Below are 44,379 nucleotides of genomic sequence, written 5' to 3'. Positions count from 1 at the left end.
CCAGCTCCCGCAACCAATTCTAACTAACACAATCCGTTGTTAGTTACAAAAATCCTCTGATTTTTCACTAATTTTTTAATTTCGTCTTCTTCATTTAGTTTAATCTTAATTATTTCATAAGTTTTTTGCCTTCTTATCCATACCGATTGAAGAAAAGTCCTTAGATGCATTCTTTCTTCTAAAACGGTCTGTCCACCACCGTGTAAACACATTGGCCTTTTCTGGAAGCCGTTTACCCGATGGATAAAGCAGAGAAAACGAGATTTGAGATGGCGGCATTGTTGAAATTGTTGTAATTTTAATACAGCTTACGCCAATTAACTTGAGGTACCGGAGTGTGGATTTAATGTGTGTTTGTTGGTTTAACTGGCATAGCCAAGCATCGGTTCAATAGAAAAACGTGATAGACCGGCGATAGGAAAAAGGTATTATTTGACACCTTGTTGTTATTTTACATACTTAATAATTGCCTGAGTTAACTGCCAACTTATATTTATAATCATTCATAACTGATAGCCTATATATAGACTAATTGACTAACCTAGGCGCATCATGACTGAATGGCTGTTTTCTGTATTTGTCATTCCAGATACATCTTTATTGCTCACTGGATACTATTCTGTGCCTTTGGTGGCGCTATCTGTTTGTATCGCTATTGTCGCCTCTTATACTGGCTTTCGTGTTGCCAGCCAAACTTCAGAATCTCATCATTTCATCCGTCGTCAAATACTTCTCGCATTAGGCAGCCTTGCTTTTGGTGTGGGGATTTGGGCTATGCATTTTATCGGCATGCTCGCCTTTGAATTGTGCGCGCCGGTTTCCTACGACGGACTGGTTACTTTCTTATCTTTTATTCCCGGCGTGTTTGCAGCCTTTGTGGCTTTGCGCAGTTTGGGGAGTGCCGAAGTCAATATAAAGCAGATTTGTCTTGCGGGCGGATTAATGGGCGGTGGCATCGGTGCTATGCATTACTCAGGCATGGCCGCCATGACCATGACACCACTGTTGCGATATGACATGTTTTATTTTTCACTTTCTATTGTCGTCGCCATTTTATTAGCCATCTTGTCACTGTGGATTAAATACGGGCTTAGCAAATTTATGGTAAGCCGTAAATTACCGGGTTTGACTTTCTTAGCAAGTCTTGTAATGGGATTAGCCATTACCAGCATGCACTATTTTGGGATGTTAGCTGCCCGATTTGTGGCGCCAGAGGGCATGGAAACCAGTCTACAATCAGGCAGCATTAGTTATGTACTGGCTGGCTACGTCAGCTTTTTTACGTTAGTGATGATTGGCTTGGTACTGTTTCTTACGCTTTTGTTTCGTTATATGGATATTTCTGAAAAAGCCGAAAGTAGTCATCGTACCCAACTGGCTTTAATGGACACCGCGGTAGATGGGATCCTGACCATCGACGAAGATAGCCGAGTGTTAACGATGAATAAGGCCATTACCCGTATCTTAGGGTGGGAACTTGACACCTTGTGTGGTCAATCTATTCATAAACTGATCCCCCGGGATAAACGAAGTAAATATAACGATCAGTTTTTTAAACAACAAGAAATGCCCAACGGTGAACAAATTATCGGTGTGAGCCGAGATGTGCATGCGTTAAACAGTGACGGCGAAGAAGTGCCCGTGCGTGTGGGGGTGGGACATGCCCAGCAAGGCAATAAAAATGTATTTGTCGTCATTATCGGTGATAACCGTTCACGGATGGAAATGGAGCAAACCATTCGAGAAAACGAAGCGAAATTTCGTTCATTTTTCCATAATATTCCAGGGGTCGCGTACCGGAGTATGAATACCCCAGGTGGCGCCATTGAATTTATTAGTGAGGCCGTAGCCGATCTAACCGGCTATCCCTCACATGCTTTCACCCACAAAGGTCAGCATTTGTCGTTAGCTGATTTTGTTTACGAGCCTGACTTAGCACTTTTCCAACAAGCCAGAAAACAGGAAGCTGAGTTTCTTATTGAATATCGTATTGTTGCAAAAAACAATGAGATCAAGTGGGTGAGAGAGTACGGTTGCGTGGTCAGCAGCGAAGCATGTAAAAAGAGTTGGGTTGACGGATTCATCATGGATATTACTTCCCGTAAAGCCATAGAAGAAGAGCTAGAAAGAGCCAAGGAATCTGCAGAGCAAGCGGCGGCATCCCGGGCTAGCTTCTTGGCAAATATGAGCCATGAAATCAGAACCCCCATGAATGCGATCATTGGTTTTAGCGATATATTACTGGATGAAAAACTCACCGATGGCCAATATAAGCACCTTACCACCATTAATCGCTCGGCGCGTTCATTGCTGCATTTGCTCAATGACATACTCGATAGTGCGAAACTAGATAAAGGTAAGTTAGAAATCGAATATCGTGATTTTTCACTTACCGAAGAAATCGATACGGTGGTGTCTACCTTTTGGCTAGAAGCCAAAAAGAAAGGACTGGATTTACATGTCAATGTGTCTTCGTCGGTCTCCGATATTTACCACGGTGCCCCCGAACGTATTCGACAGGTGCTGGGCAATTTGATCAGTAACGCCGTGAAATTTACGGCTAAAGGAAAGGTTGATGTTGCCGTTTATCGCCAAGCCTCTGGCAATATATCATTTTCTGTAAGTGATAGTGGTATTGGTATGACCCAATCCCAGTTAGATAAAGTGTTTGATGCCTTTGCCCAAGCCGATGCCTCCATGAGTAGAAAATACGGTGGCACTGGACTGGGTACCACCATTAGTAAACAACTGGTGGAGCTTATGGGCGGCGAAATCAGCGCCACCAGCGAACCTAACACAGGCACTAATTTTACTTTTACCCTGCCATTGAAACCGGTCGCTAGCCGTCGTGTACACCACAACAAGTTGGTTTCCTTACCACCGATGAATATTTTGGTGGTGGATGACATCAGTCAAAATGTCGACCTAGTGAGTTTGTTGTTAAAACGAGCTGGCCATGAGGTGGAGGTGGCTGAACATGGGCAGCGGGCCCTAGAGAAGATGAAGACCCAGCCCTTTGATGTAGTGTTGATGGATTTACAGATGCCAGTCATGGACGGTTTAACGGCAGCTAAAGTTTGGCGTCAGTATGAAGCGGAAAATCAACTTGAGCGGCTGCCCATCGTGGCCCTTACCGCTAGCGTATTAGTGCAAGATAAACTGGACGCCATAGAGGCGGGCATGGAAGGCTTCGCTAACAAACCCATTGATTTTCCGGTATTACAAACAGAAATTGCTCGAGTGTTAGGCTTTATAAACATGGATGAGCAAAGTGATCATTCATCCACTGCGAAGCAGCCCAATAGTCACATAGATTATGCCCGTGGAGAGCAACTATGGGGAGGCAAAGAAGAATTTGAACGTGAAATACATAAGTTTATTGAAAGCGCGCCAACATGGCTTAGCAGTCTAAAAGATGCTCTCAAGCAGAAAGCATATGACCAATTAGAAAAACAGTTACATGGTTTAAAAGGCGTTTGTGGCAATTTAGGGCTAACCTATTTAATGGTGCTGTTTGAAGAATATGAGCGGGAAATTCCTTCTCAGTCTCTTTGTGATGTGGATATTGCAGACTTAGCGGAAGCCGTATCAAAGGTAGAACAAATTCTTGATAACAAAAACACTGTCGACACAAATGACGCTGATCTTACTGGTAATGCCTTGTGTGAAGTATTGCCGCCACTCAAGCAGTTGCTTGTGTTAACAAAAGAGAATCGTCTGGATGAAACGGTATACAAAGCGTGTGAAGAGTTGCATTTCGGTTCGCTACATTCTCGGGTAAATCGTGTATTGCAGGATATCGATGACTTTGAATTTGAGCGTGGGGCAGCGCAATTAGTACAAATTATTGAAGAGCTGGAAACGAGCGAATAGACATGAACGAAGTAGATAAAGCCCGGCTTTTGATAGTAGATGATGAACCGGTTAATTTGCGTGTGTTAAAACAATTACTTGGCCAAGACTATACACTTTACTTTGCTAAAAATGGGCCTGAAGCGATTAAGTTGGCCGAAGAGCAACATCCCGATTTAATCCTCATGGATGTAATGATGCCCGTTATGACGGGGTTTGACGCCTGTAAGCAAATGAAGGCCACAGAGTCGTTGCGTAATATTCCTATCATATTTGTTACTGCGCTAAATGATGCCACTGACGAAGCTGAAGGTTTTGCGGTGGGAGGCGTTGATTATATTACCAAGCCCATTTCTCCTCCGGTAGTAAAGGCGAGGGTGAAAACCCATTTGTCATTGGCACAAACCGATCAGTTACGACGTACCCGTTTACAAGTGGTGCAACGCTTAGGGCGGGCGGCGGAATACAAAGATAATGAAACGGGTATGCATGTTTTGCGTATGAGTCATTATGCAAAAATTCTCGCCGAAGCCGTAGGGTTTTCTGCCGTGCGCGCCGAGTTGTTGCTACATGCTGCACCCATGCATGATATCGGCAAGATAGGTATTCCTGATAGCATTATGATGAAGCCGGGAAAGCTGACTGATGAGGAGTTTGCCATCATGAAAAAGCACCCTGAAATTGGCGCAGAAATTCTAGGCGATGCGGACTCGCAACTGATTGGTTTGGCGAAGGTGGTATCGTTAACCCACCATGAAAAATGGGATGGCTCAGGGTATCCTAAAGGACTTAGTGGTGACGACATTCCCATAGAAGGGCGTATTGTGGCTTTGGCCGATGTGTTTGATGCGTTAACCAGCAAGCGACCTTATAAAGAAGCCTGGACGGTAGAACGGAGTTTGGAATATATAGAATCACAAAGTGGTGTGCATTTCGATCCGGCGCTTGTGCCCCTTGTTAGGCAAAATATCGATGCTATTTTATCGATCAAAGCCCACTTCTGCGATAACGAATAAGTGTAGCTGGGTAAGTTGCTATCTGTGCAAAGTATCAGTATAATGCGTGCCACGTAGTTCTAGGGCGGGCTGATTTCAGTGCCAATGCTGAGATTTACGCGACTACGATGTTTTTGCAAACAATGAAGCACACTTTGTGTTTGAACGACCCCGTTAGTTTGCATCTGCCTTTGGCAGAAGGGTTCAGATTTTTACAAAAAGCCCCGCTAGTCCGGGGCTTTTTGTTGTATTTAATCAGTTCTGACCTTATATCAAGGTTAGATTCAGTAGTTGGGCGTTTCGCCCTTTTTTCATTTTTGGAGGTAAGGATTGGCAAAGCTTGAAGAAAAACTGACCGACATGCTTGAGCCTGGTGTAGAAGCCTTAGGTTACGAGTTGGTGGGTGTGGAGTTTGTCCGTGCAGGCAAACATTCCATTCTTCGTGTTTTCATCGATCATGAAAACGGCGTTTCCGTCGATGATTGTGCTGAGGTCAGTTATCAGGCGAGTGCCATTTTGGACGTTGAAGATCCTATTAATACGGAATATAACCTGGAAATATCATCACCGGGTTTAGACCGTCCGCTGTTTAAAGCGAGTCACTACGATGACGCAATAGGTGAAATCATTCAGGCCAAACTTACGGTCCCGATGGACAACCGACGTAATTTCAAAGGCAAGTTGCTGGCATGTGAAAACGGCATGATCAGTATTGAGGTTGATGGCCAGCAGTTCCAGTTAGCTGTGGCGAATATCGAAAAAGCAAACATTGTTCCCACATTTGACTAATGGAACAGCACCCGCTTTCGAGTAATGAAAGCATCAGTGAGGCGAAAATGAATAAAGAAATTTTGTTAGTGGCGGAAGCCGTTTCAAATGAAAAACAAGTGCCTAGAGAAAAGATCTTTGAAGCACTGGAATTTGCTATCGCAAGCGCAACCAAGAAGAAAAACGAAGGTGAAATAGAAGTACGCGTTAGCATCGATAGAACGACCGGTGATTTTGATACTTTTCGTCGTTGGGCAGTGATCCCTGATGATCAGGAACAAGAAAACCCGTACGCAGAAATTACCTTGTCGGCCGCGCAGGTTGACGAACCCGACCTGCAATTGGGCGATTATATCGAAGAGCAAATTGAATCTATAAAGTTTGACCGTATTACTACCCAGACCGCCAAGCAAGTTATTGTGCAAAAAGTGCGTGAAGCAGAACGGGCACAAATGGTCGCTGAATACGAAGATAGAGTTGGTGATCTGGTTACCGGTACAGTTAAAAAGGTGAATCGAGACAACATTATCATCGATTTAGGAAATAATGCGGAAGGCGTTATTTATCGTGATGATATGTTACCTCGTGAAACGTTCCGTCCAGGCGACAGAGTGCGTGGCTTATTATACGTTATTCGCCCTGAAGCCCGCGGTGCACAGCTATTTATTAGCCGTACTCACCCAGATATGCTGGTGGAACTGTTCCGCTTAGAAGTACCGGAAATTGCAGAAGAAACACTGGAAATTAAATCTGCTGCCCGTGACCCAGGTTCAAGAGCAAAAATTGCAGTAAAAACCAACGATAAGCGTTTAGATCCTGTGGGCGCGTGTGTTGGCATGCGTGGATCTCGTGTACAAGCGGTTTCTGGCGAACTCGGTGGTGAGCGTGTGGATATCGTTTTATGGGATGAAAATCCAGCCCAGTTCGTTATTAACGCTATGGCGCCCGCTGAAGTGGCCTCTATTGTGGTAGACGAAGATAGTCACACCATGGATGTTGCTGTGGAGCAGGATAATCTTGCTCAAGCCATCGGCAGAAGCGGTCAGAACGTACGCCTAGCTAGTCAATTGACTGGATGGGAATTGAACGTAATGACCATTGATGACCTAAACAAAAAACACGAAGAAGAAACTGCAAAAGTACTTCAGGTTTTTGTTTCAGGATTGGATATTGATGAAGACTTCGCAGCCGTATTAGCGGATGAAGGGTTCAGTACGTTAGAAGAAATTGCGTATGTGCCTGTGAATGAATTACTGGCCATTGATGGCCTAGACGAAGATACCATCGAAGAATTACGAACCCGTGCACGGGCAGCATTAACAACTCGTGCATTGGCGAATGAAGAGTCTTTAGAAGGTTCAGAACCTACAGAGGCATTACTTAGCCTCGAAGGTATGAACAAACACATTGCCTATGTCCTTGCTAGCCGTGGAATTACTGACCTTGAAGAGCTGGCTGAGCAGGGAACAGATGATATTAGTGATATCGAAGGATTGACCGAGGAAGACGCCGGGAAACTGATTATGGCGGCACGGAATATTGTCTGGTTTGGTGAAGAAGAAGGTCAATAAGGGGAAAAAGACAAAAATGGCAGAAGTATCGATTGAAAAGCTCGCCAGTGATATTGGAACGACCGTTGACCGACTGGTAACTCAGTTTAAAGATGCCGGTATTACAAAGGCAGTAAATGATTCTGTAACTGAGGATGAAAAGCGCCAGTTGCTTGACCACCTTAGTAAACAACACGGCACGTCCAGTGAACCTACTCGTATGACACTGAAGCGTAAGACAACCAGTACGTTAAGCGTGGGTAAGTCTAAGTCAGTTAAAGTAGAAGTGCGTAAGAAGCGCACTTATGTAAAACGCACCGACGTTGACGAGCAGCAAGCAGAAGAGGAAGCACGTTTGGAAGAAGAACGCGCCAAACTTGAAGCTGAGCAAAAAGCCGCGGAAGAAGCAGCCAAAGAAGCCGAACGCAAGGCGGCTGAAGAAAAAGCGCGAGTAGAAGCAGAAGCGAAGAAAAAAGCTGAGCAAGCGCGGGCACAGAAAGAAGCTGCTGAAAAAGCACGTAAGGAAGAGTCTGTGAAGCAAGCTGAAGAGCCAGAATTATCGGCAGAAGAAAAAGCTGAGCAAGAAAAAGCCCGTCAGGAAGAAGAGCGTTTGCGCAAGCAACAGGAAGAAGAAACCCAAAGAAAACTCGAAGAAGAAGCGAAACGTGCAGCAGAAGAAGCGCGTAAGTTAGCTGAAGAGAATGAACGTCGCTGGAAAGAAGAAGAAGAACGTCGTAAGCGGGAAGAAGCTGCTGACGTTCATATGCATTCAAACCGCTATGCTCAGGAAGCCGAAGACGAAGAAGACATGCAAGTAGAGCGTTCTTCTAGACGTCGTAAGAAATCTAAGAGAAATGCGGGAGAACATTTGAAGCAAGGTTTTAATAAGCCGGCACAACCTGTCGAGCGAGTGGTGAAATTAGGCGCCACAATTACGGTAGGCGAATTAGCAAACCGTCTGGCTATTAAGTCAACTGAAGTCATTAAAACCATGATGAAAATGGGTGAAATGGCGACAATTAACCAAGTACTTGATCAAGATACTGCGGTACTCATCATTGAAGAAATGGGTCACAAGTATGAACTTGTGAACGATAACGCCCTTGAAGATGAATTGATGGCTGAAAGCCGTGGTGGCGATAAAGTTACCCGAGCACCTGTGGTAACCATTATGGGTCACGTTGACCATGGTAAAACCTCGCTGCTTGATTATATTCGTCGTGCCAAAGTTGCCGATGGCGAAGCCGGCGGGATCACCCAGCATATCGGTGCCTATAAAGTGCATACTGATAATGGCGATATCACGTTCTTAGATACACCAGGACACGCGGCCTTTACTGCTATGCGTGCACGGGGTGCCACAGCAACGGATATCGTTGTGTTAGTGGTGGCAGCCGATGATGGTGTAATGCCGCAAACAAAAGAAGCGATTCAACACGCCCGCGCAGCAGGTGTACCTTTGATTGTTGCGGTAAACAAAATGGATAAAGAAGCGGCTGATCCGGATCGGGTGAAAACAGAACTGTCTCAACTGGAAGTTATTTCTGAAGAGTGGGGCGGTGAACACCAGTTCTGTAATGTGTCAGCGAAAACCGGTATGGGCGTAGATGATTTGCTTGAAGCGATCAATCTACAAGCCGAAGTCCTAGACTTTAAAGCGGTTGCTATTGGTCCAGGACGAGGCATTGTTATTGAATCTCGCTTGGATAAAGGACGTGGTCCGATTGCTTCTGTCTTGATCCAAGAAGGTGAAGTGCGCAGCGGCGACATTTTACTTTGTGGTGAAGAGTACGGACGTGTTCGTGCTATGCGCGATGAAAACGGTCAAGAAGTGAAAGTAGCAGGTCCATCGACACCAGTAGAAGTACTTGGTTTATCCGGTGTGCCAGTGGCTGGTGAAGATGCCGTAGTGGTACAGGACGAGCGTAAAGCCCGTGAAGTTGCTGCGAAGCGTCATCAGAAGAAGCGGGAACTAAAACTGGCTCGCCAGCAAAAAGCGAAACTGGAAAACATGTTTGCCAATATGGAATCCGGTGATGTTAGCGAATTGAACATTGTGCTTAAAGCTGACGTACAAGGTTCTGTGGAAGCCATTTCTGAATCGCTGATCAAGCTATCTAACACCGAAGTGAAAGTGAACATTGTGGGTAGTGGCGTTGGTGGTATTACAGAAACCGATGCGACCTTAGCGGCAGCATCTGGCGCGATTATTCTTGGTTTTAACGTTCGTGCCGATGCAACTGCACGTCGCGTAATTGAAAACGAAGAAATTGACCTTCGTTATTACAGCGTCATCTATAATTTGATTGACGAGGTAAAAGCGGCCATGAGCGGTATGCTAGCCCCTGAATTCCGTCAGGAAATCATTGGTCTTGCTGAAGTACGTGATGTATTTAAATCGCCTAAATTGGGTGCTATCGCCGGCTGTATGGTAACTGAAGGTAATGTTAAACGTAGTAACCCGATTCGGGTACTTCGTGAAAACGTGGTTATCTATGAAGGTGAACTAGAATCCTTGCGTCGCTTTAAAGACGATGTCAATGAAGTTCGTAACGGAATGGAATGTGGTATCGGCGTTAAAAACTATAACGACGTTAAAGTGGGTGACCAAATCGAAGTATTCGAAATTATTGAGGTTGCTCGCCAGATTTAGTGCTCAAAGCATGTAATGTAAAGCGGGGGCAACAGCCCCCGTTTTTGTCCCTGTATACGAATGTACAGGAATAAGGAGTGTATGATGGCACGGGAATTTTCTCGTACAGACAGAGTGGCGCAACAGGTTCATAAAGAAGTTGCCAGCATTCTGCAAAATGAATATAAACATCGAGTTGGCGACATGCCGCTCATTACTATTTCCGATGTGGATGTATCTCGGGATCTGGCTCATGCGAAAATCTTCGTTACCATTTATGGTGCTGAAGAAGCCGAAGCCAAAGCACATACCAAGCAACTAGTGGAAAGCAAAGGTTTTATTCGCTCTTTGTTAGCCAAGCGTTTGCGTATGCGTAGTGTGCCCGATCTTCATTTCTTTAGAGATGAATCCATACTTGAAGGTATGCGTATTTCCAACCTTGTGGCGGAAACCATCGCTAAAGACGAAGAAAAAAAACAGAAAGACGAAGAGTAGGACTACATGGGAAGACGTCGCAAGGGCCGGGCTATTAACGGTATCTTATTGCTTGATAAGCCGACTGGAGGCTCATCTAACCATATTTTGCAACAAGTGCGTGGTTTATATAAAGCGGCGAAAGCCGGTCATACAGGCGCCTTAGATCCTTTAGCCAGTGGTATGCTGCCTATTTGTTTAGGTGAGGCTACCAAGTTTTCTCAGTTTTTATTGGAAGCGGATAAAACCTACGAAGTGACCATGCATTTGGGGGTCAGAACCTCTACTTCCGATGCTGATGGCGACGTGGTGGAAGAAAAACCGGTAACGGTGGATGAGCATGCTGTGGTGGAGGTGTGCAAGCAGTTCGAAGGTAAAAGTAAGCAAATACCATCCATGTTTTCGGCCTTAAAGTATCAGGGAAAACCGCTGTATCACTATGCTCGCCAAGGTATTACCGTGGAACGAGAAGCGCGGGATATCACCATTTATTCCCTCGATGTTTTACATGTTGCGCTGCCCGATGTACAAATGCGGGTTCGTTGCAGTAAAGGAACCTACATTCGTTCGTTAGTCGACGATATTGGCCAACAGTTAGGATGCGGTGCTTATGTAACCCGTTTACATCGCACTGAAGTAGCCAGTTACCCCACTGAAAAAATGGTCAGTCTTGAAGACGTTATTGCCTTAGAAGCGTCTTTAGAGGAAGACCAATTTACCCCTTTAGACGATTTATTGTTACCCATGGACACGGCAGTATTGTCGTTGACAGCGGTAGTCATCGACGACTTGGGTCTGCATCGATTTGAACATGGACAAAGTGTGGCACCCAGTCCAGATGAATCGTTTAAGCAAGGCCAAATGTACCGTGTTTATGCTGAGCAAGATGGGGCACAACTTTTCATTGGTGTTGGTGAAGGGGTCGTCGCGCCAAAAGACCAGCCGCGGGCCGGAAAAAACGATGTGTTTGTTTCACCCAAGCGCCGGGTAATGTATTAAGCGCTAGCTAAGGATTTTTCTTGCGTATCGTCTCGGCCTCGTTATAATACGCGCTCTCATAATTTCGCTGAATTAGTGATCGGCGAAATTTAATTTAACCAGGAGATTATTATGTCACTAAGTAAAGAAGAAACAGCGAAAATCGTTGCTGAATACGGCGTAAAAGAAGGTGATACTGGTTCACCTGAAGTACAAGTTGCATTGTTGACACACAACATCAACAAATTGCAAGGTCACTTCTCTGATCATAAGAAAGATCACCACTCTCGTCGTGGTCTGTTACGCATGGTTAGCCAGCGTCGTAAACTGCTTGATTACTTAAAAGGTAAAAATGCAGAGCGTTATCTTGATCTTATCAAGCGTTTGGGCCTACGTCGCTAAGACACGGCTGCAAACAAAAAAAGCGCCTTAAGGCGCTTTTTTTGTATCTGCACATGGGGCCGTTAAACTTAAGCCCCGTGGTGTTATCCCCGTTAACGGGGCTACTACTGGGTGACAGTAGCCTGAGGTGCAGGTTGGCTTACCACCTTGGTGGCAATTTCACGTATCTCGCTTTCTAACTGATTAATTCGACTAGCAAGGCTATTATTTCTGTTTTCTAATACAGATAATTTGTCGGTGAGGTTTTTCACTTGTTGGGTTTGACTATTCTTGTCACTGACAGCCTGCTCTAGTTGAACATTTAACGCTAACATCTCATCCGCTAACCCACTAATCTGGTCATTTAACGATGCCAATTGATTTTGTTGGGTTTGGATATTTTCTTTCACACCGGTAATGGACGAGGTGAGGGTTGAGTCTGTTTTGGTCAGCTTTTCACCTAACTCAGTGATTTCTTTTTGATTACGACGCCAGGCCGATGCCCACAGCTTGTCCATCTGTTCCCACAGTTCATTGCTTTTATCGGTCAGTTCACTCACTTTAACCTGCAATGCAACGGTAGATTCACCAATTTCCTCACCGGTGGCAGACAATCGCTTTTCTAACTGTAAAATACGGGCTTCCGCTTGACTGGCTTCTGTTTTTTGCTGTTGCAGTAGCGTATACAGATAGTAACAACCGCCGCAAGCAGCTAATGCAATCAAGGCGATGAACACAAGCCAAATTCCGCTAATCCCTGTTGACGGAGGCGTCGGCGACGTTTTCTTGTCTGATGGTGAAGGGGCATGCGTGGTTTTAGCATTACTAGCATGAGGGTGTTTTTTTTGCTGATAATCACGACGATCTTCTTCATCCAATCGAATGGTTGGAAAATCATCGTTTCTTGAATCGTTAGACATACTTTCTCTTTTGATAACAGAACTACAAAAATATCAGGTGATTGCCGTAGAATGGTAGCGTGAATCCATAATCAATACCATTCCTTATAAAAAATAACAAGGTGTAAACCTTCGCTATATTTTTTAGGCGTGATCCCTTGTTATCACGCTACGAGGGCTATTTATCATCGCCTAACCACTGTACCCGATACAAATCTCTACGTCGATCGAGATAATTACGAACAGACCCTTCATTTTGTAGTTTGGTCAGTTTGTCTAAATCGAGATCGACAATTAAGGTCATTTCCGTGTTCGGCGTGGTTTCTGACACAATTGCATCATGGGGAAATGAAAAGTCTGACGGTGAAAATACCGCTGTTTGCCCGTATTGAATGTCAACATTATCGACTTTGGGTAAATTTCCCACGCTGCCGGCGATAACCACATAGCACTCATTCTCAATGGCTCTGGCTTGAGCACAGCGACGTACCCGCAAATAACCATTTTTTGTGTCTGTCCAAAAAGGAACAAACAGAATTTGCATTTCTTGTTCGGACTGAATTCGCGCGAGTTCGGGAAATTCAACGTCATAGCATATCAGAATACCAATTTTTCCAAAATCCGTATCGAACACGCTTAAAGCGTTACCCCCTTTCATAATCCAGTCTTTTTTCTCATGGGGGGTAGGGTGGATTTTATATTGGCTTTCTACGGTGCCATCCCGCCGACAAAGATAGCTTACATTGTACAGCTCATCGTCTTCAACGACGGGCATGGAACCGGCGATGATCGTAATATTATAACTTACCGCGAGATGAGACATGGCGGTGAGAATTTCGTCGGAATAGGTGGCTAAATGCCAAATGGCATCAATGGATTCTTCTGATGGGCTTAGCCCCATAAGCGGTGCGTTAAAAAATTCAGGGAACAGCGCCACATCACATTTGTAATCAGACAAGGCATCAACAAAATACTCTACTTGCTGTAGCAACTCTTCGACATTTTCGAAGTACCGCATTTGCCATTGAATACAACCAATTCTGGCACTGGATTTACGCCCACCAAACAACCTCGGCTTTCCTGGTTCATAATAAATATTATGCCATTGCAGTAAGGTGGCATAGCCTCTAGAGGCTTTGTCTTCAGGTAAATAGGCTTGCAGTACTTGCTTGACTTCAAAGCCGTTGGATAATTGAAAGGTTAAGATAGGATCATAGATATCCTTTGATTTTACCGCTTCAATGTATTCGTAAGGCGTCATTGTGGCGCTGTGCCGCCCGTAATTAGGGATCCGGCCTCCGGCCATGATCGACTGTAGATTTAGATTGCGACACAACTCTTTGCGGGCTTCATAAAGTCGCCGACCTAATCGTAAGCCTCGGTAGTCTGGGCACACGATGACTTCTACGCCGTAAAGCACATCACCGTTAGGATCATGGGTGGTTAAATAAGCATCACCAGTAATTTCATCATAGGTATGTTTGTCATCGAACTGGTCGTAATCAACGATAACGGATATGGCAAATGCTACCACCTTGCCTTTGTCTTCAATACAGATTTGCCCTTCTGGGAAGGTGGTGACCTGGGCTTTGTAGTTCTTATAAGGCCAGGCGCCTCCCACATGCGCATAAACGATATCCATAAGGTCTTTTACATCATCGTAATCCTCTAACTTAAGATTACGCAATTCCAAGTGATGTTCGGTTTCTTCATTTACGGGAATGTCGTGGCTCATAAAATACTACTCTCTTACTGAATTGTACCGTGATATACACAGTGACAGACTAGCTGTGTGTGTCAATACACATTAACTTAAGTGCACGTTGGTAATCCAGTTTTGATATTGCATCGATGATATTTGCGCTATTTTCATCACCAAATCGTTGTGACAGCATGGATGCGTAAGGGTGAATTTCATCTACCTTTAAATAGGCTCTACATCGCAATTGATTGATGAGGTGGTCGATGGATTGAGTGGGGGTTATCGTTTTCTGTTTTACCTTTGGTAAGATTTGCTTCAAGGCTTCACCGACTTTATCAATGGTATCGTTTATGATCTCATTAAGTGACTGTATCGACACCGTCTTGCCTTGTGTTACGAGCGCTTCAATGGCTTCTGATTGCTCGGCAAGTCGTGTTGCCCCTACCGACCGTGAAAGGCCTTTTAAGGTGTGTAGGTGACGTCGCAAAGTTTCGTTGTCATAGTCTTCGGCTAGCTTGTCTTTGAGTTCTTGTAAGTGGCGATAGAAGTTTTCCAGTAGTCCAAGGTATATAGCGGCACTATTGCCAAGACGCTGAAGGGCGGCTTCTATGGCGAAGTCATGGGGCATATTGTCAATAATGGCCGACATCGTGAGGGGATCGTCATTTTGCGGCGATGGTGAATTATTCACTTGTATATTGTTTTGATATCGATGGGGGAGCGCTTCGGCCAGGGTTTGATACAAGGTGTCTCGAACAATGGGCTTGGAAATATGACCATCCATACCGGCCATCACCACACGCTCTTTATCTGCCGCCATTACCGCTGCGGACATGGCGAAAATAGGCACATTTTTACCTGCCGTAGAACTGCGTATTTTTGATGCTGCTGTGAACCCATCCATCACCGGCATTTGCAGATCCATAAGCACTAAATCCGTAGGTGAGCGCTTAAATTCACGTACGCCTTCCTCTCCGTTATTGGCGACGATCACACGAATACCCACGGCGCTAAGTAAGGCTTTGGCCACAAACTGGTTGGTGGTGTTGTCTTCCACCACCAACACTGAGGTGTTATGAAAGTGGATGCTGCCATCTACGGCCGCGCTTTCTCCTAATGTATCACCGGCTTTTTTCTGTAAATACTGGTAGGCGTCTTCAATATCCGGAATTAAAAAAGGTGCACAAAGCCAGGTAACGGGCACTAATAACTGGTTGTGGCTACAGTGCCCTGCAATATCATCCTCGGTATGCAAGATAATAATGCCGGTGGTAATGTTGTAGGCTGAAAACGTGGGTAGTTTTTGGATCACGTTGGGACGAATGGCTTTACTAAGCCCGGTAAGGTCGATGACCAAAACATCACACTTTATGGTTTTTAAGGTGGCAGAAAGGGAGAGGTCTGAAGGCAGGTAGAGCCGTTTGTTTTTTATCCCTAGTGCCTGGTCTAGGTCGGCTTCAATTCCTTGGTTATCGCTGACGATAACCACATCGGTATTGGTTTTTGTTCTCGACAGAAGGCTGTCGGCTTTTGTGTTTTTGGTCAACGGAACCTTTAAGGTAAATGTACTGCCTTTGTTCACCGTGCTTGAGACTAAAAGCTCGCCATTTAGCAGGCCGGCTAAACGTCGACAAATAGATAGTCCTAACCCGGTTCCACCGAAGCGACGGCTAATAGAGCTGTCTGCCTGAGAGAAGGATTTAAACAGCGCGGTGAGTTTCTGTTCTTCAATGCCAATACCGGTATCTTCAATCACGAACGAAACAATATGCGCACCAGAAACGGGATTGACCTTTGCTGATACACTACAGTCTATATAGCCTTTTTCCGTGAATTTGATGGCATTGCCCAGCAAATTGTTAAGAATCTGTCCGATACGCGGCGCATCACCGAGCACAAAGCGAGGCACGCTCGCATCAACAGAGGCGCTAATAGACAGCCCCTTTTGCACTGCGGTTGTTTGAAAAAGATGTAATACGTTAGATAGCACGCGGTAAAGGTCAAATGGCTCGTGATTAATATCAAATTTACCCGCTTCTAGTTTTGAATAATCGAGAATATCGTTAAGCAACTGCAGTAACGAGCGGGAGGATGTTTGGATTTTTTTTAAGTATTCTCGTTGATTATCGGCCATATCCATATCAAGGACCATATCGGTAAGGGCGATAATTGCATTCATGGGGGTACGAATTTCGTGACTCATATTGGCTAGAAATTCCGTTTTCAAACGATTGGCTTCTTCGGCTTTGTCTTTCAAGGCTAACAGGTTTTCCTGCATACTTTTTAAAGGCGTGATATCTAAAAACGAGCCAATAATCTTAGATACGATACCGTTTGAATCACGTTCGAAGATAACATCTTGTCCCATTACCCATAACCAATGTCCCCGAGCATGCTGTACTCTGTATTGAATACTAAATGGTTCGGCTTCCCCCTGGTCCCGTAAGATTTGTCGCAGATGAATGCGTAACCGGCGGCGATCATCGGGATGAATGATGCTCGATATACCACCTTTAAGGGCTATGAGGTCGTCGTAACTATAACCGGTTATGGCGGTATACCTGTCGTTGATAAACAGATTTCCCCGTTCTTGGGTATCAAAAATATAAACACCTGCGATGGACGCATTGATTGCCCGTCGGGTCATACTTTCTTGTTTTATAAGTTGGTCTTCGTATTTTTTTTGTAAGGTGATGTCTTCGAACATGACGACCAATTGATTGGTTGTCACTTTAAACAAATACAGCCGCAAGTTTTGATGGCTATCGGAATTGAGGCGACGCACCGTTGTACGTAAGGTGCCTTCACCGCATATGGCTTGTTCTTTCATCATGGCTAATAGGCGGGGATCGGATAAAAAGAAGCCGGTATCGCTACCCAACAGGGTATGTGCCATCTGATTGTCTGTGGTGAGGGTTAGCACATCATGCGTGACGTCATAAATATGGATCCCCATGGGCAAATTGTGAAGAATGTTATCGGTGATGGATTGACTGTTGGCTAATGCTTTTTCTGTTTCCAGTTTGTCTGCAATATCTCTGAGTGATAAAAACAAAATGTCTGTATCGAAGCGGGCTTTTTTAAGGCTTATTTCGAGGGGGATGAATGAGCCTGATTGATGCACGCCATAAATCGTTTTCGGTAAATTGATGACTTGGGGTTCATCCTCTGTGCAGGGGAGGTGCTGCTGATGACCGGTGAGAAAATCTTGATCTATGATACCGGTAATCGGCTTGTTTTCGATGTTTGACTTTTCATAGCCCAAAATATCACAGGCTTTATTATTGGCGATTTTAATTTTGCCATCTTGGTTCAAAACCAAGATCCCCACATCCGCACTGTCTGTGCTATCTCGCAATATGGTTTCTTTTAACCGTTCTTGATCAGTGTGGATCGACGGGGAAGGGCTTTTTATCTCTTCCGTGGTGTTTTTTTTACCAAATAACGAGGTTGTGGATTGCGCAGAGAGTAGATCCGCACTATACATTCTATAAAGAAGTAAGCAGAAAGTAATGGCACTTGCCAATTCTGCCCAATGTTGAATGTTCGCTAGGGTAGATGTTGTAGCGAATAATGTTAACCCGTGACTCAACCCAAGTAAAAATAGAAACACACAAAGTATGGGCAGGATTTTGGCGCTTTTTCGATCGTTTTTATAACCAATGAAGTACAAAAGCGCACATGCAATGCCGATATAGCTGAAGGTGAACACAGCATCTGACACCATGGTCTGTAATGGTTTATCCGGCGCAAATAGCGCGCATATGTTTGTAGAGAGGTAATCAGTGCAAACCGAATGGGTGAGTGTAACTGACATACTGTCCTATTAAGAGGGTGATAACTTCATAATAGAAAGCGTAGTGCATAACTGCTAATAATGAACGGTAATTGAAATAGGATTTCAAATATGTCTCTATCGAAGTATCGTGTGTTAATCATTGATGATGACATTACGACTATAAGGCTTATTGCCGAAGCGCTATCGCCAGATTACGATGTTATTATTGCTACGAGTGCTGAAGATGGCTTGAAGCAAGCATTGGTGGCCCAACCTTATCTGATTTTGCTGGATGTATTGATGCCAAGAATTAATGGGTTTACGTTATGTAAACAATTAAAATCTAATGCGCATACATTGAATATACCGGTAATATTTGTCACCGCCCTTACGGAAGTAGATGAGCAAACTAAAGGCTTTGAATTAGGGGCAGTAGATTACATCACCAAACCCATTGAAGTACCTCTGCTTCGCGCTCGTGTGCGCACTCACACCCGCTTATATCAACAAACATTGCAACTTGAGTCTTTAGCCGCAACGGATTCGCTTACCGGTTTAGCTAATCGTAGAAAGTTCGACGACGTTATGAGCATTGAGTTAGGTCGTTGTCATCGGGCGAGAAACTCGTTGGCTTTTCTCATGATCGATATTGACGACTTTAAAGCGTACAACGACCATTACGGCCACGGCAAAGGTGACGATTGTTTAGGCTTGGTATCTCGTATTTTGAAACAATCCGCACGACGAGCAACGGATCTTGTTTGTCGTTTAGGGGGAGAAGAGTTCGGAATCGTTCTTACCGAAACCGATAAAGAAGGGGCGCTAAGTATGGCTGAGGCGATTTTATCGGCGTTTCAAGAACAGAAAATTAGCCACGAGTCATCACAAAATGGTTTTCTCTCAGTTAGCATTGGTGCCACCGTGGTAGATATGAGCCTTCATTCAAATATTGATGTGACGGTGAGGGAAATTGTAGATAAAGCTGACAATGCGTTATATCTAGCCAAATCCAAAGGAAGGAACCGAGTGGAATTTGTTTCGGTGTTACCCGCAGCGCCGTAAACCCTTTGCCAAAGGCAGTACCTTAACGGTACTGCCGATAGCTCACTTTATCTTCTAGTTACCCTTTTTACTGTCGCCCTTCAGCATGGTCAACCAACTTTCATGATCTTGGATAACCTGATTGGCATAGGCAGTGGCGGTATCAATGAGTTCATCTCGACAGTCAGCAAGGGTCTTGAGCACACGGTGTTCGAAACTAACAGAGCGCCTGTCTCCGCGGGCATGGGCTAAGGCCAGCGATTCACCACATAATTGGGCAAAATCCACAAACCCACCTTCTACACTACGATTTCCAATGCCAATATCTTCTGGCGAGATGCAAACGCGGGCATGGTGACGAGAACGAACAAGCCAGTGATGGTCTTGCCACTCTACTTCATCGAGCAAAAGGTCTGGCCGGCGCTGCATTTTGCGCTGACAACGTGCAGTTAAGTGTGCGGGATTAAGGCGGTTGACCGGCGTTAGGTTAGGGAAGAAGGCCAATGGCGCCGCTTCTCGTTGCTGTTTAACTTCAACGATGTGCGAGCGTGCAAAGCTTTCCTCGTTGTGTGGTTTAGATGGCCCAACTAAAAAATAAAAGCGTTTAAGGTTGTTGGAGCCGGTGCCGGCCTGATTTCTTTCCACAATATCAATGACGTCTTCATCCATATAGGGAGAAAAGGCTTTATATACCTCTTGATAGTAGTGGGAGGCAAGAGGAGAGAACTTTTCTGAATTGCGTCGAAACCCTAAGCCCTCTTCGCCCATTTGTACAGCCTTTGCCAAGGCGCTTTTGGTTAGGAAGTCGGGCCCGCCTGCCGCTCTTTCGCAGGCTTTGCGATAATATTTATGTAAACGAGTACCGGGTACGATGTCATCGACCGCATCATCTAATGTGGCAGGATCATCATGTACCCGCTGAATTACCATTAAATAGCCATCAATAAACGCATCTAGCGCCAAGAACGCATGATCTTCATCAATGGTGGGTTTATTGGTTGTATTTTTTTCGCTGTGATATTTACCACTTTTAATGCCTTGGCAATGATCCTTGGCCAACATGACTGACACCATAAAGCGTAATATATCCCATCCCGCATGGCCGACACAGGCATCATCATAGTCATTGGGGGCAAAAATAACTTCATCACCATGAGAGCCTTCTTCGGTCATAAAGCCAAAGTTAGCGGTATGGCAATCGCCCACGACGCAGGTGAGTGGCAAAGTATGTAATGCCTCGGGCAAAGAAACATGCTTAGCCGCCAGATCGGCATAGAAAAGATGAGCACTTCCTCTAAAAAAAAGAAAAGGAGCCGATGCCATTTTGGCATGCTTACTTAACATGGCATCGGGGCCCCGGCCGTCCATTTGCTCTGTTAGCGTGTGGATGAAGGCTTCGCGGTCTGTCTGTGGTACGGGTGTTTCTGTCATCATAGTATCACTTGCTATTCATTTTTAAGTTTGGCAGAATTCTATTTCGTTTTTACGCTCAATATTTGTGAGTTCAATCAGAAAAATTGATTATATCATTCAACATTACCAATTATCTTTTTTTCCTGATTCACACTATTCTAATTACCAGTTAAGGGAAACAAGGTTACGCCACTTTGGCAAACTAAGTTTCTTTTTAAATCGTAACTAACGTGTCCAATAGCACCTGAGTTTATCGGCGCGAAAGACACAAAATAAACTAACTTAATGGAGAATAACAATGGCATTGATCAACACTGCTATCAAACCTTTTAAAGCTAATGCGTTTAAAGACGGTGAACTCGTTGAAGTAAGCAGCGAAGATATCAAAGGTAAATGGGCTGTATTTGTATTCTATCCTGCTGACTTTACTTTCGTATGTCCTACTGAACTTGGCGATATTGCTGACAAGTACGAAGAACTGCAATCACGCGGTGTAGAAGTTTTCTCTGTATCTACAGACACGCACTTTACACACGCTGCATGGCATCAGTCTTCAGACACCATTGGTAAAATTAAATTTGCCATGATTGGCGACCCAACAGGTGAAATCACTCGCAACTTCGATTGTATGCGTGAAGACATGGGTCTTGCTGACCGTGGTACGTTCATTGTTGACCCAGACGGCATCGTACAAGCAATGGAAATCACTGCAGAAGGCATCGGCCGTGAAGCAGACGACGTAGTTCGTAAAGTGAAAGCGGCACAGTATGTTGCTTCTCACCCAGGTGAAGTTTGCCCAGCAAAATGGAAAGAAGGCGAAGCAACACTTGCTCCTTCATTAGACCTTGTAGGTAAAATCTAAGGGATTTCTTACCAACAATCGTAAGCAGGTGCAGGCGTAAAGCCTGCACCCATTAAACACAAAGCAAAAGGCAGAATTACCGTGTTAACTCAAGAAATTTTACAAGCATTGAAAGGCTACACTGCGTCAATGCAGAAAGATGTCACTTTTGTTCTTCAAACTGGCGAGCACAGTAAAAAAGGCGAATTGGTTGAATTTCTGTCTGGCATTGCGAGTGTAAGCGACAAGATTACGTTGGAAGAACGGGATACAAATGGCGTACTAAGAAGTGCGACTAGCTTTCTACTGGAAGCTGACGGTGAAGATACTGGTATTCGTTTTTCCGGCATCCCAGGCGGGCATGAGTTTAACTCTCTCGTACTGGCCTTACTTCACGCGTCAGGCACAGAATTAAAAGTCGACGACAATATTCAAAATATCGTTAAGGCTGTTGATGAACCACTTAATTTCGAAGTGTTTATCAGTCTTAGCTGTCACAACTGTCCAGATGTGGTGCAAGCATTGAATCAATTTGCCTTGCTCAACCCGAATATTACATCTGAGATGATAGACGGTGGTGTCTATCCACAGTTAATTGAAGAACGAGATATCCAAGGTGTGCCAAGCGTATACCTAAATGGCGAATTGTTTGCCAATGGTAAAGTGGATGCGTCTGTTTTAATTGACAAACTTATCGAACGTGACGCTAGCCTGAAAGAGGCCAACAAAGGCCAAGCTATGCCAATGCAAGACGTAACCGTTATTGGCGGTGGTCCAGCAGGTGTCAGTGCGGCAATCTACAGCGCACGTAAAGGGTTAAAAGTGACCATAGTTGCCGATCGCTTCGGTGGTCAGGTTAAAGATACCATGGGCATCGAAAACCTTATTTCAGTACCGAAAACCACAGGTCCTGAATTAGTGGGTAACTTGTTATCCCACATGAACGATTATGACATTACGTTAAAAGAACACGTAAAAGTTGAAAATATTGAACGCGGTGACACAAAAATTGTTGCGTTATCGTCAGGTGAAGAAATTCACACCCGAACTATTATCGTAGCCACTGGGGCACGCTGGAGAGAATTGGGCGTACCGGGTGAGAAAGAAAATATCGGTAATGGCGTGGCTTATTGTCCACACTGTGACGGTCCTTTCTTTAAAGGTAAAGATGTTGCTGTTATCGGTGGCGGAAATTCAGGTATTGAAGCGGCACTCGATTTAGCCGGTATCGTTAAATCGGTTACTGTGTTTGAATTTATGCCCGACTTGAAAGCCGATAAAGTGCTGGTCGAACAGGCAGAAAAGCGAGACAACATCACAATATTGCGAAACGTAGCTACCAATCAGATCGTTGCTGAAAATGGTAAAGTAACGGGGATTGATTACAAAAACCGTGAAACGGGTGAAGACACAGTATTACCCCTGGCCGGCGTATTTGTGCAGATTGGCTTGGTTCCAAACAGCCAGTTCTTGCAAGGCGTGGTTGAGATGACAGGTCACGGCGAAATTATTGTAGATAACAAGTGTGTGACTTCAGAAGAAGGGATATTTGCAGCAGGGGACGTCACCACCGTTCCTTACAAACAAATTGTTATCTCTATGGGCGAAGGTGCTAAAGCTTCATTGTCAGCCTTTGAATACTTACTGACTCATTAAGCCTCTGCGTTCTAACCGCAATAACCAAAACAAAGTCCGGCAAGGGTAACCTTGGCGGACTTTTTTATTTGAACAATTGGTTTGTCAGCATCAAACCTGTACTAACCACGCTTCTTGTTGTAAGCCAAATAACGTTAGAAAATAGTTCGCATCACAATTTCCCATAGCCAGCATGATGGTCTTGCACTGACTTTTTGCTCGAATACTTTTTGTTCGTAGCAACTCGAGTCGTTCGTCGGCGTGGTTATCAAACTGAGAGTCTATAATCTCATCAATTTTAGTAGAGGCGCGCCAGTGTTGAAGAATATAACCGAGTAAACGGTTATAGATGGTCAACATTCGCTTGTCTTTTAAACCCTGTTTAAGGGTTGTGGTTCCCACTAATTGTTGAAAGCCCTGCTGGGTTTCGTTTATGGCAGATGCTTCAAGCGCCGTTAATTCACGACGAATACTGTCTAGCAATCGAATATGGGGGGCCGTGGCAAGATCGCCGGGCGCCAGCATTTCGATATCACTAATTAGAATTTCCAGATTCACCAGATGGCGGTGGGTTTGCGCTGTCATCTTTAATGCACATAGTCAAAATAACCTAATCACCAAAGCATACCATGAAATGGGCGTTTGCCATTAATGGAGGAAAGGCCACTGAAAAGGCTTTTCTTTGGTTGTCGGTTGGCATTTTTATTGACATAGGGGGAAGGATCATATAAAAACCGACCAGTTGGTTTGTTTGGGGTAAATATGACAGATTCAAAAGCAGCATCGTCGCGATTACGTATTTTGGCCGCGGCAACGGCAATTGCGGTAGAGCAAGGTCCAAAGCAATTAACCTTAAATAACGTGGCGCAAAAATGCGGGATGAGCAAAGGTGGTGTGATGCATCACTTTCCAAATAAAGATGCCTTATTACAAGGTATGACAAATAAAATGCTTAAAATGGTTAGCGACGATAGTGAGTTGTTAGCGAAGAAACACGACGACAGGCTAACAATCACCAACATAATGCGCACCAGAAAAGTCACGCATGAGAAGATTGGTTTGCATGAAGCTAAGATTTTATTAGTTGCCGCCATTGAAAACCCTGCGTTGTTAGCGCCCATGTCGGCTATGATGCAAGAAAAGAAAAAAGCGGTAATGAGCGAGTCGGCCAGCGAAGAAAGTATTTTACTGTGGCTTGCTGCTGATGGGTTGAGTTTTCAGGAATTATTGGGAATAAGCCCTTTTGATGAAAGTGAACGTAATAGACTTCGAGAAAAATTAATTAATATGGCCATTGCATTGGAAGGAGACCGCAGTGAATAACACGGCAAGAAAAATGGGTATGTTCGTCATGTTATTGACGTCACTGATAGGTTTAGCAAGCTGTAGTGGAGAAGCTCAGGTGCAACAAACCTCCGCTCCGCCGTTAGTCCAGGTTTATACGGTAAATGGGGATGATCAAACTATTGTCCGCCACTTTGTGGCACGAGTCGATGCCCTTAGCACCGTTGATATGGCTTTTCAGGTGGCCGGTCGAATTAACTTTTTGGTGGAAAGACAGGGCGTGGTGATACCAGAAGGAGAGCTACTTGCCTCGTTGGATCCCCAAGACTATGCATTGGCGCTAAAGCAAGCGCAAGCGTCTTATCGAAAGGCAGCGTCTGACTTTGAGCGGGGCAAACAATTACAAAATGATAATTACATCAGTAAAAGTGATTATGATTCTCTGCAAACCAGTTTTGAAAATGCTGAATTAGCGGTAGAAAATGCGCGTTTGAATATTGATTACACTGAACTTCGTGCCCCCTTTGATGCCTTGATCACCAATCGTGTAGTAGAAAAATTCTCTTATGTTCAGCCAAACCAAGCGGTGCTGCGTGTGCAAAATATCAATTTTTTGCGGATCCATGTAAACGTACCTGAACAGTTGATGCGTTATGCCGTAGACAAAAACCCCGCTTATCAGGTGTTTTTAGAAAACGAAAGAGGCGAACTCATACTAAACAGTGATGGCGAACCGGTTATGTTGAGTTATTTGGAAAACAAAACCGAGATTAATGAGAATACCCAAACCTACCAAGTAACATTCAAACTTCCTCGAGAAGATGGGCTGGAATTACTGCCGGGTATGGTGTTAACCGCCCGTATTGTCATTGCCAATCCGGTAGGGCCTGCAGGGCTTTGGGTTCCTATTACTGCTATTGATTCTACGGGTGAAGCGGATTTTGCAATTTGGCGTATCGACAATGGCAAAGTGTATTATCAACCGGTAGATGTGGGTTTAATTCGTGACGGGAAAGCGCAAGTGATTGAAGGTTTGACCCCAGACACTAAGGTGGTTGCCGCTGGCATAGGCGCTCTACAAAACGGCATGGATGTACGGGAGTTCACCAAGGAGTCTCCGGTATTATGAGAATTGCCACGTATTCCATTCATAACCCGTTAACCGTTTGGTTGCTGATGGTTATCTTCCTCGTTGGCGGTCTGATGGGGGTGGTCCAAATCGGTAAATTGGAAGATCCTGCATTCGCCATCAAGTCGGCCATTGTCACCACCAGTTATCCAGGTGCCACTGCTGAAGAAGTCGAGCAAGAGATCACGGAGCCCTTAGAGTCAACTATTCAACAATTGGCACAATTAGGGGATATTAACTCCCGCTCCTTGCCGGGAAAGTCACAAATTACCGTAGAAATTCGTGATGATTTTAATAGCGATAATTTGCAACAAGCCTGGGATGAACTAAGACGTAAAGTCAGTGCGGCGGCTTTAACACTGCCTTCGGGGGCGAGTACGCCGGTGGTCAATGATGATTTCGGTGATGTTTACGGCATGTTTTACGCGGTTGTGGCTGAAGGTTTTTCCAATCGACAAAAACAAGAGCTTGCTACACGATTGCGTCGTGAAGTGCTTACCGTGCCAGGTGTGACTCAGGCACAACTAGCCGGTGTGCCCGAAGAAACCATTTATGTTGAAGTAACCCAAGAGCAATTGGCGAGCCTTGGCATTTCCATGTCTTCCATCGCCAGTGTTTTCCAAACTGAAAGCACCATTGCCGATGCTGGGAGTATGCGATTAGACGAGCGCCGTATACGTCTAGTGGTGCCGGCAGGGGATGATTCAGAGCAGACCATCCGTAATCTGAAGTTTGGTGTGCCCGGTACAACGGAACAATTGCATGTGGGCGACATTGCCCGCGTGTATCGTGTGGAATCAGAAAGCCCTACACAGGTTGTGCATCACAACGGTAAAGAGGCTTTTAGTCTTGCCATAGCGGGTCGCAGCGACTTGAATATTGTGGATATTGGTCACGATGTGGAAGCCCATCTAGATGAACTACGGAAAAAATTACCACTCGGGGTAGACATTCTGCCTATCTATGAACAGCACAAAGTGGTGGATACGGCGATTAGTGACTTTCTTGTCAACCTGGCGGCATCGGTAGCCATTGTGGTGGCTGTGTTATTGCTTGTTATGGGGTGGCGCGTTGGTGTCGTTGTGGGGATGACACTGTTATTAACGGTACTGGGCACGGTATTGATGATGTGGATCTTCGAGATCCAAATGGAGCGTATCTCCTTAGGTGCACTAATCATTGCCATGGGAATGTTAGTTGATAACGCCATTGTTATCGCCGAGTCGATGTTGCTTGGCATGCACAAAGGTAAAGATTCTACTGTTGCCGCGGAAGAAGCGGCGCAGCAAACGCAATATCCTCTTCTTGCGGCAACGGTAATTGGAATATTAGCCTTCGCAGGTATCGGCTTGTCTCAAGACAGCACCGGTGATTTTATGTTTTCACTGTTCGCTGTGATATGCATTTCGCTGCTACTTAGCTGGGTATTAGCCGTTACGGTTACTCCGTTACTTGGTCATTACTTGTTTGATAAACGTAATGGTAGTGCTGATGATGATCACTATGCTGGCAAGGGATATCGGGCATATAAAGGCTTGCTGGTTACCGCTTTAAACTACCCTAAAGTAACCGTGTTATTACTTGTGGTAACCACGGTGGTCAGTGTGATGGGATTTGGCTTGGTGAAGCAGTCTTTCTTCCCACCGTCTAACACGCCAATTTTCTATATTGATTTTACCTTACCGCAAGGCAGCGATATTCGTGCCACTGAAGCTGATATCGCCGATATTGAAAAGCGCGTCTTGGAACAAGATGAAGTCACCACGGTGTCCAGTTTCATCGGTATGGGCGCCAGTCGGTTTATGTTGACTTATGCGCCGGATTTGCCAAACCCGTCTTACGGCCAATTAATTGTGCGCACACAGGATAGAGAGCAAATTCCTGCTGTTATGACAAGATTAAGCGGAGAAATTCGTCAGCGTTATCCACAAGCGGAAATTTTCTTTAAACGATTGTTTTTTGGTCCGGCCACAGGGGCACAAATTGAAGCACGGTTTAAAGGTAAAGAGCCTGATGTACTAAGAAAGCTCGCGGCGGAAGCTGAGAATATCATGAACGGCGAACCGGCCATCAAAGATGTGCGTCAAGATTGGCGTCAGCGTGAATTTACCATTTACCCTGTTGTGGATGAACAAAAGGCGAAGATTGTAGGCTTATCCAGAACGGATATCACCGACGCATTGAAATTTGCCACCGAAGGGCTAACGGCAGGGATCTACCGAGATAAAGACCGCCAAATTCCAGTGGTAATACGGCCACCGGTTTCTGAGCGGCAAAACATGGAATGGTTACGCGATCGCCTGATTTGGAGTGAAACCCTGCAAGATTTTGTGCCAGTAACTCAGGTTGTAACAGATTTCGATGTGCAAGCGCATGAAGGTATGATCAAACGTCGTAATCGTGTACGTACGTTGACTGTCCAAGCGGAGCCTGCACAAGGTTATACCGCAGCAGAAGCCCGCGCTACGGTTGTTGAAAGCCTGGCCAACCTGCCAATGCCAGAGGGGTATTCGTTGGAGTGGGGCGGAGAATTTGAAAGTTCACGGGATGCTCAGGCAGCACTTGGTAAGCAACTACCACTAAGCTTCTTGAGTATGATCCTTATCACTATTCTATTATTTAACGCCCTTCGTCAGGCGCTACTGATTTGGTTTATTGTTCCTATGGCCATTTGTGGTGTGACCGCGGGCTTGGTGTTTACCGGGTTTCCCTTTAGTTTTACGGCCCTTTTAGGGTTATTGAGTCTATCGGGAATGTTGATAAAAAATGCCATTGTGCTGGTGGATGAAGCTGATTTGCGGCGTAATGCGGGTGGGCCCCTTCGAGAGGTCATTGTAGGCGCTAGTTTAAGCCGTGTTCGACCTGTTGTGTTGGCGGTATTAACCACGGTGCTGGGGATGATCCCATTGTTATGGGATGCGTTTTTCGCCAGTATGGCGGTGACCATCATGTCGGGCTTAACCTTTGCAACATTGCTCACATTGGTGGCTGTACCGGTACTGTATTCTTTGTTTTTTAAAAGCAAAGCAACTAACCCCTAGTTGTTTTTTGGTGCCTGATGTTCCTCAGGCACCAAAATTTCCCTTTGTAGTTACAAATGAAAATGAATAGCTTTTACATCTTCGTTGAAGCTTAGTAGTATAAGGCGCTCAAAAATCGGTTGGCGATCTAAAAAAGATGGTCACGTTGGAATGAGTAGCCGTAAATGATAATGACAGTTTGTATTGCCCTGGCAGGTACTTTGCTAAGCCTTGGCTTGTTCTATCAAAGTTGGAAGGTACAGTCGTTGGGCTTCCTGTGGGGAGGTGTTGGCGCTTTTCTTGTCTCTGTGTGTCTTTGGTCTGTCTCTCAAGGGTGGGAGTTTGGCGTGGTTTACGGCCTTTGCATACCGGGCGTGTTGGTGTGGCCATTCATCCTACAAAATCAAGTATTGCTGCGAGGGCCAAATCAAATGCCGACACCAAGGCCTGTTGATTTTAGTCGTCAACGGGTGCTCAGCCATTTAGGTCATTACGGTGTTAGCCTCGTATTATTGATGATCACTAGCGTTCTGTTGAGCTTAACGGTTAGCTTACGACTGCCCTTTACCATCCAAGGCCAATTAGCCACTTGCATCATTCTTATTCCATTGGTTTGGGGAGGATTGCTTTACCATTACTTCGCAGTAAAAAGTAAACCCAAAGCCGTGGCATTAAATCTTGTTGTAATCGCGGTATGCGCACTCTGTCTTCTTTTTTTACCGGCATTTTAGGAAGTAATACGTGGATAAAATAACAAAACAAAACGCGTTGAACGGGCATACTTGGATTGGCGTTTTTCTGAGTGTTGGTTTGTATCTGGTGTGTCTGTCAGGCACGCTAGCGGTGTTTTATCAAGAGTTTGAGCGATGGGAACAGCCAGAAATCACCGAGATGCAGGATGTATCGCCTGACGTGGTGGAAAGGGCCATGGGCCAATTCATGGCCGCTCACCCTCAAGAAACCGACCATTTCTATGTGGTGTTTCCTACGTCGGGGATCCCGCGTTTAGTGGTGGAAAACGATCATGCTGCGTATTTCGCTGATCAAGAAGGCAATTTAATCGACGAAGAGAACGTCAAGTTCACCAACATGCTCGTTGATTTACACCTTTATTTAAATTTGCCTGCCAGTTGGGGAATGATTTTAGTGGGGGCATTGGGTGCGATGATTTGTGGCTTGGTGATTACCGGGATCATCGCCCACAAACGGATCAGTAAAGACGCGTTTAAATTACGCCGTAAAGGTAGCGGCCAGCAAGCACAGACTGATTTGCATAATCGTATTGGGCTTTGGGCTGCGCCATTTCATCTTATTATAGGCGTAACAGGTGCATACTTTGGTATGGCTGGCGTGTTACTAACCTTGGTGTCGCAACTGTACTTTGATGGCGACCGTGATGCCGCCACCGCGCAGATTTTTACGCCAGACCCGGTGCTAGAACAAACCATTGATGTACCTGATATCAAAAAAGCCGTTGACCAGATGGCGACATTGGCTCCGGATCACCAGCCTATATTTTTAGCTGTTCATGAGGTGAATTCGTCAGATCAGTTTATTGAGATATTCGCCAAAGTACCCGGCAAATTAATCTACTCAGAAAATTATCGATTTGATACTAAGGGTAATTATTTAGGCACGGCGGGGTACGAAAATGGCAATTGGGGAAAGCAGGCCGTGTACGCCATGTATAGGTTACATTTTGGTGACTTTGCCGGTATCCCCAGCAAACTGCTATATTTTGTGTTGGGAATAATGCTGACTGTGTTGTGTATTTCTGGTGTGGAAATTTGGTTGGCTAAAAAAGCAAACCCGCCTGTGTTGAGTCGACTTTGGGCGGCCACGGTGTGGGGGAGTATCGCTGCACTTGCCATCACCGCGATAGTGGATTTATTCACCACGTTACCGCTGGTAGCCGTTTTTTGGCTATTGCTTGCCTTGTGTTGTATTTGTGCGATGACGCTGCCGACAATGACAAAACCGCGTTGGCAGCAGTTATCTGGTGTTTCTGTAATAGCACTATTGGCTTGTTATACCCTTTATCACGGTAGTGATGCCTTTAACTTACCTGCACTGCAAATTAATCTACTGCTGTTAGGATTTGCAGGGTGGGTGATGTGGCGAGGTCACACCTTATTAAAACGGCAGCGGTAAGGCGGTAACCATAGAGCATAAAAAAAGGGGCAGTGATACTGCCCCTTTTTTATGCTTGTTAGGCCGTAAAACACTACCTAGGTTGTTTACCAACATTTTTGTGGTTGGCCTTAGGGGTTCTTGTTTTACGCTCTTTAAAGCCTTTAGGTGGTAATCCTGTGTGTTTGGTCAGCGCCCGTTCGCCCCGCCGTCCTTTTTGTGCTTTTTGGCGCTTTTCTTGGGCCGATTCAGGTGGCACTAAGTGTTGTGGGCCTCGGCCAATTAAATCTTCTCGTCCCATCTTAACCAGAGCCTGGCGTATCTGGGCGAAATTCTTAGGATCATGGTAGCGCAACATCGCTTTATGTAGGCGACGGTGAATTTCTCCTTTGGCAGAAGGTACATGCTCACTGCCTTTCGTTACCTTACGCAAAGAGTTTACCTCGGTATGATACATGGTTGTGGCCGTTGCCATGGGAGAAGGATAAAAATTCTGTACTTGATCCAGTTTAAAACGGTTTTCTTTAAGCCAGATAGCGAGACTCAGCATATCTTCATCGGTGGTACCCGGATGAGAGGCAATAAAGTAAGGGATAAGATACTGCTTTTTACCAGCTTCTTGGGAATATTTATCAAACAGTTCTTTAAATTGATAATAGCTGCCCATCCCTGGCTTCATCATTTTGCTTAATGGGCCATCTTCGGTGTGCTCTGGGGCTATTTTTAAATAACCGCCAGTATGATGTAGTGCCAATTCTTTTACGTATTCAGGATCTTCAACCGCTAGGTCATAACGTACGCCAGAGGCAATAAGCACTTTCTTAATGCCTGGAAGATTACGGGCGCGACGATATAAATCGATAGTGGGTTTATGATCCGTGTCCATGTGGGCACAAATGCTGGGATAGACACAAGAAGGTCGACGACAGGTGGCCTCTGCTTTCGGACTTTTACAGCGTAGCCGATACATATTCGCAGTAGGACCACCAAGATCAGATATGACCCCAGTAAACCCAGGCACCGTATCACGTATTTGCTCTATTTCACGAATAATCGAATCTTCCGAGCGGCTTTGAATAATACGGCCTTCATGCTCGGTAATGGAACAGAAGGTACACCCACCGTAGCATCCACGCATAATGTTAATGGAAAACCGAATCATCTCGTAGGCCGGAATTTTTGCATCACCATAGACAGGGTGAGGCACCCGCTGGTATGGCAAATCAAACACCGCGTCCATTTCTTCGGTTTCTAAGGGCATGGCTGGCGGATTGATCCAGATGTGTCTGTCACCATGGCGTTGCAATAGCGCGCGGGCACAGCCGGGATTGGTTTCTTGGTGCAGAATACGGGACGTATGGGCATACAAGGTTTTGTTATCCCGCACCACTTCATAGGCCGGTAGCTTCACATATACCTTTTCCCAGGGTTTTCTGCGTTCTGCAGGCTGAATAACGATGGGTTGCGCTTCGGTTGCTGTCGGTGAAGTGGCGTTCTCGGCGTCTTTGTCACAATCAGGGATCTCCTGATAAGGTGAGGGGATAGCATCAATTTTGCCGGGCCGATCTAACGATGTGGAATCCACGCCTTGCCATTCGGGGAGTGGCGTTTTCACAATGATGGCTGTACCACGCACATCGCGAATATCATCGATGGCTTCGCCTGCGGCCATACGATGAGTCACTTCCACTAAGGGGCGTTCAGCGTTGCCGAAAAACAACATATCGGCTTTACTGTCAAACAATACCGAACGGCGAACCTTTTCTGACCAGTAGTCATAATGGGCAATACGGCGCAAGCTTGCCTCAATACCGCCTACAATCACCGGCACGCCTTTAAAAGCTTCGCGGCAGCGCTGGGAGTATACGGTAACGGCACGATCTGGCCGTTTACCGCCAATGTTGTCCGGTGTATAGGCATCGTCATGACGAATTTTTTTATCCGCTGTGTAGCGGTTTATCATAGAATCCATGTTGCCGGCAGTAACGCCGAAGTAAAGATTCGGGCGCCCCAACTTCATAAAGTCGTCTTTGCTGGTCCAATCGGGTTGGGAAATAATCCCCACGCGAAAACCATGGGCTTCAAGAACCCGTCCCACCACAGCCATGCCAAAACTAGGGTGATCCACATAGGCGTCACCGGTTACGAGGATCACATCGCAGCTGTCCCAACCCAGCTCGTCCATTTCTGCTTTAGACATGGGCAGAAACGGCGCCGCACCATAGCAATGCGCCCAGTACTTAGGATATGAGAAAAGGCCACGATCTGCCTTAATGGTAGCTTGCATGTAATTCAACCGACAACGAAGTAAAGGGGGGATTATAACAGTTTCAGGAAAGGACAAGATAGTTAAATACAGAAAAAGCGTGTCTTAAAAGGCACGCTTTTGCCGGTTGTCTGCTTGGAATTGCCAGTTGGGGAGGCAAAAAATTAAGCAGACGTACTGATGCCAACACTGGAAGTGAGTTTATCCATCAGACTGCCTGACGCAGAACCGAGTTGTTCTGTTGATGAATAGGCCAGTGTTTGACTGTTTGCTGCAGGCGGCGGGGGCATATTGCCTTGCGGGCCACCTCTAGAGACATGTTGCTCATGTTTTTGCTGGAAAAAATCAGTCAAATTAATGCCGTTGTCGGCAGCGAAAGATTGCATTGAAGAAGGGGCGGTAGCCGCTAGTGTTTCAGCATCAAATTCGCCAGATGACTCCATATCCATGATGCTTTCCATAAAGGCCTTTACATCTTCATCATCGCCAGAGTCTGCCATGTAATCTGATAATTCATCAGCTTGCTTTGGTGGGGGAGGCGGTGGCTGTGATTGAGCACTGTTAACCCCTCCCATCGTGTTGGCTTGCATTAAACCATTAAATTGTGAAATTTCCATAATTAACTCCCGTGTTTTCGCCCTAATGGCAATAAATATAGAGCAACCTATGTTCCGCTGCGTGTCAGTAAAGTGTAAAGATGGTAAATGCACTGTCAGCTTGCGAGGGTGTGGTATTCTTTCGGTAACAAAGCGGAGGATATTTAATGGGCTATTGGTTGTTTAAGTCGGAGCCAGATACATTTGGCATTGACGATTTGGCAGGTCGGCCAAATAAAACGGAACCTTGGGACGGCGTTAGAAATTATCAAGCACGTAACTTCTTGCGAGATAAGGTAAAACAAGGGGATAAGGTTTTCATTTACCATTCTAGTTGCAAGCATGTAGGCATAGCTGGTGTGGCTAGGGTAAGCCGTGAGGCTTATGCGGACCCAACACAGTTTAACCCTGAAAGTCACTATTATGACCCCAAGTCCACAGAAGATAATCCACGGTGGTATTGTGTGGATGTTACCTTTGTTGAAAAATGTCCTGATATCTTGCCGTTATCGGTTATTAAAGCCTTGCCTAGCATAACGGACTTACCGTTAGTGAAAAAAGGTAATCGATTATCTATTATGCCAGTGGAAAAACAGGAATGGGATTTGTTATATCAAGCTGCTATGGCAGCGGATTGAAAGCATTATCCCCGGCCTATTTGCGAACAAATGAAAGTCGCTTTGCAAGACGGCAAGGCTAAAAAAGGAATAACGATGCTAAAACCGTTACTGATGCTAGTTTTTGTTGCCGCCTTAAATGGGTGTGCAAACCAAAAGGCCACCGAAGAAGTCGGTTCAGCTGCCATTAAACAGGTAGAATTTGACTGTGAAAGAGGACAATCACTTAGCGTGGCCTATTATATTGATAGGGACATTGCCATCGTAAAGCGTGCTAACGAAGAAATAACCTTGACCCAGCAACCAGCAGCATCTGGCTTTTATTATACCAATGGACCGACAACACTGCGGGGTAAAGGGGATAAAATAACGCTAACGATTGGGCGTATGGCTGCAATTGACTGTCTAGCTCGATAATTTGCCAGTTGTGTAATCACAACCCACTAGCTGAACGATGCTTTTCGCATCCACAAAGTCGGGCATGGTAAAGCCTACTGCGTTATTCATATCCCGGTTTTTGACTAGAGAATCGCAATAATTTGCCGCACGGGGTAGGTCTTGGTCAAACAAAAAACTAGCCGCATTGCCTTTAAGATCATAGACCACCTTAAAATAACCCGACGGTATTTGATGGCTTTCGTCTGCGCCGGGTAACCCAGGCTCGTTTTTCCCATAAAGGGTGCCAGTAATAACATACAGAGGCTTTCTAAAGCTTACCGCGTGTCTTACTGCTTCTTCTAAATCGGCCCATGCGCCTTGATTCAAGGCTGATTTTTGCGGCGTGATATTCGAAAGATAATTTAACTCTCGCCAATGCTTATTGCCGGCAAAACTAGCAAGAGGGGCGAGGTGGCCCCTATCCACATGTAACTGACTGTATGCCCCTTTATAATCGTCTTCTTCAAGACTTTCGTTGTCGTCAATCAAGGGATCATTTCCCCAGTCTCGTCCCGGTGAGTCGCCAAAATTTAAAACACTGACTTTATAGGCAACCCAATCTGCAAACTTGGTTGTGGCGTCGTTGCTAATTGCATAGGTATGGTTGAACACCACGTCATTATTTTTAATGGATAAACTAGGGCAGGTTAAAGGGCAGTGTACACTTCGTATATCAGCAAATACGTTGGCACTAACACAACTAAGAGAAAGAAAAAGCAGGCAAGCTTTCATTGATTATAAGTCCTGATTGGGGCATTAACGACAAACTCAACACGCCCGTACGGGCGTTGTGGTGGGCAAATATATAAGCAAACTGAACGTTTGGACAGGTAAATTTTACCAATAGCTAATAAGAAGTGGGTTGATGGGAATTGCTATACACACTGGGGGTAAAAAATTACAGGTAGGTAAGGACGATTATAGATCATAGATGTAGCAAACACATATGCAGTGGGTTTTGCATTTCACCCACTGCAAAAGACAATAAATACCATTTGATGAATTTATCAGACTATATTTTTAAAACTTCTGTTTCAAAGGTCTTAATGATCTTGGTCCACCAATCGAAGTTATCTTCTAACGTTTCGACGGTGATCCCATAATCCATGTTAATGATCATGTCTAAATTTGGATCGCCATCGCTATCTAAATAAGCTTTTCCAAATTTTCTTAGTCTATTGTATTCATTGACGTCAGATAGGGAGGCATCAACTCCGCTCCAGGCAGCAACAAACTGTATTTCGTCACAGTTTCTGCCGTCGCTACAGCCATAAAAAAATATTCCATATTTATTACCATCGATTCTTCCAGTGATCATAGGATCACCCGACGAATCTTTCTTTAAATTAGCACTGCCAAATCCTTTTGCAATGTTTAAGATTTCATAGGGATCTTCAGCAGTAATAAGATCGGCAGCGTGTGCTTCTGGTGCTAAAGATAGCATCTGCACACAGCTTGCAGCTACCATCAAAGACGCATATTTTTTTTTCATTTTTAAATTTCCGTATAACACCCATTTAGCTGTTTATCGATAGATTTGCGGGTGAGTTACAAATCTACCCTATTATTGAGTAAACCTTCGGAAATCACGGGCTGGCGCCGCGTTCACTACCTCTGTTCCTCTTTATAGCTGTAGCTTACTTTATAATCAATGTGTTTTACCACATAAAATTCAGTATGTTATCCATAGAAGCTGATGCTGTAATCGAGATACAAGGCCGTTTTTATATATTTGCTGTGTTTAACGGGGCTAATGGTTGTTAAAAATTAAGGAACGATGAACGCCGATTCCTGCTAACGTACCTGACGCTGCCGCTAAGGTGCCATTTTGCATTGGGTTGGACATATCCCCAGCAACAAAGACTCCTTTGATAGCACTTTCTTTTAATGGATCGACCTCTACAATTTGACCTAAAGGGGAGGAAGTTAGGGTTAATGATAAATCGCTAACAATAGGGTTTAACACTTGTATTTGCGGAATAATATAAAGACCCCCTAAAGAGAGCGTTCTACCGTCACTTAACGCCACATGTTCAAGTTGCTGTTGGTTACCTAAAACCTTCACGATTTCGGCGTCTTCTATTTTTACGCCTCGTAGTTTTAAAACCCTTTCCAGTTCTCTATCTGGCTTAAATTTATGTTGAGTGAATAGGGTCGTTGCGCCCCAGTCAGGCAACATTGCTGCTTGGTGAAAGGACATGTCTGAGGTTGCCAATACACCAAGGTTTGTTTCACTTAATTCATAGCCATGACAATAAGGGCAGTGAACCACATTTTTTCCCCAATATTGAGCTAACCCTTCAATTGAAGGCAAGTTGTCTTTTACTCCCATTGCTAGAACCATTCGTCGTGATGTGACATTTTCCTTAGTTGTTTTAACCGAAAAACCTAAGGCTTCGGGTATCACTTTTTCGACAAAACCTTCCATTAAAGTGAAAGTAGGGTAGGCGAAAAGTTGTTGGAGTGCGCGAGTTCTTATTTGTTGAGGGCGCTCGCCGTCAAGGCCGAACACGCCATGGGAGTGGGAAGAAAATCGATTTCTGGGTGTATTTGCATCAATCACTAACACAGTGCGTCGGGCTCTGACTAACTGCATAGCTGCCGATAAACCCGCAAAGCTACCACCAATAATAACGACATCATATTGCATAACATACTCCTTATGTAACTTTTAATGTTTCGAGAGGTTAGCATGGGTTATGTAACATTAAAAGTTTCGTGTTAAGCTAGAGCAAATTTATGCTGAGTTTGAATATGAGAAAAGACAGCCGATTATCCCGTGCGCTGCATGCGTTAATTCATTTAGCCCAATACGATAAACCGGTGACATCTGAAGAGATCGGTAAAATGCTAAGAACCAATCCTGTCGTTGTGCGGCGAACGATGGGTTTGTTGCGCGAGCACGGGTATGTAAAATCAGTGAAAGGACATCATGGGGGCTGGACGTTAAATTGTTCGTTGCACCATGTTACCTTGCTTGATATTCATCACTGTTTGGGCGAACAGAGTGTTTTTACCATAGGGCTTACCGATGAAAATACTCACTGCTTAATTGAACAAGCTGTAAATCAGACGCTAAAAGAGGCCATGGATGAGGCCGAGTTGATATTAATAAATCGCTTTAAAGAAGTAAGCCTTGCTGATCTCAGTGAGAAATTTATGATTGAATTTACCCAATTACAGGATGAACCTCATTCAACGAATTAGGATTAAACAGTATCCGTTTTCGGCTATGTTGCAAGACAGTGATACCGTTGGTTTGAAGCGACTAAGAATTTCCTCCCGATTTCTATACCTCAAGTATGGCTTCACTTACTCAAATCAGTTAGTTTAAGTCAGAGAGAGGCTTCAACATTATTTTGACGTCATTAACTATATGTTGTGTCCGCTAACTTTGAAGGTTTTACTACATGGAAGTTTTTTACATTTATTACGTTTTAGTCATTGTGAAGCGAATAATATGCTTCCACTGGCTTATGAAAAGCTAGAAGAATTCAAACAAAAATCTGTCTAGTAACGTCTGGTCGATTCACCCTGCATCTATTTTGAGCCTTAGTTTTATAATTTTCGGTGGTATTTTGACCAATGAACTAATACGATAAAACACTTGGAGAACATCAAATTCAGCTTACAGGCTTAGGGAATTAAAATGGAAAGGATGACGAAGTTTAGATTGATCCTATTTTGGGCGAAATTCGCAGCTGTATTGTTTACTCTCCCCAGCGCTGCACAAAGTTTTAACACACACCAAGCCGACCTAGACAGCTATTTAACAGCCCTTAGTAACAACAACAAGGTCATGACTGCAGTGTATGTAACAGAGAGTGGCGTTCCACGCTATGAGCACTATGCGGGATTGGCGTCGATTGAAGACAATATTCCAATCTCGGCTAAAACACGATTTCGCATTGGCTCAGTGACTAAGACATTTACAGCCGTACTAATAATGCAGCTTATCGAAAATAATAAACTCAGTTTGGATACAAAACTAAACCAGTTCTATCCTGACATTCCCAACGCAACGCAAATCACAATTAAGCATTTGCTGAGTCACCGTTCAGGAATATTTAACTTTACCAGCGACCCGGACTACACGAGTTTTAAGATGACGCCGCAAACAGAAGAGCAGCTTGTTGCAAGGATTCAGGGGTATCAGCCCGAGTTTAGCCCTGGTAGTAAACATAAGTATTCCAACTCTAACTACGTGCTTTTAGGTTTCATCATTGAGTCGCTTTACGACAAGCCGCTGAAAGAAGTTATTGCTACAAATATTACTCAACCCTTAAATCTGAATAGTACCTATTACGGCAATAGCAGTGAAATTGAAGAAAATGAAGCCTCTTCTTATCATTACAACGGAAAGTGGGTCAGGCAGCCAGAAACGCACATGAGTGTGCCTCACGGAGCAGGGGCAATTGTTTCTACAGCAAAAGATACCAATCAGTTTTTTACTGCATTATTTGAAGGCAAACTGGTATCAACTGACTCACTAAGTGCCATGATGAAGCTTGAGGATGGTTATGGTTTAGGTATGAGTGTGGCCCCGTTTGGCGAGAAGAAATTTTACGGCCATTTTGGTGGTATTGACGGATTTGTCTCCGCAGCTGGTTACAATACGGAAGACGGGCTAAACATAACTGTACTAAGCAATGCGTTAAACTATAACTTTAACGATGTATTGATTACAGTCCTAAAAAGTATGTATGGTCTTTCAATCGATATTCCTGATTTTTCTGCAAAACCTATAACGTTAAGTGAAAAGTTTCTAAGCTCATTCGAAGGTCAATTTGCGAGCTCACAAGTACCTATTAAAATTCGCTTCTGGGTTGAAAATGGAAGGTTGATGAGTCAAGGCGAGGGCCAAGGTGCTCTTCCACTAACAGCGTATTCAGAAACAGAATTTCGTTTTGATCGTGCTGGTATCGTTATTAACTTCGACGAACCTAATGACTCTTCAAGTCATTCAAACGGATTTGTTCTCAGCCAAGGCGGTGGTAAATATGAATTCAAACGCCAGCAATAGTATTTAATTTTACCGACTGATTGAGGTGAAAGTTAATTGCCGTCTTTTGCTTGAGTAATGAGCAGTCTTGATTTGACGAACCTCTATGTGCATGTTGGAAGCTAACAAAAGCTCATTAACTTAAACAATCAGCATACATGACAAAAATCCAACTTAACAAGTCTGACAGTCCGCTCTTTGTCTAAGTGCGCCTGTCAATCTGACTGCCATACTTAAGTCTACTATTCTACAGGAGACAACTCATGGCAATTAAAGTCCATACACCTTGGAACAAAAATCGTATTATCGGTCAGAAAAAGCCTCTTCAGATATCACATATATGGGGTATACGGATTCGCTTAGAGCTTGAAGGACGAACGCGTGATCTCGCACTGTTCAACCTTGGGCTTGATAGCAAACTACGAGGTTGTGACCTCGTTAAACTCAAAGTTTCTGATGTTGTTTGCGGACGTTCAGTTCTAAGACGCACGCATGTCGTTCAACAAAAAACAGGTAGTCCTGTCCAATTTGAAATAACACCAAAATGCCTAATTCGATGAATGAGCCCTGAATTGTAAAAGTGAAAGAGCAAGTAGAGTTCTATTTTCTTATATCTGTTAACACCAAGCGACTTTGTCGTAGTCTTTAATTACCAAGGGAAATTGACGGTTATCTTTAATAGCATTCTTTGGATGCTTTTTCCATTTTAGGAATGCTAAAGATGATTGTGTTGAATTCGGCTTATTTAACGAGTTTTAAAGACGGTTTTTCATCCATAGACAAAATTGTCGGGGAACCAAAACTACTTCGAATTATATAAATCTTATCGGGTTCATTCTTATCCTTATCTAAATATATCCCCCCGTCAATGAGAATAGCTATACCTCCATCATTACCCGTTAATTTATGAGGAGCTTCATAATAATACCCGTCTTCATCTTCATAAATTGGGAGATATGTCCCCTTTGGAAAATTCAGATCAATTAAAAAGATATTCGATTCACCAAATGAGAAGGAAGATTCGATATCAATTTTACTGTAGGGCGGCGACGAAGTGATTGGCACTATATTTGCGCAACCAACAATTAATTGAGAAAGTAGAATTAAAGGCGTTAGCTTAGCTAAAATTGAAATCATATGAAATCCGTTAATATAATGTCATCAACTTATACTATACAAATATTAATGGCTCCTAGCAATGATGTGGCTTTAACCTTTTATTTTTCATAGAAATTGCCAGATTATAACTACCTTATGTCTACAATTCACAAGAAAGATTTCTGGACTTCCCAGAGTTTACTAGACACCCAATGAGTTACATTGTAACTTCTAATTAGAGGTGTTTTATGAGCAAAGGCAAACGGTATACCCAAGAATTTAAAATAGAAGCTGTTAAACAAATTACTGAACGTGGTTATTCAGTTGCTGAAGTATCAGAACGATTAGGTATTTGTACTAAAACCTTATATCACTGGCGCAGCCAGCTATCAGATAAACCTAAATCGGTTAAATCTTCAGAAGAACAGCTTAAGATCGCTAAACTTGAGGCTGAATTGAAACGTGTCACGGAGGAGCGGGATATTCTAAAAAAGGCCGCAAGGTACTTTGCCAGCCACCCCGAGTAAAGTACGGCTTCATTCGAGAACACCAAAATGAGTTTTCCATCACTTCGATGTGCCGCCTTTTTAAGCTGCATCGTAGTGGTTTTTATGCGTGGTTAAAAAAACCTTTAAGCGATAGAGCGCTTGAAGATAATCGCTTGTTGAAACTCATCAAAGAATTCTACGTAGCCAGCGGCGGCACGTATGGTAGCCCTTGGATACATGCTGACTTACGTGAAGCCGGTGAGCAATGCAGCGTAAATCGTGTAGCTAAGATCATGCGACAACATAAGCTTAAAGCGCAAATTGGGTATAAGCGCCGCCATATTAAAGGCGGTAAGACTTCGCGAATTGCAGATAACTTATTAGCGCGTCAATTTAACCCACCTGCGCCGAATCAATCGTGGGTAAGCGACATAACTTACATAAGAACCTATGAAGGTTTTTTATATGTGGCAACAGTGATGGATTTATTCTCTCGGCGTATTGTGGGTTGGTCGATGGATAAAAATATGGATAAGCACCTTGTTATAAATGCACTGTTGATGGCTGTATATCAACGTCAACCGAAGGCTGAGGTAATGGTTCATAGTGATCAAGGTAGTCAATACGGTAGCGCTGATTATCTCGCATTTATGAAAGAACATAATCTTGTGCCTTCAATGAGCCGCGCTGGGAACTGTCATGATAATGCGGTGCTGAAAGCTTTTTTGCGACAATTAAAAAGCGAATAATTAAGCGTAAGATATATTCGACACGCGAAGATGCGAAAGCTGAGATATTCAATTTTATAGAAATGTTTTACAATCCAAAAAAGCGCCATTCACACACAGGCGGTGTTTCACCTGCTAAGTTTGAGGAAGCGTATTATTCTGAGTTAAAAACTGTCTAGTGAAAGCTGGGAAGTCCAGTTATCTTTAGAATGTGCACGCTGTTCGTGATCGACAAACTGTGTGACGGCATTGAGAAGCCCAAATGCGGTGTTCTGAGAAGAGGTTAATTGTGCACCCATGCCTCTGCCCTGATACAGGCTTAAAATGGCTGCCTGATTGCGCTCACGCGCTTTTACCGATAGCGTTGTAGTATCGCTATCGAATAGCGAGCCCAGGAAGCGAGAAGCGCTTCGATTAGTTAGCTTGCGTTCTGACAGGTTCTTCATTTGATAACTAAATTCATCCCAAGCAGACACTGACAAGCCGAGTTTTTGTTTTACCTCAGTGGCATTGAACTGAGTGCTGTGCGGCACTTTGACTGCACCATGATTATCGCGAGTTGCAATGGCAAGGGTGTTATTACAGACCACGCGGACACTGGTAAATTGGGCCGTTGTGGCCATCGTGCCATCGCAAGCAGTGGCGAGCAGAACATACCCGTTAACGGTATCTTTACCTTTTACATGTGTAGTTTGCCCGGTTTTTGCCAAAGCCCAAAGTTTTCTACCTCCCTTTAAAACACCAGCGGTTTCCATCTCAAAGCCGAATTGCTCGGTCAAATCACGGTAGAATTCCATGATGGCCTTGGGTTGTACTACCTGATAGCGCTGACTAACAACAGACAACGGAGAGTGCGAATCAGAGCGATACAAGACTTTATATCCCTGTGCTTCTCTTGTTAAAGGCAAGCGCATCGTCGGAGAGCCAGGTAGTGTATTGCAATCAAACAAAACAGGAGCTTCATTAATTTGCCAGTCCATACCGGCGGCGATTATCCATTCATTTAATGGACGATTTGCAGGTATTGTATTACCAAGCCGATGCCAAGGCGTTTCACCCGTGTAGGCCATAGTTTCAACTAAATGTGCCATAACAATTTCCTTGAATGTTATTGAGAGGACGTCGATAGAGGATGAAAGTCATCGTCTTCACTTGACGGCGTTGAGTGCTCATAAACGTACTCATCGTCCTTGCTCGCCGTGCTATCACTGAAGGTGTGTTTACAATCAAGGCATTTGTAGTTGTTAAGGATCTTGTCATCAATCATTGAACCGAGTTGCGTACCCGTACTACCGCCTAGCATTGCGCCACTTATCCCGGCAATGATGAGGCCTGCTGTGCCGCCTATCACTAATCCCGGAGGGCCAAAGAAGCGACCGATAGAGGAGCCCACACGAATGCCTTGCATGGCAAGGTGTGCACCTGCAAGACTACCTAGCGTGCCGCAGGTAGAACGGCCATAGTTTCTAACGCCAACTCGTGAAGAGCGGCAATTGGGACAGATTATTGTCATATCAAACCTCATTAAAATGTATAAAAAGACGCGCAGGGTGGCGCATCTATGAGGTGATATAGGTTTTCAATTTCATTGAAATTTATTCACAGTGAAGGTGAACAGAAAAACAATCGTTAAATATGCTGGATGTGATATGTTAACAATCCTGTCTTAGCGCAATGGAATATGTAGATGTCTAAGTCACTTGTTTCAAAAGTGGACAAATTGGATCGTACTCGCCTGGCTAAAAACTTCTTTCTTCGCGACGTCCTGTACTCAGAAACCGCTGGAGTCAACGGTATAGAAAATACCCCTGACGACTCATCCCTTGCAGTTGAGGCCAGTTCAAAACTATGTAAAACGGAACTGGAGCCCTTTCAGGGTGTTTGGGGCGGTTTTCGTATGAGTTCTGAATTTAAATGGTATCAAGAAAATTAGCTAGGTTGTAACCCCGATAGAACAGAGCAAAAGTCGTATATAAAAAGCGAGATAAAACGCAAGTGTTTCAGAGTCTTACCGCCTTCTCGGTGTTGTGCGATTTGTGAGTCAAAACTGAATATTAATAGGTATCCATAATGCTTAGAGACTATACGAAATATCGGTTTGAAGGCACATCTTATACTAAAAACCGCCTAGCATTGGCGGTGGTGAAAGCATACTTAAGGCTTCATAAGCCGACCTTGTCAGCGTTGCAAAATGCCTTTCCTAAAAAGCTTCAAGGAAGTGCGGGGGTCTTTTGTACCTATCAAGAATTCAACGCAAAGAAACGGCAATCCACTGATATCGAAAACAGCTACTTTTCTGCAGAAAATGAAAGACTAGTTACTCATGACGAACAGGAAATATTGGTATCTAATCAGTGGGGGGGAGAAAACACTAATCGGTTTATCACACATGCGGCTTCACTGGGGTTAGACATTCAGCCGGAAGTAGCACCATTAACGAATGGAGAGATTATTCAGCAATTCCTGCATAAACCCGCTTTTGCCCGAAGTTATCAGACATGGCCAGACGAAATCTTAGATGCTTTCTGCGATATTATTCGATTGGCAAATAGTAATGGATTAGACGTATTTACCGTAAAGATGGAAGCAGGCAACGCATTTCGGATAGGAAGACGTGAACAAGGCGATCTCAAAGCAAAATCAG

The 44,379-nt window shown here is 44.4% G+C and carries 36 protein-coding genes and 1 pseudogene (1 of these 37 only partly in view); 24 read left to right on the top strand and 13 right to left on the bottom strand.

Annotated elements, in window-relative coordinates; all coding sequences use genetic code 11:
* Positions 1–552 precede the first annotated feature (552 nt).
* The 8 genes from KO501_RS02720 to rpsO all read left to right on the top strand — a co-directional run bounded on the left by KO501_RS02720 (position 553) and on the right by rpsO (position 11,651).
* Positions 553–3,873, top strand: a complete 3,321-nt coding sequence (locus KO501_RS02720; RefSeq protein ID WP_216028093.1) for an MHYT domain-containing protein — start codon at positions 553–555, stop codon at positions 3,871–3,873.
* Between the two features lie 2 nt (positions 3,874–3,875).
* Entirely contained in the window at positions 3,876–4,868 is a 993-nt protein-coding gene (locus KO501_RS02715) for a two-component system response regulator (RefSeq protein ID WP_216028092.1), read from the top strand.
* A 309-nt stretch (positions 4,869–5,177) separates the two neighbouring features.
* The gene (gene rimP, locus KO501_RS02710; protein WP_216028091.1) at positions 5,178–5,636 is read left to right on the top strand and encodes a ribosome maturation factor RimP; all 459 of its coding nucleotides are present in this window, start codon (positions 5,178–5,180) and stop codon (positions 5,634–5,636) included.
* Between the two features lie 47 nt (positions 5,637–5,683).
* Entirely contained in the window at positions 5,684–7,186 is a 1,503-nt protein-coding gene (gene nusA / locus KO501_RS02705) for a transcription termination factor NusA (protein WP_216028090.1), read from the top strand.
* A 16-nt stretch (positions 7,187–7,202) separates the two neighbouring features.
* On the top strand, positions 7,203–9,818 hold the full coding sequence (infB, locus tag KO501_RS02700; protein ID WP_216028089.1) for a translation initiation factor IF-2: 2,616 nt from the start codon (positions 7,203–7,205) through the stop codon (positions 9,816–9,818).
* An 84-nt stretch (positions 9,819–9,902) separates the two neighbouring features.
* Positions 9,903–10,292, top strand: coding sequence for a 30S ribosome-binding factor RbfA (gene rbfA / locus KO501_RS02695; protein ID WP_216028198.1), 390 nt, complete (start codon positions 9,903–9,905; stop codon positions 10,290–10,292).
* A gap of 6 nt (positions 10,293–10,298) precedes the next feature.
* A complete protein-coding gene (gene truB, locus KO501_RS02690) occupies positions 10,299–11,270 on the top strand; it encodes a tRNA pseudouridine(55) synthase TruB (RefSeq protein WP_216028088.1) in 972 nt (323 codons plus the stop codon).
* 111 nt (positions 11,271–11,381) lie between these two features.
* Complete coding sequence (gene rpsO / locus KO501_RS02685) at positions 11,382–11,651, top strand: 30S ribosomal protein S15 (protein WP_216028087.1); 270 nt, start codon at positions 11,382–11,384, stop codon at positions 11,649–11,651.
* A gap of 104 nt (positions 11,652–11,755) precedes the next feature.
* Here rpsO and KO501_RS02680 read toward each other — a convergent pair whose 3' ends face one another.
* The 3 genes from KO501_RS02680 to KO501_RS02670 all read right to left on the bottom strand — a co-directional run bounded on the left by KO501_RS02680 (position 11,756) and on the right by KO501_RS02670 (position 18,048).
* The gene (locus KO501_RS02680) at positions 11,756–12,550 is read right to left on the bottom strand and encodes a hypothetical protein (protein WP_216028086.1); all 795 of its coding nucleotides are present in this window, start codon (positions 12,548–12,550) and stop codon (positions 11,756–11,758) included.
* Positions 12,551–12,707: 157 nt separating this feature from the next.
* Positions 12,708–14,264, bottom strand: coding sequence for a bifunctional GNAT family N-acetyltransferase/carbon-nitrogen hydrolase family protein (locus KO501_RS02675; protein ID WP_216028085.1), 1,557 nt, complete (start codon positions 14,262–14,264; stop codon positions 12,708–12,710).
* Between the two features lie 49 nt (positions 14,265–14,313).
* Positions 14,314–18,048, bottom strand: coding sequence for an ATP-binding protein (locus KO501_RS02670; RefSeq protein WP_216028084.1), 3,735 nt, complete (start codon positions 18,046–18,048; stop codon positions 14,314–14,316).
* Positions 18,049–18,138: 90 nt separating this feature from the next.
* Between KO501_RS02670 and KO501_RS02665 the strand changes: the two genes are divergently transcribed.
* Positions 18,139–19,071 (top strand): diguanylate cyclase, encoded by a 933-nt coding sequence (locus KO501_RS02665; protein WP_216028083.1) that lies wholly within the window; start codon positions 18,139–18,141, stop codon positions 19,069–19,071.
* A gap of 54 nt (positions 19,072–19,125) precedes the next feature.
* On the opposite strand, the gene KO501_RS02660 is transcribed toward KO501_RS02665, so the two are convergent.
* The gene (locus KO501_RS02660) at positions 19,126–20,484 is read right to left on the bottom strand and encodes a DUF2252 family protein (RefSeq protein ID WP_252728069.1); all 1,359 of its coding nucleotides are present in this window, start codon (positions 20,482–20,484) and stop codon (positions 19,126–19,128) included.
* Positions 20,485–20,761: 277 nt separating this feature from the next.
* Here KO501_RS02660 and ahpC point away from each other — a divergent pair, with 277 nt between their 5' ends.
* Both ahpC and ahpF read left to right on the top strand, forming a co-directional pair.
* The gene (gene ahpC, locus KO501_RS02655) at positions 20,762–21,325 is read left to right on the top strand and encodes an alkyl hydroperoxide reductase subunit C (RefSeq protein WP_216028082.1); all 564 of its coding nucleotides are present in this window, start codon (positions 20,762–20,764) and stop codon (positions 21,323–21,325) included.
* An 81-nt stretch (positions 21,326–21,406) separates the two neighbouring features.
* Positions 21,407–22,960 (top strand): alkyl hydroperoxide reductase subunit F, encoded by a 1,554-nt coding sequence (gene ahpF / locus KO501_RS02650; RefSeq protein ID WP_216028081.1) that lies wholly within the window; start codon positions 21,407–21,409, stop codon positions 22,958–22,960.
* Positions 22,961–23,050: 90 nt separating this feature from the next.
* Here the strand turns inward: ahpF and KO501_RS02645 are convergent, their stop codons facing one another.
* Positions 23,051–23,524, bottom strand: coding sequence for a hypothetical protein (locus tag KO501_RS02645; RefSeq protein ID WP_216028080.1), 474 nt, complete (start codon positions 23,522–23,524; stop codon positions 23,051–23,053).
* A 177-nt stretch (positions 23,525–23,701) separates the two neighbouring features.
* On the opposite strand from KO501_RS02645, the gene KO501_RS02640 reads away from it, so the two are divergent.
* The 5 genes from KO501_RS02640 to KO501_RS02620 all read left to right on the top strand — a co-directional run bounded on the left by KO501_RS02640 (position 23,702) and on the right by KO501_RS02620 (position 30,523).
* Positions 23,702–24,262 (top strand): TetR/AcrR family transcriptional regulator, encoded by a 561-nt coding sequence (locus KO501_RS02640; protein ID WP_216028079.1) that lies wholly within the window; start codon positions 23,702–23,704, stop codon positions 24,260–24,262.
* On the top strand, positions 24,255–25,352 hold the full coding sequence (locus KO501_RS02635) for an efflux RND transporter periplasmic adaptor subunit (RefSeq protein WP_216028078.1): 1,098 nt from the start codon (positions 24,255–24,257) through the stop codon (positions 25,350–25,352). The genes KO501_RS02640 and KO501_RS02635 overlap by 8 nt, the downstream gene beginning before the upstream one ends.
* Complete coding sequence (locus KO501_RS02630; protein WP_216028077.1) at positions 25,349–28,393, top strand: efflux RND transporter permease subunit; 3,045 nt, start codon at positions 25,349–25,351, stop codon at positions 28,391–28,393. Before KO501_RS02635 ends, KO501_RS02630 begins: the two co-directional genes overlap by 4 nt.
* Positions 28,394–28,557: 164 nt before the next feature.
* Positions 28,558–29,103 carry a hypothetical protein gene (locus tag KO501_RS02625; RefSeq protein ID WP_216028076.1) on the top strand — a complete coding sequence of 182 codons (546 nt, stop codon included), beginning with the start codon at positions 28,558–28,560 and terminating at the stop codon, positions 29,101–29,103.
* 10 nt (positions 29,104–29,113) lie between these two features.
* Positions 29,114–30,523, top strand: a complete 1,410-nt coding sequence (locus KO501_RS02620) for a PepSY-associated TM helix domain-containing protein (protein ID WP_216028075.1) — start codon at positions 29,114–29,116, stop codon at positions 30,521–30,523.
* Between the two features lie 73 nt (positions 30,524–30,596).
* Here KO501_RS02620 and KO501_RS02615 read toward each other — a convergent pair whose 3' ends face one another.
* Together KO501_RS02615 and KO501_RS02610 are read right to left on the bottom strand one after the other, a co-directional pair.
* Positions 30,597–32,789, bottom strand: a complete 2,193-nt coding sequence (locus KO501_RS02615; protein ID WP_252728068.1) for a YgiQ family radical SAM protein — start codon at positions 32,787–32,789, stop codon at positions 30,597–30,599.
* 143 nt (positions 32,790–32,932) lie between these two features.
* Positions 32,933–33,385, bottom strand: coding sequence for a hypothetical protein (locus KO501_RS02610; protein WP_216028074.1), 453 nt, complete (start codon positions 33,383–33,385; stop codon positions 32,933–32,935).
* A 146-nt stretch (positions 33,386–33,531) separates the two neighbouring features.
* Between KO501_RS02610 and KO501_RS02605 the strand changes: the two genes are divergently transcribed.
* Together KO501_RS02605 and KO501_RS02600 are read left to right on the top strand one after the other, a co-directional pair.
* The gene (locus KO501_RS02605) at positions 33,532–34,002 is read left to right on the top strand and encodes an EVE domain-containing protein (protein WP_216028073.1); all 471 of its coding nucleotides are present in this window, start codon (positions 33,532–33,534) and stop codon (positions 34,000–34,002) included.
* Between the two features lie 75 nt (positions 34,003–34,077).
* Entirely contained in the window at positions 34,078–34,398 is a 321-nt protein-coding gene (locus tag KO501_RS02600) for an MliC family protein (RefSeq protein WP_216028072.1), read from the top strand.
* Here KO501_RS02600 and KO501_RS02595 read toward each other — a convergent pair.
* The 3 genes from KO501_RS02595 to KO501_RS02585 all read right to left on the bottom strand — a co-directional run bounded on the left by KO501_RS02595 (position 34,387) and on the right by KO501_RS02585 (position 37,069).
* A complete protein-coding gene (locus KO501_RS02595) occupies positions 34,387–35,151 on the bottom strand; it encodes a DNA/RNA non-specific endonuclease (RefSeq protein WP_216028071.1) in 765 nt (254 codons plus the stop codon). The two genes, KO501_RS02600 and KO501_RS02595, sit on opposite strands and share 12 nt — an antisense overlap.
* A gap of 280 nt (positions 35,152–35,431) precedes the next feature.
* Entirely contained in the window at positions 35,432–35,911 is a 480-nt protein-coding gene (locus KO501_RS02590; protein WP_252728066.1) for a YbjN domain-containing protein, read from the bottom strand.
* 258 nt (positions 35,912–36,169) lie between these two features.
* Positions 36,170–37,069 (bottom strand): NAD(P)/FAD-dependent oxidoreductase, encoded by a 900-nt coding sequence (locus tag KO501_RS02585; RefSeq protein ID WP_216028070.1) that lies wholly within the window; start codon positions 37,067–37,069, stop codon positions 36,170–36,172.
* 104 nt (positions 37,070–37,173) lie between these two features.
* Between KO501_RS02585 and KO501_RS02580 the strand changes: the two genes are divergently transcribed.
* From KO501_RS02580 to KO501_RS02570, 3 genes are all read left to right on the top strand, one after another.
* A complete protein-coding gene (locus tag KO501_RS02580; protein WP_216028069.1) occupies positions 37,174–37,626 on the top strand; it encodes an Rrf2 family transcriptional regulator in 453 nt (150 codons plus the stop codon).
* 442 nt (positions 37,627–38,068) lie between these two features.
* Positions 38,069–39,442, top strand: a complete 1,374-nt coding sequence (locus KO501_RS02575; protein ID WP_216028068.1) for a serine hydrolase domain-containing protein — start codon at positions 38,069–38,071, stop codon at positions 39,440–39,442.
* Between the two features lie 242 nt (positions 39,443–39,684).
* Positions 39,685–39,981: a hypothetical protein gene (locus tag KO501_RS02570; protein ID WP_252728064.1), complete on the top strand. Its 297-nt coding sequence runs from the start codon at positions 39,685–39,687 to the stop codon at positions 39,979–39,981.
* Between the two features lie 181 nt (positions 39,982–40,162).
* On the opposite strand, the gene KO501_RS02565 is transcribed toward KO501_RS02570, so the two are convergent.
* On the bottom strand, positions 40,163–40,558 hold the full coding sequence (locus KO501_RS02565; RefSeq protein WP_216028067.1) for a hypothetical protein: 396 nt from the start codon (positions 40,556–40,558) through the stop codon (positions 40,163–40,165).
* A 209-nt stretch (positions 40,559–40,767) separates the two neighbouring features.
* Between KO501_RS02565 and KO501_RS02560 the strand changes: the two are divergent.
* Positions 40,768–41,914 (top strand): annotated as a pseudogene (locus KO501_RS02560) (IS3 family transposase).
* On the opposite strand, the gene KO501_RS02555 reads toward KO501_RS02560, so the two are convergent.
* Both KO501_RS02555 and KO501_RS02550 read right to left on the bottom strand, forming a co-directional pair.
* Positions 41,900–42,826, bottom strand: coding sequence for a DUF932 domain-containing protein (locus tag KO501_RS02555; RefSeq protein ID WP_216028066.1), 927 nt, complete (start codon positions 42,824–42,826; stop codon positions 41,900–41,902). The pseudogene KO501_RS02560 and the gene KO501_RS02555 overlap by 15 nt on opposite strands.
* Positions 42,827–42,843: 17 nt before the next feature.
* Positions 42,844–43,248 carry a hypothetical protein gene (locus tag KO501_RS02550; RefSeq protein WP_216028065.1) on the bottom strand — a complete coding sequence of 135 codons (405 nt, stop codon included), beginning with the start codon at positions 43,246–43,248 and terminating at the stop codon, positions 42,844–42,846.
* A gap of 174 nt (positions 43,249–43,422) precedes the next feature.
* Between KO501_RS02550 and KO501_RS02545 the strand changes: the two genes are divergently transcribed.
* Entirely contained in the window at positions 43,423–43,668 is a 246-nt protein-coding gene (locus tag KO501_RS02545) for a hypothetical protein (RefSeq protein WP_216028064.1), read from the top strand.
* A gap of 137 nt (positions 43,669–43,805) precedes the next feature.
* Positions 43,806–44,379 carry the 5' end (the start) of an AAA family ATPase gene (locus tag KO501_RS18265; protein WP_252728062.1) on the top strand. It continues 2,090 nt past the right edge of the window, so 574 of the gene's 2,664 nt are visible here — the first part of the coding sequence; it begins with the start codon at positions 43,806–43,808; its stop codon lies off the right edge, out of view.

It is taken from the genome of Alteromonas sp. C1M14, assembly GCF_018860965.1.
Lineage (GTDB): Bacteria > Pseudomonadota > Gammaproteobacteria > Enterobacterales > Alteromonadaceae > Alteromonas.
Note: the sequence above shows the minus strand (reverse complement) of the source record. Positions and strands in the feature narration are given on the sequence as shown.

Coding starts and splice junctions, on each gene's coding strand:
- rpsO (WP_216028087.1), top strand. CDS start 11,382: ATGTCACTAAGTAAAGAAGAAACAGCGAAAATCGTTGCTGAATACGGC.
- KO501_RS02595 (WP_216028071.1), bottom strand. CDS start 35,151: ATGAAAGCTTGCCTGCTTTTTCTTTCTCTTAGTTGTGTTAGTGCCAAC.
- KO501_RS02720 (WP_216028093.1), top strand. CDS start 553: ATGACTGAATGGCTGTTTTCTGTATTTGTCATTCCAGATACATCTTTA.
- KO501_RS02550 (WP_216028065.1), bottom strand. CDS start 43,248: ATGACAATAATCTGTCCCAATTGCCGCTCTTCACGAGTTGGCGTTAGA.
- nusA (WP_216028090.1), top strand. CDS start 5,684: ATGAATAAAGAAATTTTGTTAGTGGCGGAAGCCGTTTCAAATGAAAAA.
- KO501_RS02715 (WP_216028092.1), top strand. CDS start 3,876: ATGAACGAAGTAGATAAAGCCCGGCTTTTGATAGTAGATGATGAACCG.
- KO501_RS02665 (WP_216028083.1), top strand. CDS start 18,139: ATGTCTCTATCGAAGTATCGTGTGTTAATCATTGATGATGACATTACG.
- infB (WP_216028089.1), top strand. CDS start 7,203: ATGGCAGAAGTATCGATTGAAAAGCTCGCCAGTGATATTGGAACGACC.
- KO501_RS02625 (WP_216028076.1), top strand. CDS start 28,558: ATGATAATGACAGTTTGTATTGCCCTGGCAGGTACTTTGCTAAGCCTT.
- KO501_RS02590 (WP_252728066.1), bottom strand. CDS start 35,911: ATGAAAAAAAAATATGCGTCTTTGATGGTAGCTGCAAGCTGTGTGCAG.
- KO501_RS02545 (WP_216028064.1), top strand. CDS start 43,423: ATGTCTAAGTCACTTGTTTCAAAAGTGGACAAATTGGATCGTACTCGC.
- KO501_RS02570 (WP_252728064.1), top strand. CDS start 39,685: ATGGCAATTAAAGTCCATACACCTTGGAACAAAAATCGTATTATCGGT.
- KO501_RS02565 (WP_216028067.1), bottom strand. CDS start 40,558: ATGATTTCAATTTTAGCTAAGCTAACGCCTTTAATTCTACTTTCTCAA.
- KO501_RS02630 (WP_216028077.1), top strand. CDS start 25,349: ATGAGAATTGCCACGTATTCCATTCATAACCCGTTAACCGTTTGGTTG.
- KO501_RS02605 (WP_216028073.1), top strand. CDS start 33,532: ATGGGCTATTGGTTGTTTAAGTCGGAGCCAGATACATTTGGCATTGAC.
- KO501_RS02645 (WP_216028080.1), bottom strand. CDS start 23,524: ATGACAGCGCAAACCCACCGCCATCTGGTGAATCTGGAAATTCTAATT.
- KO501_RS02670 (WP_216028084.1), bottom strand. CDS start 18,048: ATGTCAGTTACACTCACCCATTCGGTTTGCACTGATTACCTCTCTACA.
- KO501_RS02675 (WP_216028085.1), bottom strand. CDS start 14,264: ATGAGCCACGACATTCCCGTAAATGAAGAAACCGAACATCACTTGGAA.
- KO501_RS02600 (WP_216028072.1), top strand. CDS start 34,078: ATGCTAAAACCGTTACTGATGCTAGTTTTTGTTGCCGCCTTAAATGGG.
- KO501_RS02680 (WP_216028086.1), bottom strand. CDS start 12,550: ATGTCTAACGATTCAAGAAACGATGATTTTCCAACCATTCGATTGGAT.
- KO501_RS02660 (WP_252728069.1), bottom strand. CDS start 20,484: ATGATGACAGAAACACCCGTACCACAGACAGACCGCGAAGCCTTCATC.
- ahpC (WP_216028082.1), top strand. CDS start 20,762: ATGGCATTGATCAACACTGCTATCAAACCTTTTAAAGCTAATGCGTTT.
- KO501_RS02575 (WP_216028068.1), top strand. CDS start 38,069: ATGGAAAGGATGACGAAGTTTAGATTGATCCTATTTTGGGCGAAATTC.
- KO501_RS02615 (WP_252728068.1), bottom strand. CDS start 32,789: ATGCAAGCTACCATTAAGGCAGATCGTGGCCTTTTCTCATATCCTAAG.
- rbfA (WP_216028198.1), top strand. CDS start 9,903: ATGGCACGGGAATTTTCTCGTACAGACAGAGTGGCGCAACAGGTTCAT.
- KO501_RS02610 (WP_216028074.1), bottom strand. CDS start 33,385: ATGGAAATTTCACAATTTAATGGTTTAATGCAAGCCAACACGATGGGA.
- KO501_RS02640 (WP_216028079.1), top strand. CDS start 23,702: ATGACAGATTCAAAAGCAGCATCGTCGCGATTACGTATTTTGGCCGCG.
- truB (WP_216028088.1), top strand. CDS start 10,299: ATGGGAAGACGTCGCAAGGGCCGGGCTATTAACGGTATCTTATTGCTT.
- KO501_RS02580 (WP_216028069.1), top strand. CDS start 37,174: ATGAGAAAAGACAGCCGATTATCCCGTGCGCTGCATGCGTTAATTCAT.
- KO501_RS02555 (WP_216028066.1), bottom strand. CDS start 42,826: ATGGCACATTTAGTTGAAACTATGGCCTACACGGGTGAAACGCCTTGG.
- KO501_RS02585 (WP_216028070.1), bottom strand. CDS start 37,069: ATGCAATATGATGTCGTTATTATTGGTGGTAGCTTTGCGGGTTTATCG.